A 57,671-nucleotide genomic window follows, 5' to 3' on the forward strand; every position below is an offset into this window, starting at 1 on the left:
TACAAGTCAACAGTCCCGTTCTTTGTCTTTTTCACCTAACAAAGTACTACATGAAATACAAAAAACCTTGCTTTGAAAACTCATGATCTCATGTTTCATCCATCCCTATGGAATTCTTTAAAATGATCCAATCCGGACTCACCTCTGTCTGGAAAATCCTTTCCGAAGGAATTAGAGCCAAACTTGCTTGGTTTACTGGCACCCTAATTGCACTTACGATTCTTTTACTTTCCATCATCACGGTTCGTCAACAGACGGCCATCCTCTCTGAGAGTTATGAAAAACAAGCAGCCGTCTCCAAAAATTTCATCGCAAGTTTGGTGATGGAGATTGAGAATATATCGCAAAACTTAATCCGGATCGAAGAATTCAAATCTAGAATAGAAAAACAAAGAGAAGAACTAAAAAAATATCGAACTGCGAAAGTAGTGACCCAAAAAAAAACGGTTTCTGTCTTTGGATTCCAAACCAATCTTTTTGGATCTCTTGGTACTTCCAAAGTAGTGAAGAAAGTAGACACTTTTTTTTCCGTTTATTTAACAAAAGATGATGTGGATGTTTTGGAACGGGAAATCCGTCACCAACTCCGAGAAGCAGCCAACAGAAATATCAGTGAAAAAGAATGGAACACTCTTGTTCACCTTGCCTCTTCTTATGTGCGCAACGAAGAAAAGTATTTGGAGATTCAAAAACAAACTCCACCAGAAGACCCAGATTCAAAAACTAATTGGGAAACAAATGTTAAAAATTTAAAAAAAGAAATTCGAAACCATAAATCACAACTAGATCTTTTTATCGCAAAGTTTTATGCAGATTCTAAAAAAAGAAAACTAGAAGAATTGGGTCTTGATACCAAACTCTTTCGCATCCAAACCTTTCCACTTTCTGCCATGATCCAAGGGGAAACTTCTCTTGCATCTTTTGACACACAGATCATCGATAACACATCTCCACTTGCAAAAATGGATCAGTTCGACTCGATGGAAGAGAGTTTAGTCGAGTCCTTCCAACGACTTTCAGATGATATTTCTTCACTAGATGAAAACGAAAAACAATATGTTTACGAATGGGAAGACAGAGAAATCCAAGCCCTCCACTCTCCCCTTTTCCGTCATCAAAACTCAACAAAAAGAGCATTCAACCTAAGTAGCGTTAAATCTAGTTTAGGAGACTACAGGGAAGTTATCAAAGAAGATTATCGAATCACAAACGAACTAGCCGAACTCATTCCGAAATTGAGAGAACGCATTCAATTTTTGAAAAATGCGAAACCACCCATCCCTCCAGCAAAGGACAAACTTTTTACAAGTTTTTATAAATCCTACGGGGAACTCATCACGGAGAGAGACAAAATTTTTGACGAAGTGACAGCAAACTATCCCATTCCCTTGGAAACTTGGGAAAAAATTGAAGCATTACGAAGTTTGCGAGACGTAACCTTGGAAGATTGGGTTTTGATGAAATTCAAAACAGATCCCACCGAATACGAACGTTATTACCAAGATCCAGACGCTCGAGAAATCCAAAGGAATCGGTGGAAGGCCATTCGCAAGTGGATTCTCACCGCCGAACAAGAAACTCCCACAAAAGAATTAAAAAAACTATTCCCCGATGGGAGTTTTGGTCATTCCCGAAGCGAATCAGAAGAAATCATGTGGAAGTTAGATGGAACTCATCTTCTGGAATCGGAAAATGTTCCAAACTTAGTTTTACGTGATAATTTTTCTGGGTTGATTCGAACATTGGTCGACAGAACGGATGGAATTCGGGCTATCAAAGACAATAGAAATCAAATTGTATTTACGGCGATTACTATCTGTTTGGTGGCAATTTTATTTGCAATTTTTATCTCTGGAGTTGTGGTCCAGAAAATTCGAAACATCATTCGAAGTGCAGAAGATGTAGGCCAAGGAAATCTTCATGTCCATTTTGATGATGGTGGGAATGATGAATTTGGAAACCTAACTGTTGCACTTAACCAGATGGTTTCCGGACTAAAAGAAAGAGAAAAAATGCGAGGAGTCCTCGGAAGTATGGTGGACCCGGTGGTGGTCGGAGAAGCTCTCAAAGATTTAGAAAAACTAAAACAAGGAAGTGAAAAAATCATCACTGCTTTCTTTTCTGATATTGCTGGATTTAGCACCATTTCGGAAAAATTAAATTCAAAGGAACTAGCCAATCTTCTCAACGAATACTTATCAGCCATGACCATCATCTTGAAACACCATGATGGAGTTTTGGATAAATACATTGGGGATGCCATAGTGGGAGTGTTTAATGCACCACTGGATGTGGAAAATCATTGTTTGAAAGCAGTATCTGCCAGTGTTGAAATGCGAGATAAACTTGAGGTATTAAAGGCTGAGTGGATAGAAAAAAATAAATACATCCCAGAAGCCCATACTATGAAGTTTCGCATTGGACTAAACATGGGTTATGCGAAAGTTGGATTTATGGGAACCGATGCCCTGGCTTCCTATACAATGATGGGTGATACTGTCAACTTAGCGGCACGACTAGAAGCGGCTGGAAAAGATTATGGTGTTTGTATTTTGGTTTCTGAATTTGTTCACGATGAAATCAAAGACCATTTTTTCACAAGAAAGTTGGACATTGTGCGTGTGAAGGGAAAAACCAAACCAGTCACTCTCTATGAGGTCAGAGCTAAAAAAGGCGATGAAACAGAAGAAGATCGTAAGTTTGTGGAAGCCTATGAAACTGCACTTTTTTCCTATTTAAACCGTAAGTTTGAGGAAGCAGGGAAAAAATTCTACACACTTCTCACCACAAATGGGGACGAAGCCTGCAAACTCCTGTGGGAACGGTGCCAATATTACTTAGAAACTCCCCCAGAACCAGACTGGGATGGGGCATTTACCAGGACAAAAAAGTAAGGAATCTGCGAAAAATTTCAATAAAATGGAAATTTCATCCAATAAAGTATAACAAATCCTTGCATTTTCAGAGGTGAATTTTAGAATTGGAATCACTCATCTTACAGGAGAAAAACCATGGCACTACGTTTAGGCGACGAAGCACCGAATTTCCAAGCGGAAACCTCTGAAGGCAAAATTGACTTTCATGAATTTTTAGGACAAGGTTGGGGGATTTTATTTTCTCACCCAAAAGACTACACTCCAGTTTGTACAACAGAACTCGGATACGTGGCAAAAATTAAACCAGAGTTCGAAAAACGTAATGTGAAAGTGATCGCACTTTCTGTTGACCCAGTCGACAGCCACAAAGGTTGGATCTCTGATATCAACGAAACACAAGGAACCAAAGTAAACTACCCTATCATTGCGGATGCGGATCGTAAGGTATCTAACCTTTATGATATGATCCACCCGAATGCAAGTGAAACTACCACAGTTCGTTCTGTATTTGTTGTTGGACCTGACAAAAAAGTAAAATTAACTCTTACTTATCCAGCTTCTACAGGCAGAAACTTTGATGAACTTTTGCGTGTGATTGATTCTTTACAACTCACTTCTCAGTTTAGCGTAGCAACTCCTGCAAACTGGAAAGATGGGGAAGACACAATCATCGTTCCTTCTGTTTCTGATGAAGATGCGAAGAAAAAATTTCCTAAGGGATTTAGAACTATCAAACCTTATTTGCGTTACACACCGCAACCAAACAAGTAATTTAAACTTGGCGGGTAATCCCACCCGCCTATTTTATACTTATGAATATCAAACTGAGTCGAATTGAATCCCCATACGTTTTAGAAGCAACGAATGAATCTGGTAATTCCATTCGCATCGATGCCTCTCCCGAAATTGGTGGAAAAAATTCTGGTCCAAGGCCTATGGAACTTTTGATCATGGGACTTGCTAGTTGTAGTAGCATTGATGTTTTGATGATTCTCGCCAAACATAGAATCGAAGTGAAAGACTATTCTGTGGAAGTGGATGCAGAAAGAGAAAAAGTCGAAGAAGCCAATCTCTTTAAAAACATCCATTTGAAGTTTAAAGTGAAAGGTGATTTTAATGAAGACCAAGTCAAACGTGCGGTTGATCTAAGTTTAGAAAAATACTGTTCCGTTGCCAAAACACTCGAAAAAACTGCAAAAATTACTTATGAATTTGAGTTAGTTCCCTAATTTCCAAGTCAATTAAAACATAAATGTTTCGATTCTATTTTGGAATTACCAAAGTAGGAAATGTTTGTTTTCCCTACTTTCGCATTTATTCCTATTTTAATTCGTTTAAGTCCCAATTGTATTCGTTATAAACAATTTTAGCATCTGGTTTGATAGTTTCTTCAAAACCTTCTTGCAAATATTGAATGAGAGTGGTTTTTTTTGTAAAATCTGTCTGGAACCAATTAAAGATTTTACTTAAGTACAAAGTGTTCGTTGTTTTATCGTAAGAGTTCTTTTTGGGATTTTTTAAGAAACCGAGTTTGGCTGACTGGAGTTGTTTTTCCAAATTAACTGCTGTATAGGCTTCCGAAGCTAAATTAGGACATCCAATTGATGCACATACAATGGCAAAGTGAATCCTTGGTTCATTAAAATCCTTTCTTAACTTCTCATGTTCAATCCAATCAAGATGTCTGGATTTTCCAAGGAGAGTATAGAATTCTTTTTTCCAAGGAATTCCGCGTGCTAAATTTATTTTAGAAAAAGGTGACCCAATTTCCGTAATACTTTCTACGGGATAATGATCCAAAATCAGTTTCACAGTAAAGGCATTGTATGCGTTGATTAAAAAACTTATTTTTTCTTTTTCGTTGAATCCTTGGTATTGCGCCTCGCTCACTTTAGAAAGAGATTCAAGATATTGTTTAAAGGAACCTTCTTCAGACTGAATTCCTTTATAGGAAACAAGTCCGTTCTTCACATTTTTCTTAAGGATAGAATCCCAAACAGAATGTTTATGATCAAAACTTTGGCCAAAAGCCCCTTGCCATAATCCAATACAAAGAAATGTAAAGAGAAATTGTTTCATAATGACCACCCGTTAACTTAGACTGACCTAATTTAATTTACGAACGAGATTTTTTACGATAAACTATTCAAATAACGACTGATCCCTTGGATCACTGGTGCTGGAATTTCATGACCGCCATTAAAAGCGATGAATTCACCTAAAAGTCCCGCATTTCGAAGTAACTTCTCTAATTTTTTTGCGTTCGCATAACCAAGAATAGGATCAAATTCTCCATGTGATTGAAAAAATCGTAAAATGGATTTTTTTGGGGCCAATTCATTCCAAAGAGATTCGTTGACAAGTGCCCCCGATAGGATCATGAGTCCCTTGGATATTTCTTCTGTTCGAAGCGTTAAGTCTGTAGCAAGCATAGCACCTTGGGAAAATCCACCTAAAATCAATTGGTTCCAAGGAACCCCAAGAGCATCTAACATTAAATAAGCGGCTTGACGAGCGACATCCATCCCTTCAGGGTCTTTGTCCGCGAAATTTCGAAAATCATTTTTTCGAATGGCTTCTTCTAATGCGACCGTATCAATCGGGAACCAGGCACGACCTGAATAACCAGGCATCAGAGGTACACTTAAATGCCCATGTGGGAAAACCCAATTGAATTTTTGGTCTGTGACTAAAACTTCATGGATAGGATACAAATCGAAAGCACTGGCTCCATAACCGTGAAACATAACTACAGTCGGTGCATCTGAGTCTCCCTTGACTCGAAGTACTTCCAAAGGTCCGAGAGATTCTAATTCGTTTTCATTATCTAACATAGTTTATCCGAAGAGTGAAGGTTGATCCTCATTTTTTGTATCAGAAGGAAAGTTGGTCACAGAAATTCCTAAAAGTCTTATTTTCTTCATTGGTTCTGTGTTTTCCTTCCATGCTGTTGCCAATAGATTCGAGGATTGTTGGAAAAGGTTGTCTGCCAAGTAGAAAACTGATTCGGAAGAAATAGATTTTTGTTTCACTGTAAAATCTTCATATTTGATTTTTAAGGTCAGCGTTTTTCCTTGTTTATTTTTCCGACCCATCCGCAATTCTAGTTCTTTAGATAAATTCTCTAATGTGAGTAACAAATAAGCAAAATCATCAGAGTCATGTGAAAATGTTGTCTCCACTCCAATAGATTTGGGATCGCGAAAAGGAACCACTTCCCGATCATCAAGCCCTCTGGCCATCCGATAAAAGACGGCACCCATTTTTCCAAATTCCCCAACTAAAAATGACTCCTCTGCTTTTCGTAGTTCCGAACCTTTTGTATATCCTAACTGAGAAAGACGTTCATATGTTTTTTTTCCAATTCCAAAAAAACTATATAAAGGAATATCATCTAAAAACTTTTTTTCTTCACCAGGTAATACCACATATAGTCCGTTAGGTTTGTTTTTTTCAGAGGCCATTTTTGCCAAAAATTTATTTTGGGCGACCCCTGCAGAACAAGTAAGTCCTGTTTGATCAAATATTTTTTTCCTAATTTCTTTTGCGATCGTACTCGCAAGTGGAATTTCTAATTTGTTTGATGTGACGTCTAAATATGCTTCGTCCAAGGACAATGGTTCCACCAAATCGGTATATTCCAAAAATATGGAACGGATTTCTTTGGAGATGGATTTATAAACTTCAAACCTTGGGGGAGTAAAAATTGCATCCGGACAAAGTTTATATGCCTGAAAACAAGAAATGGCAGAGCGGACACCAAACTTTCGTGCCTCGTAACTTGCCGCACAGACAACTCCCCTTGAATGCGGAGAACCACCCACAACAACTGGTTTTCCTCTCATTTCAGGGAAGTCTCTTTGTTCTACTGATGCATAAAATGCGTCCATATCGATATGGATGATCTTTTTCATTTCTCTTTTCTTACTTGAATCAAACTAAATCAAAAATCTCTTGCCAAATGTTTTTTGCAACGAATCCTTCATGAATTGTGAACACAAAACAAGCTCCGAAAATTTTGGTAGTCGATGATAACGAAACCAATATTGAAATTATCACTCATATTTTACTTGGACAAGGATATGAAGTAGCGGTTGCTTACGATGGTGAATATGCTTTGGAACTGGCGGAAGCACTTGACTTTGACTTAATTTTACTTGACATTTTGTTACCAGGGATCAGCGGGCTTGACGTAGCCAAACGTTTGCTTGTCATGGAAAGATCAAAAAACACCCCGATTCTATTTTTATCTGCTCTCAACGAAACAAGCGATATAGTCAAAGGGTTAGAAACTGGCGCAGTTGATTATATCACAAAACCATTTCAAGAATCCGAAATTTTAGCTAGGATTCGCACTCATATCAAAATTAAAACTTTAGAAAAAGAAAGAATCGACCTTTTACAAGCCATCCAAAAAGATTTGGAACTCGCGAAGTCAAACCAAGAGAATTTAGTGACTTTTCAATTCCCGCCTTCACCACTCTATCAAATTTATACATCTTACAAACCTATGGAACTGGTCGGAGGAGATTTGATCACCTATGATTTGTTACCTTCTGGTGATTTAGACATCCTCTTTGGAGATGTGACAGGGCATGGGATTGCCGCTGCGATGGTTTCTCTTATGGCTATCATCACTTTCAAAACCATGGATAAATCTTTTTTATCACCAAGCGAAAGTTTATATTGGATTCATAGTACACTTACACCTCTCATTAGTACTCATTTTATCAGTGCAATCTACTTACGATACAAAGCCGAAGAAAATCTTTTGTCTTACTCAATGGCTGGGCACCATCATATGTTTTTGATCCGAGAGAAAGAGATCATTAAACTTGGAACAAAGGGATTTTGTTTAATGATGTTCCCTGACCAACTCAATGCAGAAAACGAAGACATTTTTTTAATCTCAGGGGATAGGTTATTTTTGTTTTCTGACGGGATGTTTGAAGTTCCCAATGAAAATGAAGAATACTTAGGAGATCAAAAATTCGCTGAACTGATAGAAACTAGAATTCATCTTCCTTCCAAAGAATTTTTGGAATCAATCCAGGATGAAGTTTTGGTTTATTCTGGTGGGAAAGTAGCAGACGATATGACTATGTTACTTTTGGAAATCAAATGATCGATGAATTGTTAGCAATTTTAATTGCTTCTGGTTTATTGTTTGTGGCCTATTATTATCACAATGCATACAGAAGGGAAAAAAAACTTAGGCTGATACTTTTTAGAAAAAATTTAAGTAATTCGGAAGAAATTGAACGCACCATTCGCGAAAAAGAGAAACAATACCAAGACATTTATGATACTGCGAACTCAATTATCATTCGCTGGAGCCCTGATTTTAAAATCCATTCCATAAATCCGTATGCAGAAGAATTTTTTCAAATAGTTAAAGAAGCGGCAGAAGGCAAAGATGTTGTTTTGGATTTATTCCATATCCCATTTGATAAATCAAATGAAGTAAAATCACAGTTGTGGAATATTTTTCACAGACCAGAACAAAATATCCGTCAAGAATATGATGTATTCATTGGTGAGAATGACAAACGCACTGTTACATGGTCGAATCGAATTTTAAAAAATGAATTTGGATATCCATACGAGGTTTTATCCATCGGAAACGATATCACAAACAGAAAAATAGCAGAAGAAAATTTAATGAAATCCTATGAAAGGATTTTAGACCTTTATAACAATGCACCTTGCGGTTACCACTCACTCGACAAGGACAATACTATCGTTTCTATTAACGATACAGAACTTGAATGGTTGGGTTACAATAGAGAAGAAATAGTTGGAAATTTTAAATTCAGCAATTTACTCACTGAAAGTAGCCAAGATAAATATAAACTCATCACTGACTCTTTTCCAAACGAAAACTTAACAGGTGTAGAATTAGAATTTGTAAGAAAGGACAAATCAACTTTTTTTGTTAGCTTAAACTCTACAGCCACCTTTGACAGAGCTGGAAATTTTGTTATTAGTAAGTCAACTGTATTTGATATCACCGATCGTAAACTAGCAGAAGATAAATTAAACGATTATTCACAAAAAATCCAATTACAAAACAAACGTCTGCAAAAAGCAGTAGAAGCGGCGATCAAGGCAAATCGGTCTAAGTCAGTTTTCTTTTCTAAAATTACACATGAACTTAGGACTCCCCTACATGCAGTGATTGGATTTTCACAAATATTAGAAAAGGATCCAAACCTCCCTAATCATCTAAAAGGTTATGTGAATTCATTGTATGAAAACGGAGTCCATCTTCTAGGAATGATCAATGATATTTTGGACTTATCAAAAATTGAAGCTGGGAAAATGACAGAAACCAGAGAATCTTTTTCCTTGGTTCAACTTTGGGACACTTTGTTCTCTATGTTTTCCTATCGATTTTCTGAAAAATCTATCAGTTTTGAACTTTTGAATGCGACAACTATTGATTCTTGTTATTATGAATCAGATCTTCAAAAGATTCGCCAAATACTAGTTAATCTACTAGGAAATGCATTAAAGTTCACAAACCAAGGTTCTGTCAGTTTGGAAATTAAAATTACAAAAAATTCAGAACATTCATTTGATATGGTACAGTTTGTTGTCAAAGATACGGGAATCGGGATTCCCAATGACCAACTGCATTCAATTTTTGAAGCCTTCCAACAAACGGAACAAGGGAGTTCATATAAGGAAGGAACAGGACTTGGCCTCTCCATCTGTCACCAGTTAGTTGAATTTTTAAGTGGAACAATTTATGTAAAAAGCACAATTGGGGAAGGTTCTGAGTTTGGATTTGAAATTCCATTAACGCGATTAGAAAATATTCCGAAGGATTTAATACAAAAATCAAAAATTGGTCCAATCCACACAAAAGAACTGGGAGAAATCACAAAACAAGATGATTCAGAAGTGGAGTTTGTACAAAACTTTTTGAATGCTTCACCTCAGAACTTAAAAAAAGAAATCTTACAACTCATTCGAATTCAAAACTTTGGACAACTCATCGGTGTTCTGGATGCAATCCAAACCGAAGACAAAGGAAAACAAATTTTAGAGCAAAAAGTTAAAAACAAAAAATACAAATTCTTAATCGATTTAGTTCAGTCCTCTAATCCTTTAGAGTGACAATATTAATTTTTTGGTAACCTTTCAATTTTAATATATCTGTTACGAATACAAAAAATTCAAACTTAGTTTGTTTATCTACTTCAAGAACAACACTTGATTTTCCATCAACATTCATAGGGATTACATTCAAAAAAGATTCTTTTGGGGTTTCTTTTCCATCCAAATATATCGTACCTAAGTGGTTGATTGAAATTTTAAATTTAGGAGATTCTTCTCCAATTGATTCTGTTTTGGTTTTGGGTAAGTCGAGTTGTAAAGTGGATGTGGTCTCAGTAAATCGGACAGCCAACATTAAAAAAATGAGTAAGATAAATAAAACATCGATAAGACTACTGATATCAATCAGTGCATTCGAACTTGATTTACGGAGTTTCATTTTTGACTGAAAAATCCTTTACTAAAAGTTCGGAAATATAACGAATTTTGTTCTCAGCAAATCTGTGAAAATAAAGTGAAGGGATTGCCACAAGAAGACCTGCGATTGTAGTGTTGAGTGCATCTTTGATACCACCAGCTAACACTTCCAAGCTGACCTTCCCTTGCGATTCCATTGCTCCAAAGGCTGAATTGATCCCAATCACAGTCCCAAGTAAACCGAGGAGCATGGAAAGAGAAGCTATTGTCGGCAACCAGTGAATGGTTCTTTCCAAAGGAGAAAAGAATAATTCGAGTTCTTGTTCTGTTGGTTCCTTGGGAAAATATTGGACACGAATACGGTTATCCTCTAATTTCCGAAGTCCCAAAACGATTCGAAAGAAAAAATAGAAAGAAGTGAGTGAAAAACTAAAAAGAAGAATAAAAATCAAAATTGCGGGAATTGAAAATGTCCAATTCATGGATGTATCGACCTCTATGAACCAATACCAACTCCCATCCCAAGAAAAGAAACCGGAATATGTAAGAACCAATTTTGATGGAATCGCGAAAGCCTATGATCGATTCAATGATTGGAATAGCTTTTTTCTTCATAGAATCTGGAAGGATTGGGTGGTCAGAGAGGCCAAAAAGAGTGTTCCTACCGCAAAATCTGCCCTAGACCTTTGTTGTGGGACAGGTGACATCACTCTTCGCCTTTCCAAGGACCAAAGTCTAAGCCGAATCGTAGGCCTTGATTTTTCGGAAAAGATGTTATCCTTTGCCATCCACAAAATTCCAAAAGATCCAAAAGTGGAACTCCTCATAGGGGACGCCATGGACTTAAAACAATTTGCCGATGGGAGTTTTGATATTGTCACGATGGGATTTGGCCTTCGGAATGTTTCTGATCTTCGAAAGTGCCTTTTAGAAATCAAACGGGTGTTAAAGAAAGGTGGGGTTTTTGTAAATTTGGATGTGGGTCGTGTGAGACCAAACTTCTTGAAATTTTTTGCAGATTTTTATTTTTTCAAAATTGTTCCCTTATTCGGGTATTTACTCTACGGAAAGGAAAACGAGATGTTTGATTATCTACCTCATTCTTCCAAAACTTACCCAGACCAAGAAACCCTGGCAAAAATCCTCACGGAACTCGGATTTCAAAATGTTCGTTTCCAAAATTTTGTTTTTGGAAACGCGGTGGCACATGTAGCAACTCATTAAGAATGAATGGCAAACCAATTCGATTTATGTCTGATTAGTTTGAGAATTTGTACTTTTTTTTGATCAGCGTTCGTACTTTCCCCCAAAAATCCCATGGATTTCCCTAATTTTTATCAAAACTACGTTGATTTTTTAGGTGTTTTGTCGTTTAATTCACTATGCAGGTAGGAAATCTCTATATGAATCGATGGTTAGTTCTTTTTACAATTCCTCTTCTCTTATTGGACTGCTCCAATAAAAAGAAGGGTTTATTACTTCTCCCATTTTTGGGTTTAGGAGATGGAACGCAACAAGCGGCCACATCTTCTGCCAATACCGGTGACGGTACATTTACAGTGGTTGGATTGGAAACAACAGACCCAACGCAGGTCACTGCTCCATCGACACCTACTGATGGTGCTACGTCTGGCGACCAAACCACAACAACACCAGAAGTAACAACACCGGCTCCAGCGACTCCTGCTCCGACCACTGTCAACAATGACACTACTGTTGTGGTTGTAGACCAAACCAACGGTGGAAGTTTTAATTTTGAAACCAACATTACAGTCCCTGTCACCGTAGTCGTTGGAAATGAATCAGGTCCTATCGCCAATGCTCCTGTGACCATTACGGAAACAACAACAACGGGTGATCCAAATGTTGTTGGAGTCGGAACCACTGATTCCAATGGTTCTGTAACCATTCCGATCAGTGTTCCTCCTACAGTGACAACTGTAGAAATCAGTGTGATTGGGGTGAATCCAACCACCGGTGAAGTGGTGGAAATTACAGGATCAGCTCCTGTTCAACAACCTGCGCCTGCAAATGGTTCTGGATCTGGCACAGGTACAGTTGTCGTTGCCCCAGTTATCAATGTAGATACAACCAACTTCCAACCAGTTAATGGTTGTGTGCAAGCTGTCGACTCCGATTGTGATGGGGTAGCAAATGCGTATGATGAATTCCCTAATGATCCAAGTCTTGCCACAACGGCTCGTTCAGGCAGATATACTATTGCTTTTGAGGATATGTATCCTTCGGCTGGTGATGCAGATTTAAATGATCACTCTACTGTATTTAGCACAGAGATGGATAAAACTCCAACAAACAAGGTAAAGACGATCCGAGGTACCTACACTCATGTAGCCAAAGGTGCAGGTTACAACCACGAACTCAGACTCTCTTTAGATGTTCCAACCAATGCAACAGTGCAAGTGAGTTATGTTGACGGAAGCGGAAAACCATGGAATGGATGTGCCGCTGCTTCAAAATACACTGCCAATGCCACTGGAGATTGTACTGGAGGAACTCTAAATCAATCTCAACTCAAGAGAGGAGTTTTGATACTCCCAAGTTCTGATAAAACTCTATTTGGAAGTAAAAATGCCCCAAGTGCAGGAACAACTTTCACAATCAATGACTTTGTTCGTGGTGTAACAGCACATGTGACAATTACTTTTGAAGAACCAGTCGATTTGAATGCAACAAAGAACCTAGTTGGTGGACACCTCAACTACTTCCTAGCAATCAACCAAAAGACAGATGGTGTGTTCCGACAAATCTATCGTCCTGGTTACTATACAAAGTCCGGTAAAGATGCATTCTTAGATAGCAAAGGATTCCCATGGGCTATTATCGTTCCGGGAGTTTTTAACCATCCTACTGAAGGTGCTGACATTCGTAAGACATCTACATCTGGTTATATTTTCTTTAACGATTGGGTAACTTCAAATGGAGTCCTTCATAAAGACTGGTATTTACAAGTAGATCAAATCCCTTCAGCAACACGGCCATCTTATGTGGTTCGAGTCAGTGATTTCTATATAGACAATGGATTTTCAGCCTACCTAATCAAAGCAGTTCGCAAAAATGCTTGGGAAGTTTCTGCAAGTTTGATTGTCGTAGGAGCAGCCCTCGGGTTCCTAATGAAAAAACGATTGGGAAAACAACAAGCCGCTTAATAGGCAGCATTCCTACCTACGAAAAGAAATCCTTCCTTCATTCTATGGGGGGAGGATTTTTTGTTTTATGACCTCTGTCCTTCGATTTGCAACAAACGAATATTTCCTTTCAGGAAACTTTGAATCCGATTTAACTTCACAAAATCCTATCCTTGTGGATCCACTCTGGAAAGGAACTAAACTCGAGGATCATCTAAATCATTTCCCTCTTCCCACTTTTACTTCTGATCATTCATTTTGTCTTGTCACTTCAGGTTCTACCGGGCTTCCCAAAATGGTATGGAAAGAATGGGAAGAAATTCAAAGAGAAGTTTCTTATTGGACAAATGTACCAGAAATCAAAACTCTTATGAGTCAGACGAATAAGGTACAGGTACAAGTTCCCCTCTGCCATCTGTATGGATTGCTTTGGGGGTTTTTTATTCCCAAACGACTCGGAATCCAAATCCATTGGACTTCAAGTCCTACAGCTGGGGATTTATGGATCACTTCGGCACCACAGTTACAAAGAGCCTTAGATTCAAAAACCCCACTTCCTCGCACGGCAATTGTATCAGGAATGAAATTTCCTGTCCCACTGGCCCGGCACCTGCGGGAGTTAGGTGGAATCTCTGTGACGGAAATATACGGATCAACAGAAACAGGAGGGATTGGATTTCGTGACCCACTCCGACAAAACAGGTTTCAAATCCTTTCAGGCATAGAAACAAAGGTGCAATCAGAAGAAGGTATCTCGGAAACAGAACTTCAAATTCGAAGCCCTTTTTTATCTCATAAATCCTTTCTTTTAAAAGACAATGGTTGGGAAAAACAAACCACACCACCTAGCGAATATTATTCTGTAGGTGATTTAGGAAACTTAACTGACTTAGGATGGTTCCTTCTCGGACGAAAAGACCGAATTATCAAACACAACGGAAAACGTGTTTCCTTGGACCGGATTGAATCTGAAATTTTGGGATTGGGTTTGGGAGGGGAATTTGTATGTGTTCCCTTAAAGGATGAATTAGGAGATACCATTGGACTATTTTATTCAGGTAACTATGCAGCATCTGAAATTTTACAAATATTGAGAAGGGAGTTACCAGTAAGCCATATTCCAAAGGTGTTACTTTCCAATCCTACTTTGCCAAAACTTCCCAATGGGAAACCTGATTATCAAACCATCACCCAACTCTGTTTTGAGGAATTTCAATCCTTAAAAACTGAAAAGTTAAATTTAAAGGCTTTTGAACCTACAAATTCTCAATCCAGTATTCTGGAAATTTTAGAATCCATCTTGGGAATACAACCAGATCCCAACCAACATTTAGTTTATGATTACGGAATGGATTCGATTCAATACGCCGATTTGATGTTAAGATTAGAAAAAAAAATAAAACATAAAATCCCAGAAGAAGACAAACGAACTAGTTATTTTGCCAGTGCTTCTGGGATAGAAGAGTATATCAAAGAAAAACTCTATTTATTGGAATGAGTTTGTTTTATCTTAATTTTACGAAAATCCAGTTTGTATCAGATGGTAAATCGTGATACAAATGAATCACTACGTTAGTTGGTTTCATTTTATATGTAAATACGTAATTAAAAGTGATGTCTAAGTTGCCTGAAACCATCCCTTCTTTAAATCTTCCATAAAAAATTCTATTATTGGTACAAATTGCAACTTCTGTAAAAAAGTTTTTGCCAACTGCTGTTTGGATAGGAACATTAGCAAGCTCTGACTCATACTTATTGTATAACAATATTTTTCCACTTCCATCTACTTTTACGATTCCAAATGACGCTGCGTCAGCCTCGGCTTGCGTTAGCGTTCCAAGTTTGCCAAGGATATTTGGGTCTATGAATTTGCTCATTAATTACATTCCTATTTGAATTTTTTTAAGTTTCGTATTCTGAATACATAGAATTTAATTGTTCTTCCATGCCGTGGATAAGCCCAATTACTTCTTCTATAGAATTTGTTTTTGTTTGTTCTAACAATGTTTCCTTTTCCGCATACAAAGCTTCTATTTGTGAGATCAAATCTTTAGTGACTTCGATGAGACTGGTTACATCTTCTGCACCATTCACTTGGTTGCGAACAAGTTCATTGATCCAGTAAATTACAGAGTTTTGCGATTTAGCTTTTTCTAAACGCAATCGCTCCTCTAGAGGATAGTGTTCTTCAATTTCCCTTTTGGTAAATATCATAGTCTAAACCATTAGATGGGGGAATGTTCCAATTTCTCTTAAAAAAAATAAAAAACTGAACTACTCAATGAGAAATAATAAAAATAAATTTGAAGTCATTAACGAAAAATATGAGATCTCCAAACAACTGAACCGTCTGGATGGATTCCTAGTAACAATACTCATTGGGCTTGTTGTAACTGTCATTGTTCAACTTATGGTTGCCAGTTCCCCTTCTCCCTTCCCGATTTTTATTGGCATAACTACTTTTGCACTCACCATTTCATTTTTGTATCTAACATACAAAAAAAGAAAATTCGTAAAGTTATGGGCTGGCGAAAGGTCTCAATCAGTGGATCCCGTGCTTTTACTATCTGGATACGGAATCGACATTCAAGATTATTCAGAATCCTTATTAGAAAATTGTTCCTCTCTCCATAATCGGTTGGATGCAATCAGCCAACATATTGTTGACCTAAACGATAAAATTCATACTACAGGGCAAGATATCGACCGTGTGTATCAAATTGTTTCCCAACTCGCTACTGAGGAAGTAAAACTAATGGAAGCAGTTGGAAAAACATCGGAAGAAATCGATATCATGTTTGATATCGTAAACATAGTCATCGCTGAAATCCAAAGTCGAAATGAAACAATGGAGAATTTAGTTTTTTTAAGTAAGGATGGAAGAACCAAAGTTGCGGACACAAATAAAACCATTAAAAAATTCAGTGAATCATCTGGAAATATATTGAAGTTGATCGATTTTATCAACGGGGTTTCCAAAGAAACAAACCTCCTTGCCATCAATGCAGCCATTGAAGCCACTCATTCTGGATCGGAAAGCAAAGGTTTTACAGTGATTGCAGATGAAATTGGAAAACTATCAACTGTCACCGCAAACAATGCAAAACAAATCACAAAAATCTTAAAAGAAAATATCAATGATTATGGAAAAGCAGAAAAACTAGGTATTGAATCAGGCAATGCGTTTCAATTCATCGCTGACGAAATTCATATAGTTCATGGAACCATTGCTGAAGTCATTCAATCCATCCACGAATTAAAATCGAGAGGTTCTGCCATTCTATCAAAAGCGAAAACTCTGGATGATGTAGCAGAACGAGTGAGGGATACATCCGGAGAGGTTTATGGTGAAATTGTTACCATTCACACAAATTTGGAAGATGTCCAAGGACTATCAGATACCATCCAAAAGGAATGTGAAGAAATTCATAGTGCACAACGTGAGATTTTACTACTCACTGGAAATTTAAAAAGGCAACTCAAAGAAATTTCAAATCAAACCGACGAAATTTTGGGTGTATCTTAATTTTTTTTGTTCTTTTAATGAAAAAGAAAATGTAGACCGATCATTCTATATTTTCATTCTTGTGTTTATGAGACACAGAGAAATTCTTTTAGAATACAAAGTCCATCCTTTATGGCATTTTTTAGAGCAAACTTACGGGTTCGAACAAGCCTTTCGAATGTTTAAACCATATGAAGGTGCCAATATTTTGCCAAAACTTTTAGACCAAAATACCATGGTTGTGTCTATGCCCCTAATTCTTTCAAACACGAATTATGTGGGAACCCATTTTGGAGGATCGCTCTACTCTATGTGTGATCCTTTTTTTATGTTTTTATTAATGATGAATTTGGGAAAAGATTATATGGTGTGGGACAAAGGGGCAAAAATTGATTTTGTAAAACCCGGAGAAGGTACAGTCACTGCAACCTTCCATATCCCAAACAGTGAATTTGAAGATATAAAAGAATTCTTAAAAAAAGAGAAAAAAACAATTCGAACCTATGAAACAGAAGTGGTAGGTGAAGACGGAAAAACTGTAGCAAAGGTTACAAAAGATTTGTACATTCGTAGACTGACTTAAAATCTAAAACTGAATTCGATTGTTTCCGTCAAACGCAGACCGAGGCAATCGGAATTCTAATCTAGACCTAGACTTAAGTCGTATATAAGACGCACCTTTTGGACATTCTCCTGACCATTCAAAACCTTGGTTGGATTCTGAAAATAACTCTTGTTTAATGATGACTCTGTCGGAATTTAAAAATAAAATTTCGACTACTAAACTCTTACTTTTTGTTTCCAAAACAATCCTTCCTGCTCGTGAAGGACCAAATTCAGAAAGTTTCCATTCCCAAACTTTTCCATGAAATTCATATTCATAGTTAGGTGAACGGGGAGGGATTGTGGCTGCAGTTTGGTATTCTCCCAATCGATTTTTTCGGAATTCGGAACCAATTCCCAAATCCCAAAATTTCCCTGAATCAAAAAGAGCATAATTGAGAGGAAGGCCTACCGAAAGGATTAATAACAAAGGAGAAAACCAAATGGTTTTTCGAAATTTATCAAACGTAGGAGAAAATCCAGATCCTTTTTCACCGAATAAAATTAGATAAAAACAAAGAAAAGCCCCATCAGAGTTTTGGATTTGTACTCCGAAAAATAGCGGAATGATTAGTAACAAACTTTGTTTCCATAACCCACGTTCCCAAATAAATATACCGATATAAAATAAAAATATAAAAGCGCCAATCATACCTAAGTCATGAACTAGCCACAAATAAAAGTTTGGTGGAAAATCAATCATTCCGTTAGAAGTTTTTGTTCCAACCCGTAAAGGATCAAGTAAACCTAAAGGGAAGGAACCTATTCCATTTCCTAACCATAGATTATTTTTAATCCCTTCCATACAAATGGTGAGCAGTTCTGCACGAACTAAATCCATACGTTTTAAAGCAGTATATGGCTCTGTTTTCCAAACGGCTATAGCATCCATAGTTCGTTTGGACAATTCCACTAAATCCCAATCTTTTTTTAGAAAACTTAGTCCATACAATATTAGGAAAAAAAACAGAGGGAGAAAAACGTAAGACCCAATTCTTATGATTCTTTTTTTGGTAATTGAAACAATCCACAAATCGGTTGTTAAATGAATTAAGCCGACTGCATTACTAATGATCCATATCACCCAAAACGCTTTTCCTTGTCCCAGACCAAGCCAAGTCACAAATAAAGATGTAACAATCGCAAGAACCAAACTAAATCTTTCTTTGGACTTACGCCAATTGGAGATGAGTTTAGAAATCCAAAGGAGAGAAAGAATAGGAAGGATCCAAGAGGCGGAACCCGAGTCTTGCAAAAGTCCGGTTGTACGTCCTACTTTGACACTTTCTAAAGTTCCCTCAGAGAAAAAATCCAAACTCCAAATAGATTGGATGCTCATCACAAGTAAGTTGATTCCCAATCCTAAAAAAATCCCAAACCGAAGTTGCTCCGACAAACTATCCTTAGACGGTGTTGGCATAGATCGTTCTTCCGAAAAAAGATACAATACCACAAAAGCAGTGGGGACTAAAATCTTACACGAAAGTCCCATTGCCTCCCGAGAGGAAAGAGAAGGAAAATACAGATACTCCTGGATTCCAAGACCACTGACAAGACCCAATCCCTGGTACTGGAGAAAACAAAGGATGGTCAAAAGAAAAAGAAAAAATATAAATCCAAAATAAGTGGAATACCAAATGGGAAGAATAGATTTCCCGGTTGGATTACGAATCATCCAATCGGTGAGAATTTGTTCGGATTGTTTGGGAAGTGCCGTTTCATTCCTCCCAAGAAGGACAAGGACAACTTCTCTTGCCCAGATTCCTAGAATGGATCCGAGAAACAATCCAACAAGCTGGTAAGAACCAACCATGGGCAGTCCTGACAAATATGGTAACCTGAGGAATGTAAAAACTCCAAGTGCAGTAAAGATCCGACCCCACTTCCTTTGGTACATTTGGGGAAAAAATCCAAAAGCAAATTGTAAAAGAAAAGAAGGATAAAAAGAAAAACCGGGGACTGGTTCTACATACCTGTACAAAGTCCAAAGAGAGAACGTTAGAATAGAAAAAAATAGCAGATCAAAAAAGGGTAAGGAGCGCAGCCGACCTAGAAAACTCACGATAGAGAGAGTTTAGAGAAAGGCATGGCAAAGCAAATGTAAATTTATTAGATCGGGGAGAATTCGGAAAGGTCTTTCGGGAAAAAGGACGAAGGGATTTCTCCTAATCGAGAGAATCCACATCCATTCCGGTAGCAGGATAAGCAGATAAAGAATCCATACGGTATCCACCAGCACGGTTACGGCTCTTCGCCATTTGTTCTGCAAATTCCACTGTAAATCTTGTCCACGGGATGGCCTTAAGTCTTGCCAAAGGAATTTTTTTCTTTGTTCCTTCGCAGATCCCATAGGTTCCGTTTTCAATTTTTTCTAACGCAAGTTCAATCTCACGCAAAGTTTCAATTTCGTTTTCAGTCAAAACAGAAGTTAATGCTTCTGAATTGAGTTCGGATGCGATGTCTGCAATGTCCCCCATCTCCTTCAATCCGGAAGGAGAACTGGTGTCTTCCCATTGGTTGAGTTTGATGAGGAGGGACTCTTTTTTTTCTTGGAGGAGCTCACGCACCTCTTCAATGAACTTTTTGTCCACTCCCTTCTCTGATGAAGATTTTGCAGCTGGTTTCGGCATCTTATTCCTTAGACTTTGGATTCCTTGTGATCTGTATGAGATTTGCAAAATTTGCAATATTTTTTAGTCACGAGTTTTTCCGACTTTGTCTTCTTGTTTTTAGTCTGGAAGTAATTTGACCGCCCAGGTATCGCACATGGGACACAGGTTAGTTTTATGATTTCTCTCATAATTTATGCCATGACGTACCGACCCCATATATAGTCAATCGACAATAGAGGGTTTTTTCTGTTCCCTTCTGAAATAGGTAGCAAACAAACTCCCCAGAAGCGAATGGGTCAAACTCGATAAAGCACTAGGAATGGCGGTGTTCGGATCGAGAAAATGAGTCCTTGCGAGCACGGCCCCAAGCCCCGAATTCTGCATCCCTACTTCGATCGAAATGGTTTTGGCAGTTTTTGCATTCTTTGTCAGATACAAGCTAAAAATTCCACCCAGTCCAAACCCACCTAGATGCAAAAGAATCACTGCAAAAAAGATACGGAAGTCTGATTTTAGAATGGTCTCTTTCCCACTAGCAATGATCGAAGCCACAATCATCGCAATCAAGAGTACAGAAAGTACGGGGAAAAAATCCTGAACCTCTTTGGTAAGTTTTGGGAAAAGGGATTTTAAGAATAATCCTAAACCTACGGGAACTAAAATCACTTGGAAGGTTGTAAATACAAGTCCCAACCGATCAATCTCCAATCGACTCCCAATAAGAACCGCAACAAGAAAGGGAGTCATTAAAATTCCAAGGATTGTAGAAACAGAAGTTAAAGTAACACTTAAAGGCACATCCGCTTTGGACAAAAATGTGATCACATTGGATGCCGTTCCTCCGGGACAACATGAGACAAGGATTAGCCCTACAGCAAATGCTTGTGGTAGTTGGAACAAATATCCGAGAGAATATCCAAGGATTGGCATAATCGTATATTGTAATACTGTTCCAATTAGAATTGGTTTTGGTTGTTTTAAAATACGAATAAAATCTTCTGCTTCCAGAGTGAGTCCCATCCCAAGCATAATAGCACCTAAACTATAAGTGATCCAAGGGCCTTTGAACCAAATGATATTGTCGGGAGATACAAAACCAATCCCTGAAATTAGGAGAAGGACAAGAGGAAACGCAGTGACAATAAGTTTCGATAATTGAGTGAGCATAGTTAAACCAAGGAATCCATTTTCGCCTAATTTTGTTTTAAGAAGTCGTTTAGGGCTTCTTTCACACGGACCACATGTTCTTCTTCAATGGCAATATGAGGAGCCATCCGTAACCTTCCCAGACGAACTGCTGTTGTGATTTTCCTTTGTTTTAAAAATGCCTGGATGGCCTCCGGTTGGAACTTGGACGGATCCTTATGACCGGTAATGGCTATAATCCCTGATTTTATATGAGGAAATGCATCCGATTCTAAAGTAAAACCCAGATCGTGAAGTGCATCCTTAAACATCCCCGCTACTTCATAAATTCGTTCCCGAACCCTTGAAAACCCAAGTGTTGATAACATCTTTAGGGATGCATAAAAATAAATCCAATCATTGAAATTGATGGTACTTTGTTCAAATTGGTCGGCGGCTGGTTTCCATTCATCCCGATACGGAAAATAACTGGAATCATTTACCACACTCGCCTGACCTTTGAAAATCAGTTTAAACCCTTTGGATTCTTCTTTGGATAAATACACGACACCAAGTCCTAGCGGGCCAAGTAACCACTTCCAAGCAGCAAAAGCACAAAAAGCCACTTTTAGTTTACTAAAATCGAGTGGGATATGACCGACTGCTTGGCTTCCATCAATCACAAGTTTGGTGGAATGAGTTTCACAAAGTTTGGATACGGCTTCCATATCAAAAACCACTCCCGTACACCAATGAACAGGCGATAGGCTGAGGATATATACATCCCCTTTTTCTAATTCGGTTTTGAGGTTCAATAAAAATTCATCCGGAGTTTTTCCTACGGGGATAAAATCCAAACCCACTCCTTTTTCTTTCCAATGTTCCCAAGGATAGACATTGCTTGGGTATTCATTTTCCAAAACAAGGATTCGTTTTCCCTTTGGAATTTGGATGCTGTGGGAATATAAGTTCATCCCCTCACTTGTGTTATGTACAATTCCTATCTCTGATGGATCACAATTTAGAATTTCTGCTATGAATCCGCGGATGGAAGATTTGATTGTGGGTTCCGCGAAGTTTGGTGCGAAAATACCATACTTTGCATATTCCTGGAAGTAAAGATTCATCATTTGGATGGCATAGGTAGATACTGGTGTAGTTCCACAATAATTTAACCAAACGGAATCATTCTGTACGGGGAAATACTGGGAGATCCCTTTCCAATGATCAAAAGAAGGAAACGATGGAAGTTCTGAGTGTTGGGTGAGCATTCAAAAATAGAAATATCTGAAGCGACAGAAGAGAAAAGTAAAAAAAAATGGGACCGTGCTCTCTTCTCGGATTTACCTCTCTCGGTCGGCGTTCAGTCACAATATCGCCCTCTTTCGCAAACTCATTGGCCCAAAAACCAAGTTTACTGCCATTATCAAGTCGAATGCCTATGGACATGGACTCCTTGCCACAGCCTCCATTGCCCTCGATGCCGGTGCTGACTATTTGGGAGTCAACTCCTTAGAAGAAGCCCTCTCCATTCGTCGTGTATTTACAAAAGCCACCATTCTCATTATGGGTAGCATTCCCGATCTAAAAGATAGAAAGGAATCTTTGGCAGACGAAAATTTTTGGGTGATGGTATCTCGCATTGAAGAAATTGAAATTTTATCAAAACTTTCCCCCACTCCCAAAATTCATTTAAAAGTGGATACAGGAATGTCTAGACTTGGAATTCCCACAAGCGACGCAGAAGCACTTGCAAAGGAAATTTTTGAAAAAAAACTCCCACTTTCGGGAATCGCCACTCACTTTGCCAGCACAGAAGATTTTACAGAACATAGTTACTCTATGTTACAACTCAGTAAGTTCCAAGATACAATCGACACATTCGCTAAACACGGGTTTATCGATCTTATTTGCCACTGTGCTTCCTCAGCATCGGCCATGTTATTTTCAGAAGCAAGGATGGATTTGGTCCGTGTGGGAATTTCTCTATACGGACTATGGCCCAGTTTAGAAACAAAACTTTCCTTATCTTTAATGAAAAAAGATGTGGGGATGTTAAAACCAGCACTCAGCTGGAAAACACAAATCCAACACATCCAAAACCTAAGCCAAGGTACATTTATTGGTTATGGGTCCACTTATAAAACCACACACGATACGAAATTGGCAGTTGTTCCCGTCGGATACTATGAGGGACTTGATCGAAAACTTTCGAATCATGGATATATGCTCATTCGCGGCGAACGGGCAAAAATATTGGGTCGGATTTGTATGAATATGACTATGCTTGATATCACTCACATTCCTGATGCAAAACTAGGAGATGATGTAGTCATCCTTGGAAAATCAGGAAACGAAATGATTTCAGCCGACGATCATGCATCCTGGACGGGAACCATTAACTATGAAGTGGTCACAAGAATTTTGGGATCTTTCCCTCGTATCATTGAAGACTAGAGGATCTTATGTCAGAAAGACAAATTTATAATTGGAAAAATCATAGACTAACTTACGTTAAGCATAAATCACTCAATCCAAAGGCAAAGGAAACAATTGTTCTGATTGGCGGCTGGTGTTCTGCGGCAGGATATTGGGGCCTAAACATTCCTTTTTTTCGTCAGTTTGGAGATGTCATCGAACTCGACTTAGTCGGTCATTATCCGGCAGAAATTTTTGATCAGAAAAAAGGACTCACTCTCCAAGATTTTTTAGAAACACAAGCACAAGGAATTTGGGCTTCCGCAGGTGAAAAAGACATTACTTTAGTTGGTCATTCAACTGGTGGGATGGCTGTTCTTGCCATTGCTTCTTTATTTCCACAAAGGATCAAACAAGTGATTTCTATCGCACCTTTTGTGCATGGACCCGTTCCTGGAATTTTGAAAATTGGGGTGGTGGGACTTCGGGCCAACTTAGGAAGTTTTTTTGACTTTGGTTTTAAGTTGGGTAAATCTCTTCCCAAAGCCTTACAAATTGGATTTTCTTATGGGGTTTATGATTCTTCTGCTTTCCATGCAAGAGAAGATATCAAACAATTTCTTAAAGACTATAACCCACAATTTGAATGTTTGAATCCAAGACAGATTTTAATGATCTTAGAAATGTTAGATAGAACGGACATTCGACCCATAGTCTTTGGGAACCAAGTCCCCACCCTCATCATGCGAGGAGAAGAGGATCCAATCATTCCAGGAAAAGATGTAGTGGAACTCGAAAGAACCACTCCTCATGTAAAAGCGGTATTATTTTCTGAATGCGGACATTTTGTACACATGGAAAAAAAACAAGCAGCTGAAAAGGTGATGAAAGATTTTATTCTTATGAAAAAGGTATCTTCCACAAAGAAGTCTTTTTTTTAAAATAGACGGTGGTTTAAACTCGGAAGTTGGTTTCTGATATCGCTTAACTTCTGTAGGTCTATTTCCGCAATTGCAAATCCTTCCTCTGTATGAATCTCATCTAAAATTTCCCCCCAAGGAGAAATGATGAGAGAATGACCAAAGGTTTTACGATTCCCATGTGAGTCGTGTGTTCCCGTTTGTCCTGGTGCTAAAACATACATAAAATTTTCGATGGCCCGTGCACGAAGCAAAACATGCCAATGGGCCTCACCTGTCGGCACTGTAAATGCTGCTGGCAAAAAACAAAGTTCTACTCCTTTTTCAGACAGTGCTCGAAATAACTCTGGAAAACGAATGTCATAACAAATGGCTGAGGAAATTTTTCCGTATTCGGTTTGGATGACATCAGGAACTTTTCCCCCACTTTCAGTCGATTTTGATTCGCTATAATTAAACCCATCACCCACCACGGCGTTGAATAAATGTGCCTTATGATAACGAAATACTTCCTTACCTTTCGGATTTATGATGACAGCAGTATTATAAACTTTGCCTGTAGGTGCTTTTGTTGGGAATCCTCCTCCGAGGAGATAGATCCCTAGGTCTTTTGCAGTCTCTTGTAAAAAAGCATTTGTTTCTTCTTCGATTTGGCCCAGGAGATTTTTTTTCTCCAATTCGTTTCCCATAAAAGAAAAGTTTTCGGGTAGGCCAATGACTTTTGCTCCCGCACTTGCTGCCTCTTCCACAAGTTGCCTACACTTAGTTAGGTTATTTGAGATTCTTGCTGTACTTGTGACTTGCACTGCGGCGGCTTTAAATTTCATTATCATAAATGAGGACTTTTATGAACCACCATTCTGAAAAAATCAATCATATCTTGGAAGCTCTTCCCTATTTGATCAAATATTCTGGGAAAACCATCGTTATCAAGTATGGCGGGGCTGCCATGGTGGAAGAAGAATTAAAAGCATCTTTTGCTGAAGATATTGTACTCCTCAAATATTTAGGGATCAATCCAGTTGTTGTCCACGGTGGTGGACCGGAAATCAATGCCCTGATCAAGTCTCTCAACCTCAATACGCAGTTCGTTCGTGGACATAGGGTTACAGATGAAGCCACAATGGAAGTGGTGGAAATGGTTCTCACGGGAAAAGTGAACAAACAAATTGTTTCTCTCATCCAAGAAAAAGGAGGAAAACCCGTTGGTCTCTCTGGAAAAGATGGTGGGCTTGCCATCGCTGAAAAATACTTGATGGAAGTGGAAGCAGATGATGGAAAAGTTCAGAAAGTGGACTTAGGTCTTGTTGGCGAAGTGACCGAAGTAGATTCCAATATTTTACTCACCTTACAACGTGAAGGTTTCATCCCTATCATCTCACCTGTTGCTATGTCCAAAGAGGGACAAACCTTAAATATCAATGCTGATACGATGGCTGGAGCCATCGCTGAAGCACTTCATGCTGACAAACTCATTTTACTCACTGACACTCCGGGTATTCTGATTGATGGGCAATTGGTAACGGGTCTCAAAAAGGCAGACATTCACGAGCATATAAAAAGTGGACAGATCTCTGGTGGCATGATACCAAAAGTAGAATGTTGTTTGCGAGCCATTGACTCTGGAGTCAAAAGAGCGCACATCATTGACGGTAGAGTTGCCCATTCCGTCTTAATTGAAATTTTAACCAACCAAGGGATTGGAAGTTTAATCGAACAAGGATAGATTCGGATGCCTACTAAACTACTGACATTAGGTCTGATTTCAGACATCACAAGCCGTATTAATTCACAGGAAGATCTGAATACACTTCTCGGAGAGATTATGGGAATCACTCGTGATGTTCTTCAAACGGAAGGTTCTTCCTTACTCCTATATGATAAAGAAAACGATCAGTTGGTATTTAATACAACTAGTGGTTTAAAAGAAGAATCACTAGCCCACCTAACAGTTCCTAGAGGGAAAGGGATTGCGGGAATGGTACTCGAAACTCTTAAACCGGAAATTGTAAATGATGCTGCCAATGACCCTAGGATTTTTAAAGCTATCGACCAAAAGGTTGGTTACGTCACAAGGAATCTACTTTGTGTCCCTATGATTGCCCAAGGAGAAGTACAAGGTGTACTCGAAGCAGTAAACTCCCTCGACAATCGTGATTTCAATCATACAGATATTAAAATTTTAAAATACCTTTCTAATTTAGCTGCCATTGCGGTAAAAAATCGCCTTCTCATTGATAGTCTCAATTTAAGAGCTAATGAACTTAACGGATTGTTTCAAATCTCTCAAGCTCTTGCCAATATCCAAAGTTCAGATGAATTCATGGATTTGGCTGTCAAAACCATTTCGGAAGTTTTACAAGTAGATAGAGTTTCTCTTCACTTTGAAAAGATTGAGAAAAAAGGACTGCCTCGTACCAAATCCAAAGGGTTCTCCGATCAAATCCATGACGAAGATGTAGAAGTTTTGTTATTCGCTGACAAAGCAGATTGGATGTTCAAAGGATACAAGATCATTACTGCTAACTCACCCCAAGGAATTCAACTCACACATAAAGGATTATTCCAACATAGTATGATTCTTTTCCCCATTCTGAAAAACAAAGAATGGTTAGGTTCTCTTGTGGTTTCTGACAAAACATCGCGAACCAGATTTGATGAGATGGACATTCGGATTTTACGAACGCTCACAAACCAAGTTGGGGAGGCTTACACTGCTTTACAAGTGAAGATACAAAGTGAACGTTTGAAAAACATTGACCGCGATATGCAAGTCGCAGCGATGATCCAAAAACATTCCCTCCCAATCATTCCTAAACAATATTCCCTTTTAGAATTTGATACCTACTACCAAGCCTCACGTGAAATTGGTGGAGACTTCTATGATATGGTGGTCCATGGGAAAGATGAGGTTTCTGTGATCATTGCGGATGTGTCAGGGAAAGGGACACCTGCTGCCCTCTTTATGGAATTTTCCAAAACGGTTTTGCAACAAGAGGTTGCAAAAACCACTTCCACAAGTGAGGCTCTCTTTAACGCCAACCAAATCTTACAAGATAAATCTGGTTTTCTAATGTTTGTCACAGCAATGCTTGTGCGAATCAATATGACAAAAAAAGAATTAACTTATTCTTCTGCTGGCCATAATTTACAAATCATCTATCGCAAAAAACATCATAAAATCCAACACCTATCAGGAAAAGGTCAACCTATGGGGATTGGCAATTGTGAGTTCTCGGAACATACTGTGAGTTATTTGCCTGGTGATCTTTTGGTATTGTACACAGATGGTGTGACAGAAGCCATGAACACGAAAGAAGAACTTTTTTCAGAAGAAAGATTGGAATCCGTCATTTTATCTCATATCAACGATCCACCAGAAGTAATTCGGCAAGCCATTCTACAAAAAGTAAGTGAATTTGTGGGTGAAGCAGAGCCACACGATGACCTTTCCCTCTTTATTATTCGTCTAAACTAGTAGTAAAGGAGTTTTTATGAAACGCATTCTATATGCCATTGCAGTGTCACTCCGATTGGACAAACTGCACAAAGCCATGTTAGATGCTGTCATTGAAACACGTGTTAAAAACGCGCTACAAACATCTGACAAACTACGGAAAGAACAGGATCGTTTGCGAGAAAAAGAATTTCGTAAACAAATGGAAGACTTACAAAACAACCACAATAGCAGTTTTGAAAATTATAAATTAGAAACAGAAAATCTAATTCGTATTTTTAAAAACCAAATCCTTGTGGAAAAAAAAGAAGTTTTGAAAGAACGAGAAATCGTAAAAGAAATGCAACGCCAAGCGATGATTCGCGACAACAGATTCCAACATTACATTTTACGATTCAAAGAAATCCTTTTTGTAAATAAAAAGGTAGTGGAGTCCATCCAAAGTTTAGTCAAAGTCGAATCCAACATCGAAGATCTGTTATACGAAATTGACAATTACGATGAAAGTAAGTTCATCAAAAAACCGGAAATGATTTTGGATACGGAATTTCTAAAAGAACTTCATAAAAAAGAGGAAGAAATTCGGGATAATATTCTCAAGTTTCAAAAGAAAGTAGAAAATAGCTGATCTAAAGATCAGCTATTTCGCCTTCATCGAATTGGGTTGGCCCGTCGATGCAAGTAACGCCCGCCACAGTGTACTCCTTTCTGGACGTAGCACTTTTCTCTCGGCAATGGCAAGGGAAATCGGCATTACAGTAAACACATTGTTCCAAATCCCAACAACACAACCCGTCCTTCCTGCAAAGGCAGCATGGACCGCATTTTGTGCGAGAAACCCACAGAACACAGAGTCTTCCGCATTGGCAGGAACAGAACGTATGATATAACTGGGGTCGATGTATTTTAGATTGAGACCCACACCTTCTTTTTTAAAGTATTCGGTGATTTTATCTTTGATAAAAATTCCAATGTCCGCCAACTTCTTGTTACCCGACTGGTCTTTTTCTCCTTTGTCTTCAAAGAACTTTTGGCCAGCCCCTTCTGCCAAAATCACAACGGCATGGCCTCGTCTTTGGACTCGCTCTTTCAACACCGTTAAAAAAGCTCCCTCTCCTTCTAAATCAAAATCAAGTTCGGGAATGAGGACAAAATTTACATTTTTAGAAGCAAGAGCCGAGTTCACTGCGATAAAACCGGAATGGCGGCCCATCAGTTTCACAAGACCGACTCCACTAGGTGCTCCTTTCGCCTCTTCATGGGCACAGTTGACTGCCTCTACCGCCTTACTAAAAGCAGTCGAAAACCCAAAAGTTTTTTGGACATAGTTGATGTCATTATCGATAGTTTTGGGAATCCCGACTATGGCGATGTCTTCTTTTCGTTTCCGCACCTCTTCTTGGATGGCCTGGGCCCCACGAAGGGTTCCGTCCCCACCAATACAAAACAACATCTTCACTCCATAGAGAAACAATGTATCCACCATATCTCCAATATTTTGGTTCCCCCGAGAGGATCCGAGAATGGATCCACCGAAGTTCATGATATGAGCTACCTTATCTGGCGTGAGTTCCACGGGCCTATGTCCAAATTTTTTCACAAGGCCTTCATACCCAAATGGAAATCCCAAAATTCGGGGCACTTTGTACCGGTAATGGAGCTCCATCACTAAAGCACGAATCACATCGTTGATTCCAGGGCAAAGTCCCCCACAGGTGACGATCCCTGCTGTGACTTCCTCGGGGCGAAAATAGATTTTTTCTTTCGGGCCCGCCTGTTCAAAGAATACGGGACTTGTTTCAACGGTTTTTTTAGCATCGGCTGGACCGGAAAATATAGTTTGGAATAGAACGACGGAGTTGTCTTCCGTCCAGTAGTCATACCCTGCTGGGTTTGGAATGGTGCAAGGACCAAATTGTTCAACCTTGGTATCATTTTCATTCATTGATCCAACTTATAACAAAAAAAGAGAGAGAAGAAAGCAAATTTCATTGCCAAACTAAGGAAAAGCAGGCATAAATGCTTTTAGATGCTTAAAAAGATAGTATTCCTTACCACCCTCGTTACGATTACGAGCTACAATCTTTTCGCACAAGGCCTTCCTTTCTTTTCTAGTTATTCTTTTTCGGATCCAAGATCTGCTTTGTTCCAAGTAGGTGGTTCACGTAACGGTAATTTGGCGATCTTAATTCCATTTCGTTTCCCAAAAGAATTGGAACTTGGTTATGATGGCAAACTTCCAAAATCAGATGATCCCATGGCTGGGATTCAAATTTTTTCTTCCGTCATTCCTTTTTCCACGACAAACCCGTACCGCAACCCAGAGGGTAACTTTGATGTCAGACCAGAAAGGATGAACTCTGCCCTACTTTCTTACCAACCCAACGTAACTTATGTGTATTACAGAAATGGGTTTACTTTTGATTTAGGACTCAGTATGGGAATGTCGATGAACCAAGGGGCCTCCGGGTATGTGGATGTTGCCGAATCAAAAGTGCGAATCAAATACCGACTCAATCGAAACTTGTTTTCTTTTATCAAAAACTCTCGTTGGGAATTATTTTTACAACTCTCTGAACTTCATAGGTTCGATAACGACATCAATAATCGACTCAATACATCCATTCGAGCACAAGAACCTTCCAGAACCAACTTCGTTGGAAGACAAGTTTACATCACACCGGGGATCAGCATTTCCAATAGTAATTTAACGTTCGAAGGTATGGTACGTGTTCCTCTCAACGCAAGGGAAGCGGGTCGCACTTTAGACGAACTTTGGGCACCTGAAATCCAAGGAAACTTAGGTCTCAAATACTACATGCCTGTAGCACCGTCCACACATTCTAATTGATTAACCCTTCGTTAACTTCCATTCAAAGCTTGCTAAACTCACCACTACCATCATTTCCAAAACAAAATAGATTTCACATACAATCGTAGTTTGGTCTAAATTCATAAGGAGATAAAACATAGTGAAGGCGCAGTATAAAAAATTGGCGAGAGCAATCACTCGTAAATAAAATTTCCATTGAAAAGGATTTAAAACGCAACATAACAAAGAATATACGGCATAAACAAAAGGCAATATTGATAAAATATACAGTGTGTCAATTGGCATCCCTAAATAATCGATATACAAAGGAAGGACGAGAGAAAGTAAAACTCCCGAAAGGATGGCACCTAGACCATCGATTAAAAATATATACTTTGAATTGTTTTTTAAAAACTGAATTTGTGAATTCATAAATTGATTTATCTTTCCTTGGGGCACATCGAATTTGATGTTAGTTGCTTTTCACTTAAATATACCGCTTAAATAAGTCTCAAGACTCAATCTAATGGGCATCAAATAGGTATTTAAATCATTTTTTGAACAGTATTGAATGACTTCTTTTGCAAATTTTACATTCCAATCCATATTAGGTTTAAAATCCTTTGGGAAATAAGCTCGATTCCTTGATTCCCAATAACTTTGCGATTTTTCCGTGATTACAGGGCTGATCCCTATATAAACTTCCATTCCTTGTAGTTTTTCAGTAAAAATCTGAATCAGTCGTAAATCAAAAAAAGGTTGAGTTAGAAATCCATCGGCGCCCGCATCTATTTTCATTTCAATATAATCAAATTCGTCTTTAATCCCACTGCGATATTGATCAATAGCAGCGTAAACTTTTAGCGAACTCATTTCTTTTTTTAATTTTTTAATCAGTTTAATCGAAGTCGTTGTATAAACTTTTTGGGACATATCCGTAGGTGGATCGCCCTTTATGACTAAAACAGAGGGAATGTTATTTTTTTGAAGGAATTCAATGATATGATCACAATGATCTAAATGAAAGTCAATGGCACGCAAATGAGGAATTGCGTTTGGAAAAATGTTTTGAATCGATGCAGCGGCAAACCAACTTCTAGTTTCAAACCGTAGTAAATCGGGAATGTTTATTCCAGAGATTTGACTGAAAGTATTTTTTACATAATTCACTTCGTATAATAATGTTTCAGTATCTCTTGGAACAACTTCTAATAATATTTTACTCATTCATCATCCTATATTAAAATGATCTAGACTTACAACTCAGTCAATATGCGATATTCAATTATCACGTGTATCTCGAAGATTTATACTTGATAGTTATATAGACCCAGGCAAATTATAAGGTTGACAAAGAAAGAAATATTTTAGTGCCCAGTGTAACGTAAGTAAACTAAAAGATAGGAAATGAGTTAGTTTTGTTCTATCCTTTGCTTACAAACCGTTTCCAAGACAAATCCACATCCATCTTAGATATTTGTTCTTTTCTTCGAGAGATCCGAAATTCGTGATTCTTGAAAATGGACCTGGCTTCGTGATTAGAGTTTTGATTCTCATTTGATTGCTTTGCCTCTTCTTTCCAAACAATCATGGTTTCTTCAGTTGGACAACTGGCTTCCCCACAACTCACTTCTAAAATTTCAAGTTCCGTTTCTTTGGGGATATTGGTATAATCCTGTAACCAAGAAGCAAGTTTGGAATGGAAAGAAAATCCATCACCTAGCGTTCCTTTGGCGACAGACTTCCATCCATGGTTATGATTGTTTTGAATGAAACTCACAGAACCCTCCTTCCTCTCTCAAGTCTTAAACTGACTCTTTAAGACTTAGACTTACGAGAAGGATCATAGTTGAGAATTGGTGACAACCAACGTTCTACTTCCGAAATTTCCATTTCTTTATCTTTAGCGTAATTCACCACTTGGTCTTCGTTGATTTTTCCAATGGCAAAATAACGAGATTCCGGATGTGAGAAATAATACCCGCTCACACTACTTGCAGGCCACATCGCACAGGATTCGGTCAGTTGGATGCCTGCATTTTTTTCCACATCCAATAGTTTCCAAATTTTCCTTTTTTCTGTATGGTCAGGGCAAGCGGGATAACCAGGTGCCGGACGAATCCCACGATACTTTTCACGGATCATATCTTCTCTGGAAAGATTTTCAGTCCTTCCAAATCCCCATTCTTCCCGCATTCTATGGTGCATATACTCGGCAAACGCTTCCGCAAACCTGTCAGCAAGCGCTTTAACTAAGATGGCATTGTAATCATCTTGTTTGGATTCGTAAGACCTTGCTAGTTCTTCAATTCCATGACCGGCCGTTACGGCAAAATATCCAATATAATCGTTTTTCTTTTTATCTTCGGGAGCTACAAAGTCCGCCAAACTATAGTTTGGTTGGTTTGTCATTTTTACTGTCTGTTGGCGTAACATTGGATACTTCCCCAAAGACTTGGTTTTGGAATCATCTTCAAAAATTTCCACAACTTCCCCGTGAGATACGGCAGGGAACATCCCAACAACCGCTCTCGGTTTGAGATTTGGATTTTCCAACATCTCTTTTAAGATGATTTGGGCATCATTAAAAAGAGATGTGGCTTCTTTTCCTATCACTGGGTCTTTCAGGATTTGAGGGTATCTGCCTTTTAACTCCCAAGCCAAAAAGAAAGGAGACCAGTCAATATAAGAGAGTAAATCCTTCAAACTCACATCGTCAATTTTTTGTACTCCCGTAAAACTTGGCTTTGGTGGAGTATAGGAATCCCAATCAGCAGAGAATTTATTTTTAATTGCATCTTCAATTGGCAAAATATTTCTTTCGTTTTCTCTCGAATAAAATTCTTCACGAATTCTTGATTGTTCTTCTACAACCTGTTTTGCATAATCCACTGCTGTTTGTGGATTGAGAGCACTATTCATCACGTTCACCACACGAGACGCATCCATTACATGAAGAACTGGTTTGGAATACTGCTCGGCAATTTTCACCGCTGTATGAGCGGGAGAAGTTGTAGCCCCACCAATCAGAAGTGGGACTTGGAATCCTTGGCGTTCCATCTCTTTGGCCACATATACCATTTCATCCAGTGACGGAGTGATGAGGCCAGAAAGACCAATGGCCGCAACATTTTCTTTTTTAGCAGTTTCTAAAATCTTTTCACAAGGAACCATCACTCCGAGGTCTATCACCTCATAGTTGTTACATGCCAATACCACACCAACAATATTTTTTCCAATATCGTGGACATCTCCCTTTACAGTAGCAATGAGGAATTTGGCTTGTTTACTTTCGTCTTTTTGGTTCCGTTTTTCTTCTTCCATATAAGGGAGTAAGTATGCCACGGCCTTTTTCATCACCCTTGCACTTTTTACTACTTGGGGAAGGAACATCTTTCCTGCACCAAAAAGTTCCCCAACCACTTTCATTCCATTCATGAGTGGCCCTTCGATCACTTCGAGAGGTCTAGCAAAACTGGTGCGAGCTTCTTCTGTATCTTGGGTAACAAATTCATCGATTCCTTTGACAAGAGCGTGCGTTAGGCGTTCTTCAACAGATCCACTCCTCCACACATCATCCTTCTTTTGGACTTTGGCTTCCCCGTGGAAACTAGCAGCGGCCTCAATCATACGTTCCGTCGCATCCGGTCTGCGATTGAGAATGACATCTTCTACAAGTTCCAAAAGATCTTTTGGGATCTGTTCGTAAACTTCCAACATCCCTGCATTCACAATGGCCATGTCCATTCCCGCTTGGATGGCGTGGTATAAAAATACTGAGTGCATGGCTTCACGAACTGGATTGTTTCCGCGAAAGGAAAAAGAAATATTACTGAGACCACCGGATACTTTCGCACCAGGACAAACTTTTTTAATCTCACGAGTGGCTTCGATAAAATCCATCGCATAATTATTATGTTCTTCAATCCCTGTCGCAACGGTGAGGATGTTTGGATCAAAAATAATGTCGGTAGGATCAAAATCTAATTTTTCGACAAGTAAGTCGTAGGCACGTTTACAAATGCGAACCTTATCATCTTTGGTTGCCGCCTGCCCTTGTTCGTCGAAGGCCATAACGATTGCAGCAGCTCCAAATCTTTGGATGGTGCGCGCATGGTCTAAGAATACCTCTTCCCCTTCTTTCAAAGAGATAGAGTTCACAATGGGTTTTCCTTGGATGCATTTGAGACCCGCGAGTAATACCGACCATTTGGAAGAATCCACCATAAACGGGACCCGTGCAATGTCAGGTTCCCCTGCGATTAAGTTCAAAAACTTTGTCATAGAGGCTTCGCCGTCAAGGAGAGCTTCATCAAAGTTGATATCAATGACGTTGGCGCCAGCTTGGACTTGTTGTAAGGCAACTTGCACTGCTTCTTCAAAATTTCCATCTAAGATGAGTTTTTTGAATTTAGGAGAGCCTGTGACGTTGTTTCTCTCACCCACGTTGATGAACCCTTGGTCTTTGGTCAGTTTTAAAGGTTCAAGACCAGCAAAAGTACTGAGTTTGGGTTGTTCCTTTAGAGGACGAGGAGAGATGGAAGACACTGCTTCTTTGGCTGCACGAATGTGAGCTGGCGTGGTTCCGCAGCACCCACCAACAATATTGAGAAATCCAGCTTCGGCAAAATTTTTCATCCAACCGCCAAACTCTTCTGGTGTTTGGTCATACCCACCAAAGGCATTGGGAAGACCTGCATTCGGATAACAAGATACGTAACAATCAGCCACTCGAGAAAGTTCCTCGATATAAGGGCGCATCTCACCTGCACCGAGTGCACAGTTAATGCCCACGGCTAATGCTTTTGCATGTTTGATAGAAATATAAAATGCCTCCCCTGTTTGGCCAGAGAGAGTTCGGCCAGAGGCATCGGTAATGGTAACAGAAAGTACAACAGGGATTCGAATCTTTCGTTCTTCAAATACTTTCTCAATCGCAAAGATACATGCTTTTAGATTTAAAGTATCAATATTTGTTTCTGGTAAAAGTAAATCCACACCTCCATCTAGAAGTGCCGAAACTTGTTCATAAAAACAATCCACTAACTCATCAAAGGTGACTGCGCGAAATGCCGGATTGTTGACATCTGGAGAAAGAGATGCTGTTTTTACTGTTGGACCAATAGACCCTGCAATGAACACATCCGTTTTTCCAGTTTTTTCTTTGTATTTTGCCACAGCATTTTTTGCACAAGAAACCGCAGCTAAGTTTAGATCCCGAACCGCAGATTCCATTTTGTAGTCTGCCTGGGAAACAATGTTCGAACTAAAGGTATTGGTTTCAATGATATCGGCCCCTGCTTCCAAATATTCCAAGTGGACAGACTCTATGATATCAGGACGAGTGATGGCGAGAACATCGTTGTTCCCTTTGATAGAACAAGGCCAATCCTTAAAACGATCTCCACGAAAATCGTCCTCCTCCAAAGAATGTCTTTGGATCATGGTACCCATAGCACCATCTAAAACGAGGATTCTCTCGTTTATTAATTTCAAAAGGGATTTTGCGGAAGGATTGGTATATTCAAATTTCATATTATTATATCAGTATATAGAAAAAAGAGTATATGGCCAAAAGGCCACACACCCTAAAAATCAATTATTTACTCGGATCGGAACACTTTGCACCCTTGAGAGGTGGTTTAGTGGTAACAATTACCGGGAATTTGGTTGCTTCTTTTGCATTTACTTCAATCGAAGGTTTGTGTTTTTCCGGAACATCATAGTCAGGAAAAATCGCATCAATCGGACATTCATATTGACAAGCATTACAATCAATACAAGTATCTGGATCAATGTACAGAGTGTCCGGAGCTTCATGAAAAGCTTCTACGGGACAAACTGCTGCACAACTCGTGTATTTACAATCAACGCAAATTTCAGTTACAACATAAGCCATGAGAAACTCCATTGCCCCTTTTGGATTTAACCAAAAAGGGCGATTTTTTTAATATCGGTAGTGGTCTGGTTTGTACGGACCTTCGAGAGGAACGCTGATATAATCAGCCTGCTTTTGAGTGAGTTTTGTCAAACGAACACCCAACTGCTCCAAATGAAGTGCTGCCACTTTTTCATCTAAATGTTTTGGGAGGCGATAAACACCTAACTCGTATTTTGTTGTGTAAAGTTCAATTTGAGCCAAAACTTGGTTTGTGAAAGAACTAGACATTACAAAAGACGGGTGACCAGTAGCACAACCAAGGTTTACCAATCGACCTTCTGCAAGAACGATGATCGATCTTCCATTAGGGAAAGTATATTTATCAACCTGTGGTTTGATTTCTTTTTTGATCACACCTTTTTCAGAGTTCAAACGAGACATTTGGATTTCTGTATCAAAGTGACCAATGTTACAAAGAATTGCACCGTCTTTCATTGCTTTCATGTGTTCGAGTGAAATGATATCATCATTTCCAGTTGCAGTCACAATGATATCTGCGTTTTCAATCACATCTTCTACACGAAGAACTTGGTATCCTTCCATAACTGCTTGAAGAGCACAAATTGGATCAATTTCAGTGACAATCACTCGTGCACCAAAGTTACGAAGAGAAGCAGCAGAACCTTTTCCCACATCGCCGTATCCACAAACAAGTGCTACTTTTCCAGCGAGCATCACGTCAGTTGCACGTTTGATTCCGTCAGCAAGTGATTCACGGCAACCGTAAAGGTTATCAAATTTTGACTTCGTTACAGAGTCATTTACGTTGATTGCAGGGATTTTTAATGTTCCCGCTCTCAATTTTTTATGAAGTGCGATGACACCTGTAGTTGTTTCTTCAGAAACACCTTTGATGTCTGCTAGAAGTTGTGGGTATTTTTCATGAATGTAGTGAGTTAGATCATGACCGTCGTCAAGGATCATGTTTGGTCCTTTTCCACCGTCAAAAAATAGTGTTTGTTCAATACACCACCAATATTCTTCTTCTGTTTCACCTTTCCAAGCAAATACAGGAATTCCTGCTTTTGCAATGGCTGCCGCTGCATGGTCTTGTGTTGAAAAAATGTTACAAGAGGACCAACGAATGTCAGCACCTAATGCAGCCAAGGTTTCAATTAAAACCGCTGTTTGAATTGTCATGTGAAGTGATCCACAAATTCTAGCACCTTTCAGTGGCTTAGAAGTTCCAAATTCTTTACGTAGAGCCATTAGGCCCGGCATTTCTTTTTCTGCCAAAATGATCTCTTCTCTTCCCCATTCTGCAAGAGAGATATCCTTCACTTTAAATGGCAATCTTTCCGATTTTGTTTCAGTTGCTGTGGACATAGTGTCCTCCTTCTTCCTTTATTGCTTTGATAGTTAAAATTTTAAAACTTGATTCTGTTTGGATCTCATTCATTGACCCGACTCTAAAACCAGCATTAGACAACCAAGACTCAAAAAGTTCTGGTTCAAATCCAAGCCAAAGGTCAGCAAAATTATCCCGCATAAACTCTGCATTGTGTTTTGCTAAATCCACAATACACAAAACTCCACCTGGCCGAAGCACACGAGCCACTTCTTCCAGAACCGTAGGTGGATGAGAGATATGATGCATTACCATAGAGGCAACCACGGCATCACATGAATGAGTCACCAGTGGCAAATGTTCCATAGGAGTTTGGATGAGACTCACACTAGGATTTTTTCCATAATGTGAGGATGCATTTTCAATCATCTTAGAGGAGTTATCCACTCCAATCACATGTTTGGATTTGTTGAGAAGAAAAGGGATGAGCACACCAGGTCCACAACCCAAATCCAAAATATTTTCACAAACGGGAAGCTCTTGTAAAATCCAAGAACGATAAAGTTTGGGGTGTAATGTCTCTTCTTGTAATTTTTCCCAACTTTCGGCCACACCATCAAAAAAGGATTTTGATTTCCTTTCTCTTGCTTCCAAAATTTGGTGCACCATTTTTTGATCTCTTTCTCTAGAAGGGAGATCTTCTTTATATGATAACAAAAGTTTGGTGAGTTCTAAAGGAAATTTTAAACCAGACTCTTCTTCTTCTGGAAGGAAACTATATACAAGGCTTCCTTCTCGGCGGGACCCGATAAGCCCGGCTTCGGTTAAAATTTTCAAATGGCGAGAGATCCTCGATTGGCCCATTCCTAGAATTTCTACCACCTCATTCACAGAAAAAGCCCCAAAACTAAGGATATGAAGGATCCGAACCCGTGTTTCGTCGGAAATGGCTTTGGTCGCGGGGAGCAAATGGCCTGAGTGCCTAGATTGGAGGAGTGCTTCGGTTGCCATATCCAAGATATCTACATATCAAGAAATCTTGATATGTAGATCCCGGCAAGCGATTTTTTGACCCTTCGTTCAGCAGAAAGGCCGAGAAATCTGCTCCTACTAGGAGATTTTGAAGAAATTGATTTTCTTTTTCAAAGTTTCAGCCAAATTGGCGATCCCATTGGAGGTAGCCGTCATTTCTTCCAGTCCTGCTGCCGTGCCTTGGGTTAAGTCATTGATACTGAAAATGGCCTGAGCCACTTCCCCAATGGCATTTTTTTGTTCTTCCATAGAAAGACGAATGGCCTGGCTGATTTGATTTACCTTATCCACCTCTTCACCTACCTTTTGGTTGATGATGAGCTGCTCCCGAGTACTGCCCTCGATGGTATCTGTCATTTCGTTGAAAGAGCTCACTCCTTGGATGATTCTTTGGATGAGGGAAATTGTGGTTTCAATGTTCTCTCGACCATTTTCAATTTCCTTTTCATTGGCTTGGATGAGTTCCCCGATATCTTTAATGGAAATAGCAGTTTTTTCTGCCAACTTTCCAATTTCATCGGCGACAACAGCAAATCCCCTTCCATAAACCCCTGCCCTTGCAGCTTCAATTGCAGCATTTAACGCAAGTAAGTTGATTTGTTCAGATATATTATTGATTATCTCAATTACACTTCCAATTTCTTGAGAACTGTTACTAATTTTTGAGATTGAATTTCTCATCGAATCCAATGAAGCCTGTCCTGATTTTGCTTCTTCTGATATTAAGGTGACATCTTTGGATGCTTTGCCCACTTGCCTACCTGTTGCTTCAATCAAAGTAGACAGTTCAGCCATTTTTAATTTTAAAAAATCTACTTTGCGGAACTGATCCTCAGCTTGGGCATCTACATTTTGTACGGCAGCAGAAATTTCTTCGATGGATGCTGATATTTCCTCAGCAGAGGCAGCTTGTGTTTGCGCATTGGAAGATAACATATTAAGAGATGCTGACATTTGTTCGGCGGAAGATGCCAAATCCTCAGAAAAAATCTGATTAGATCCCACAACTTCAGAAATCTGCTTTAAAGTGGCATTAAGGCCACGGGCAAGTCTTGCAAACTCATCCGAAGATTCCATTTTTGCATTATGACGAAGGTCTCCTACTTCAATATCTTGCAAGATTTTCCCAATAGTTTTCATCGGTTTGAATCGAGCCGTAAAAAGAAGATAAATCGCAATAGCAATAAAAACAGCCCCAACAATACTAATGATTGTTAACCCACGAAGAGAAGAAAGACTCTCTACTTCAATTTCCTTTAAATCAATTGTAGAAAAAAATTGTAATCCATACTTTTCACTTACCTTTCTTCTTAATAAAAAGGTAGATCCTTCCCATGGATTGCGAAACGAATCAGATTCTCCGGCATTTTTTGCCAATTCCTCAAATTCTGTATTTTTAAAACTATGCATTAAATATTTTGGATTCGGATGATAAACCATTGTAGATCGTTTATCCAAAAGAAAGGAATAACCTGTGGTTCCAATTTTTACATTTTTTAGGAAGGACTCCATTGCTTTTCCCACAAGAAAAGGCATTCCAACCATTCCAATCACGGTTCCATTTGCACTTTTCACAGGGCTTGTCACCATGATCACAATATTTCCGTTAAACGGTGATTTGAGCGCCACACCAACGTGGGTTTTACCTTCTTTGGTAGCATTGATATTTTCAAGAATATCTGGATTGGAAGCCAAAGAATAACCGACACTTGCTCCATTGGGAAGTCCAGAAGCAACAATGGGTACACCTTCGGAGAAGGAAGCTATATAAGCATTTTCTAATAATAATTGTGAATCAGCCAAAACTTTTGAAAGGATAGGTTCCGCCAGTTTGTAATTTTTTGTTTCTAACGCCGTTCTGATTACAGGCAAAGAACTGATTTCTTTTAAATTGGTTTCGACGGACTCAAAATATACATTGATCCCTGCTTCATTACTTTGGTTAAAATTATACAACTGGTTTGAGAATGCTTTTTCCAATGATTTTGCATTTACACTAAATGCAAAAATCAAAAGAAAAATGGAAAGAACCATAACCATCATAGAAAACATGATAGGAACTGTACTACGAAGATTCCTGTAGTAAGGAGATATTCGTTCTTTTAGTTCTGCTTGAAAAATTTCATCTTCCAAAACCAAATGAGAAGCTTTCTCCAAAAGAATAAAAGAAAATACAACGTTGAGTAGTGCAGTTAAGATTAGTACACAGACAATATAAAACGAATCTGACTTACTTGTTTCAGGTAAGTATAAAAGTGGTCCAAGAACAATGGGAAGAGCCAATGCCCACTGCGCACTCCCCACGGATGCACCGATCACCGGCATCTTGGCGATCAGATTCCAAACTGCCACATAGGTTTTGGGATCTTTCTCTGTTTGGGACTCAAGTTCCACTAGCCCTTGTTTGATGGATTTTAATTTTTTAGGAAAAATGAAGGACGGAAGAAGCAAACTGACTAGAGCTGCCGCAATGGTCGCTCCAATGAATGTTTTGATCTGTGTGGGACTTAAATCGACGTAGAAAAGAATTAATGCGATTCCGATGGGGACCACAATTCCCAAGGAAAAAACTTGGGAAGCGAGAGTGAAAGCGCGTGCGTAGCGTTTGTATAACTTCATTGAAACTTAGACCTAATACGTAGGGTAAATTTCGCAATCCGTACGGCAAGGTTTTATGGATTTCCCCGAAGTTTTCCTAAAAAGAGAGTTTCACTCCTAGGTTGGCTGAATACAGATCCTTCCCGCCATACAATCCTTCCGCAATGACCTTAACTAAATAGAGATCCAATTCCAATCCCACAATTCCGTATCCAATTCCACGTTTGGAGTGAGATTCACCCCGAGCTCGAAAGCCTAAGGTAGCATTTGGGCTTTGGGCAAGAAGTTCCTTGTCTAGAGCCGCTTGGTATTCTCTGGGGAGTTCCAATGGAAGGGAATCGTTTAAAGTGATGAGAAAAGGGCCTCTACGGGAGAGAGAAGCCGAATTGTGTCCTGAGTTCCAACTATATCCCCCACCCACAATCACATTAGCTATCCAAAACAAACCTAGACCTGTGCGTAAATCAATGTTTGTCGTTTGTACTTTTGTATTAAAAACGAAGTTTGTATCCCCACCCCATTTTCCCTTCACACCTTGGAATTCAATTTGAGAGGCCTTTCCTTCTAAATAATTAAGGCTCATATTTTGTTCCATCACATGATGTCCCACTCCCACGTTGATTCCATTCCAAGTGATGAGGTTCATCAAAAAACCTTCTTTTTCGACCAATTGGTAACGAACCATTCCACCATACGAACGTACGGCGATGCGACCTTCATAGTTTTTATTATTTGAGGCAGCTTGGATCTGGTCTTCCGTCACTGCGACATTCATACCATGCAGAAAAATTCCGATCCGGCGGATGTACCCACCTTCAGAAGTTCCTAACAACCATCCAGGATTAAAATCCAAATGAAAGGAAGGAATGACTGCACCACCAACGTTTGGTAATTTGGGATATTTGATTAAATTATCTTGGACTTGGATGTCATCTTTTTTGTATCCAGCAGCAGAGGCACTGACACCAAATTGGATTCGGCGAACAGTTCCAGTACCAATATTACTTGTACCAACATTTGCAAGAAATCCAGCTTCTAAATTGGTTTTGAGGACTTCGTTTAAATAACCTGTTTCAAATTTTTTTAGGGAGCCATTCCCTGCTTCCGTCAGTGTTGAAGGTAAAAAACTGCAGGCCGAACCTTCGCATGTAAATTGTGCATACAGTTCCGATTGTGAGACTGTTGTGACAAATACTAATAGAAGTAGTAAGTTGCGTATTTTCATATAGACCCGTATTCTCTACTTATTTTCAACAATTGGAAAGAAAAATTCTCTCTTAAACGGACACTTCTTTTGCTTTTTTTGCCGTACTAATCCAAAAAACCCCAGTGAGTACGAATAATGTACCAATACTATGTAGCAAAGTAATGGGTTCATCAAGTAACCAATACGCAAGGAAAAGAGTCGACATAGGTCCAACTGACCCTACTATAGCAGCTGTTTTGCTACCAACACGTTTGATTCCTTCTGAAACAAATATAGCGGGTACCACAGTATTAACAGTTCCCATAACAAAAGCGAGTGCATAAAATGAGAATGGTTGGAATAGTTCTTTGTATGTGCCAAAAATTGCAAAATGAATGAATACGGCGAACGAAGAGATAAGAAGTGCCCAAGCTGTAAATTTCTTTGCACCTAACTTTGGAATGATGGTTCCACTTCCCATCAAATAAATTGCATATGTAAGAGCCGAAAGTAAAATAAAAAAAGCACCAAGACTTACATCTTTGGCAGAACCTAATTGAACATCTTGTCCATAGGCTAAAAAAACACCCGTGTAAGTTAGGATTAAAGAAAACACTTCTCTCAAATGGATTTTCTTTTTTAAAAACAAAAAGGAAAGGATTACAACAAGGGTTGGATAAATAAAAAGAATGATTCGTTCTAGGCCAGCACTGATGTATTTAAGTCCTAAAAAATCAAAGAGGCTTGCCAAGTAATAACCCACAACTCCCATCAGAAGAACATAAACTACATCTTTTTTGGTAAGGTCTGTTTTTCCTTCCACCCGTTCCGCTTTCCAGGCAATCCAAACAAGAAAAGGAAACGCAAATAACATTCGGAAAAAAAGTGACCCGATCGCGGAAATTTCATAGCGGTAGGTTAATTTAACAACAACGGCTTTTGCACTGAATAAAAGTGCTCCGATGAGAACAAGTACCACCCCCTTCCATTCTGGACTCACATTTTCTTTCACTAAAGTCCATCCTGAAAAACGCAGAAATTTCCGATAGTTTTATTGAATGAAACTAAGTATAGCTCTCGGAATCAGTCTGGTGTTTGGTCTTGTTCTTTTGGCAACACCGGAAGAAGAAATTTCCAAACCCTTCCTCCGAGTGTTTCCAAGTTTCCGACCGGAAGAATGTGAAGACTGGGCCATTCGCCCTTTCATTTGCAAACAATGTTTACGGGAAGGGAAACGATATGCACAAGAAATTCGATTTTTTGAAGATGGTCCTTACAGATCACATGGGTGTTATGCAGAACCTGGTGGGTTTGAAAGTTTAGAGGACGGAAAAACCGGGAACGATGGCTCCCGGTAGGACTTGTAAAATTATTTTTTTACACAACCCATAATGCCAGCAAAACCTGGTGCATTTTTCAAACAGTTAGGATCAAATTTTCCTTCCATACACTGGTCGATCATTTTTTGTTTACCTTGTTGCAATCCTGCGAGAACTGGTGCTGCAGCTGGATTCTTTTTAGCTTCTTCTTCAATTTGAGCGAATGTGCTAGCGAGAGCAGACTCACACTCTTCTTGGGTATACACTTTGGATTTACAATTAGCCAAGAAAAGCCCGAGAGCGAGCGCCAGGATGAGGGATTTTTTCATGAAAAACTCCGATACATAGATTTCATGATAGCTTCTTTTTTAGAAAGGGATTTGAAAACAAAAAAATGATCCACCATATTGCCATCGGTACACCGAATCCTTCCAATTTAGCAGAGTTTTACCTCCAAATTCCTGGAGCAAAGAAAGTGCGGGAATTTCTTTATGAATCAGGAGAATTACGTTCGGTTTGGATTGATTTTGGTTCCGTCATTTTGATGTTAGAGGATGGAGAAAAAAAGTCTCCTCGTGCTCTCGTTTTTAAATGGGAGGAAAACAAAAGATCTGAATGGATTCAATTTTTAGACCAAGTCAAAATTCAAAACCAAACGGATTACACAATTTACTTTTTAGATTCTGAATCAAACCAATTAGGCGTAAGTGACTATCCAGAAAAACTTTCTCTTCTTTAGAAATATGTTGAGAAAAGAAACCAAAACTTAAATTAACATTCGAACTATCCAACATGACTATTAATATTTCCAACGGTTCACAGATTCTATCGGAACAATCGGGAACATGTCAAATAACTTGATTCGCATGACAGGGATTAGCTCTAGGTTGTCAGAAATTTTATTAAAATTTAACCTTTAAGGGGGTAAGGAACAGGTGAATCCAATTTAGAATCAAAGGAATCTTTCCAAGCGACTGCATTTTGCCCGAAGGAGACCACCCGTTCGGAACTTGGAAAGACTGTGTCTGGTCGGTTTTGCAACAAAGCACAGGCGTTATTGCCCAGCCACCTCGCGAGTCAAAAATCTTTTGTTGTAACAACTACTTTCCAAAAAGACCACCTCCTTTGCTTATACCTTAGCTAAACCTTTTCTAGTACTATAAAGAAATACCGTCAAGAAAACATTTGATCAAAACTAAAAATAAAAGAAGATAGTGTAACCATGGCAAAAGAAGAACCTGAAAAAACTTTAGACCCAACCGACCAGTCTAACTTCCTCCAGTTGGATTTTGAAGTTTCCATTTTTGACCTCTTCAAACATTATTTCCAAGTCCGACTACGAGTCAAAACAGACCAACCAGAGTTAAACTTTTGTTTGCCCAGTTGGACCCCTGGTTCTTATATGATCCGCGACTATGGAACTCACCTCCATAAGTTTGAAGTTAGAAATTCAAAAACAAATGAACCAATCTTTTGGGAGATGGTAGATCTCCACAAATGGAAACTAAAAAACCTTCCGCAAGAATTCGAAATTTCATACATTATCTATGCTTTTGAAGATTTTACAGTAAGAACCAATTATTTAGAAACCGAGTTTGGATTCATCAACCCACCTGCTTTGTTTTTATACCCAGAAGGAAATTTAGAAAGGTCTAGTACAGTTCGGTTCCAGGTTTCGGAATATTTCCCATATATTTACTCTAGTTTGACTCGTAACCAAGAAGATCCTACTCTATTTCGTGCTGAGAACTTTGATGAATTGTTTGATTCACCATTCCAATTGAGTAAAAAAAATTCCGTATTTTTTACTGCTGGAACTACCAAACATGAATTACTAATAGAGGGCGATGTTAGTTTCGATTTTAAAACCAAGTTGGCAGAAGACTTAAAACGAATTACAGAAACACAAATTGAATGGATGATGGAAAGTCCAAATCCGTATTATTTATTTGTAGTAAACTTAAGTTTACCTGCATACGGAGGTCTGGAACACAGGGCCTCTAGTATCAATTACTTTAGCCCAGACCTTATATCTGATGAAGAAGAATATAAACGACTGCTTGAACTTTTATCACACGAATACTTTCATCTTTGGAATATCAAACGAATTCGGCCCATCGCCCTTGGTCCATTTGATTACCAAAAACCCAATCTAACACGTGAACTTTGGATCGCCGAAGGATTTACAAGTTTTTATGATGCTTATTTTCTGTTTCATTCAGGATTTCTCTCCAAAGAAGAATACATCTCTAAACTGCAATCAGACATTTTTTCATTAGAAGACAATGAAGCTGATAGCTGGATGAGCCTAGAAGAATCCTCTTTTACTGCATGGACAAAATACTACAAACGAAATGGGAACAGTCATAACATCACAGTCTCTTATTATACAAAGGGAGGTGTCCTTGCTTTATGTATGAACTTATTTTTATTAAAGGAATCACAGGAAAGAAAAACCATTCGTCACGTTTTCCATAAACTAAACGAAGTATTTGTCAAAACAAAACAAAGAGGATTCACCAAACAAGAGTTTTTTGACACGGTAAAAGATGTTACAGGAGTAGATTTAAAAATAGAATTTAATGAATATTTGGAAAATCCAAAACCAATTCCAATTGATCTGTATTTGGACATTATTGGGATCCGGAGGATTCAGACAGACCTTGTAGGAGAAACAGGATTCAAAACCAAAGAAAAAAATGGTAATTTATATGTTCAAAAACTCCTCCATAAATCGGATATAGATTCATTCGATCTTATGTTAGATGACGAAATCCTTGCTATCAATGGGAAACGAGCCACACAAACAACACTTCAAAATTTAGAAAAAAGCCTAAGACCGGGTGAAAAATTCCATCTTATCCTTTCTAGGGCAGGAAAAATCAAAGAATCAATGATGACAGCTTCCGGATATCACAAAACAAGAAAATTTGTGATCGCAGAAGACTGCACAGATGACAGAAAAGAACTAAGAGATTATTTTCTAAGGAATATCGTCTAAATGCCCGCTCTTTTTAATTATATTTTAACCCCTTCTAGTAAAGAAGAAGTGCTTCTTGACAGACCGCTTCCTCTCTCCCACAGACATCCTAAACATTGGATTCATATCACTGCTGAGAACGAAGAAAAACTTATGTTTCTCTTTCAAAAACATGATATCCATCAACTGACAATTGAAGACATTCTAAATCCCAACAGTAGGATCAAACTGGAAATTTTTCCTAATTATATATTTTTTGTCTTTCGTGGTTTTCATTTTGAAAGGAATCAACTTACCCAAAAGAACTTTAACTTCATTTTGACTCCAAACCAAATTATCTCTTTAACACTTGATTATCGTGATAGCATCGGTGATATCATTGACCAATGGAAAGTGAATAATAAAATTTTAGCCCGCGGGTATGAATTTGTTGTACATAAAATATTGGATATAGAAACAGATCATACCCTAGCAATCACCCAAAAAATCGAAGAACGAATCGAACATTTTGAAGACCAAATTTTTAGTAACGCCAAATCATTAGATATAAGTAACGTTTATAGTTTGAGAGCAAGTCTTCTTTCAATTAAAAAAGGAATGTTGCAAAACAAAGAAGTATTAGAAGATTTAGAAAAAATCAAAAACAGTTTTTTTAGCGATGAAGCAGATGCCTTCTTTCGAGATGTGAGAGACCATTCCCTCCGCATTTTGGAACTAGTAGATAGTAACATCGAATCCATATCCTCAGCACTAGAAGCTCATATCGCTATTTCCACACGCAAAACAAATGAGATAATGAAAATTCTTACTATCATGACTGCCATCATGTTGCCAATGTCCTTAGTTGCTGGTATCTATGGAATGAACTTCAGGCATATGCCCACTCTCGAATGGGAATACGGATTTATCACTGCGCTTGGAGCGATGGGATTTTTAGGAATTTTGATGTTACTTTATTTTAGAATTAAACGTTGGTATTAACTTTTAAATCAATCCACGAATTTGTACAAGAATTTCAGGATCTTCTACTGGAGGTTCCAATTCACCTCGGGTCCATTGGTTAAAAAGTTCCTTTAAACGTTTGTTAAGCGAGTCAAATTCAGGTGAGTTTGGAAAAAGAATGACCGAATTTGGTTTCACCGATTTTCCTGTTGTGGACACAAACGCAAAATCTGGAATCATTTTTTCCAAAGTTTCTGCTGAAAATGCAGGGTAGTTAGAACCCAACCAATCTACAGATGGCAAACAATTCTTTTGAAAATAAGCATCGCTAAGTGCTGACACTAGTGCTCTTTTCAGTTGTTGTTTGCGTTCTTTTTCAAATCGTTCTTCTCTTTCCCGTAGTTTCTTTTTAAAGAAATTTTCTCTCCGTTTTTGATATAAAAACTGACGATCCATTTGTGAATAAGTTAAAATTGATTTTGCTTTCGCATAACCGGAGTTTACTATTGGAGAGACCCCTAAATAATAAAAAAGTTTATAAAACCAAGGAATGTATTTGAAATACACTGACTGTAAATTTTTTCCATAAGTTTTTACAAATTCATCGTCTTTGAATAAAGGTTTTAATTCTTTTTCGTTTAACTCAATGATAGCTTTGAGATATAAAATATGTTCTGTCGTAAAACGATAGTTTTGAAAAATCAAATGATTGATGTCTTTGATGTTGTTTTGGTTATTATTCACAAAGACGGCAATTTTTGAATCCTGGTCATGCCATTCGGCTGAAAGAACTTTCGGATTTTTTCGGAGGAGATCTATAATGATAGTATCATGTTCATTATCTTTTTCTAAATTGATACGAAGGAGCCTAGAATCAAAATCGAATTGGCTATCCAACATTTTCATATACACTTTGAGGAGTCGGTCTACTTCTCTTTTTTTTTCTAACTCAGCATACTGGGCCGCCATCTCAGCCACTTTTCGTAAATTGTGAACGAGAGGATAAAAGCCGTTTTCTTTTAGAATTTCCTTAAACCCATACAACATTTCAATTTTAGAACGGATCAGGTCTATTTCGTTAGGTTCTGTATTCCCAGTCACTGGTGTAGATGTATGGATTCGATCAAAGGCCAACCTGATTTCTGTATCAAAAGCCTTTGCCAAAGGCTCCACTTTGGTCATCAAATATTCATTGGCAATATGTAGAAAATTAGCAGCCTCTATTTCAGGCACTGTATAAAACCCCACATGAGGAAGAACTATGATTTTTGGATCTGCATCTAATTCATCGATGATGAGCCCGCGAGAACGTTTTAACATTTCAGCTGACGGTTGTAAGGGGAACTGTTTTGGTTCCAACATTCGATCTAGTTCGTCACCAGACCCATCATCTTCTTTGTAATCAATGTCAGCGAGTTTGGTCAAAACATTTCGCCAAGTATCTTCTGTAAGAATCCTTTTTGCTTGGATGTATTGGTAAAAATGTTCGGTAGACCTTGCGATGAGTAACTTATAAGGTTCTTCCAAGGGCATTCCACCAGGAAGTCCGACTAAAAAATTGACAAACCGCAACTCACCTACATCGGAATCAAATTTAATTTCAAAAAGTTGAGTGGTGAGTCCGTAATCAATGAGTTGCCACATTGCATCCAAAGCAGTTTCACGATCCATTTTTAGTTTTTCAAAATTGGAGTCTGTGGGCCGAAACAAATGGCCAGCCTCAATATTTTCCCTTGAACTTTGGATTTCCACTGTCTTCATAATGGACAATGCTTCTTTTTGTAGGATGATCCCAGAAGACCTTCCTAAGGTTTCCTTCGTCGTCAGTTGTAAAAAATGATCGTGCGGAGGTGATATTCTCATGGGTTTGTATTAAATGGCAGTGAGTCCGCCGTCGACAGTCCAATTGGATCCAGAAATATAACCGGATTCTTTTTGAAGGAGGAAATTAACCACACGAGCAATTTCCGAAGGTTCAGCTATTCTCCTAACGGGTGTTTTGTTGACAATTTTAGTTTTATGATCCATTATTTGGTCTTCCTGGATTCCCATATTTGTATCCACATAACCGGGACTAACTGCATTGGCTGTGATTCCAAATTTTCCCCATTCATCAGCTATGGAACGAATCAGCCCAACTAACCCATGTTTGGAGGATGAATATGCGACGGAATTTGCTGAACCCACAATAGACAATGAAGAAGCAATCGCAACAATCCTTCCAAAATTTTGTTTTTGAAAGATTGGCAACAGGAATTTAGACAAAAGAAATAAACTACCTAAATTGATTCGAAAAATAGATTCCCACTCTTCAATGGAAACATCTGTGATGGGATGATAGGGCCCACCAAAACCAGCACTGTGGACAATGCCATACAGTTCCCCTGCACCTGAACTTTCCTCAATGATCTTTGCGAGACTTCTTTCCACAACAAAGGGAGTTTCTGCCAAATCCACTTCTCTATACGTCTCCTGGAGGATGGGAGATTTTGGCCGGACTTTGTCCAAATTCCAAACAGAAAACCCCGCAAGGACAAGGGTTCTAACGATTTCTCGTCCAATCCCTCCACTGCCACCGGTCACGAGTACGATCGATTCCTTAAATTCCATGGGAACTATAAAATTCCTTTTCTTGGGGTAATGGATAAGTCATCTACAAAGAGAGATTTAGGCAAGTGGGAAATACTCCACAAATACTCGGAAATGTCCGAAATAGAAACCATATCATTCTTGTCAAACTGGGGTCTTGTATCCCAAATCTCAGTGGCAACTGCCCCAAGACTCACATGAACTACCTTCGTTCCCAAAGGTTTCCACTCTTCCCGGAGGGCACGTGCCATTCCAAGAACTGCATGTTTGGACGCACAATAGGCTACGGATTCTGGAAATCCTTGTTTTCCCGCAGTGGAACCTAAAAACACAAAGGTAGAATTTCGAAACAAAGAAAGAAGGGGAGCAAATGCCTTCGAAAGTAAGATTAGAGAATGGACATTCAATTGGAAATGAGAGGTAAGTTCTTCTTCTCTAAGGCCAGTAATTGGCCCAAAAACCCCGTCGCCAAGGGCAAAATAAACGACCAAATTCGTATTCTGCAAAGAAGAGGAAGTTTTGTTTGTTTGAGATCCATATTTGGAAACGAGAGCAGACTGAAATTTTTCTAAATCATTTGGATTTTTAGCATCCAAAACAAAAGTCCCATTGCCCTTCTCTGAAAATTGAGAAAGATCTAAACTTCCCTTTCTAGAAAAACCAAAGAGTGCCACTGATGGGTCTTCTAAAAAACGTTTGTGAAGCCCTTGTCCAATTCCGGAACCAATTCCAAAAATATAAACATGGGCATCCCTCTTCATATCCGTCTTGCCATCACTTGCAAAAGAAAATGAACCGCTTCCAAATGTTTATTGGCTTCAGCCACTGATTTTCCCCAAACGGTAGGCCCATGGCCTTCAATGAGTAAAAAAGGAACTTGAGGTATCCCTTTCGTTTCAATGTAACGTTTGATTTCCGAAGCTATGGTTGGCACATTGGTGTGGTTATAAAAAACAGGAAACGTAAGGTTCGGTTTTTCATCCCAAATCCCAAACGCTTTGATGATTTCAATCGGAGGGAGAGGAAGTTCCCGAAACCCCTCTTCTTTTCCAATTCCAAATTCTAACAAATTAGAATCCAGAGTATGGACATGAAGGGCTGCACAAGCATCAGGAATTTTCGAATACACCACCTGATGGATGCTAGTTTCTGCAGAAGGTTTGAGGCCTTCTCCCGCAGAAACTAAGGTTCCGTCTTCCACAGAAACAGAAACAAAGTCAGTTTCTGTCAGTTCTCCCTTATGTTTCCCAGAAGCAGTGATCCAAAATGTATTTCCTGTACGTGCAGAGAGATTTCCAGCAGTGGCATACATCCACTGCCTTTCATAATAGGTATGGGAAAGTTTAGTCAGTGCTTTTAAGTAAGGGAGAGAATCCAAATCTATTTGTTCACGCGCTCCACGTAAGTCAAATCTCGAAGGTCAATTTTAACAGTGTCTCCCTGTTTGATAAAGATGGGAACTTGAACTTCTCCACCAGTTTCCACAGTCACTCGTTTGAGTGCAAGACCTGTTGTATCCCCTTTGAGACCATCTTCTGCATAAGTCACTTCCAATATAGCAAAGTTAGGAGGTGTGACACCGATTGGTTTGTCATTGTAAAACGAAACTTCCACCGGAGTTTCTTCTTTCATAAATGGAAGGATATCTTCCACATAATCTTTGGAAACAGGGATCTGTTCGTAATCGTTGATATCCATAAAAATGATTTGGTCACCGTCTGCGTAACAATACTGCATTTTACGACGTTCCAAATCCACACTTTCTAATTTTTCAGCCGCTTTGAAGGTTCTTTCAATGGAAGAATCGCGGACAATGTTTTTCAGTTTGGTACGGATGAATGCAGAACCCTTTCCTGGGTTCACAAACTCTGTTTTGACGACGGAATAAAGCTCATTTTCGATCTTGAGGATCATTCCTTTTTTTACTTCTGTAATGCCTAAGTTCATAATTTCGTTACTCGTAAACAAAATCCGAGGGACTTGGCCATGTGTCAACCGAAGTATGGTTATAAGCGATGACTTGGTCGGATTGGAAATGGCAATTACAAAACCGAATCACTACCCTAGGAGATTTGGAAGAAAAACTGACTCTTACTGATGAAGAGAGGGAAAGTTTTGCACCTGCATTGGCAGATTTTAGTTTTGCTGTCACCCCGTACTATTTAGAACAAATCGATCAAAAGAATCCCAACTGCCCTATTCGCAAACAAGTCCTTCCACGTGCAGGTGAATTGAAAAAAAATCCCAATGAAGTGGAAGACCCTTTGGCAGAAGAAAGATATATGCCCGTCAAAGGAGTGACCCATAGATACCCGGACCGTGCCATTTGGTATATTTCTCATGTATGTGCTGTATATTGTAGGTTTTGTACAAGGAAACGAAAGGTGTCTGACCCAGAAGAAACTCCCAATCGCAACGAATGGGAAAAAGCATTAGAATACTTTCGCACACATACGGAACTACGTGAGGTCATTTTGTCCGGCGGTGACCCCCTTACCCTCTCTGATTCTTCCCTTGATTATCTTTTGGGTGAGTTAAAATCCATCCCCCATCTCAACCAAATACGAATCCATTCCCGTCATCCAGTTACGATGCCCATGCGACTTACTGAATCGCTTGCATCTGTATTTGCAAAATATTTTCCCCTGTATATGGTCACTCATTTCAACCATCCAAATGAAATCACAGAAGAGACTAAAATGTATGTTATGCGAATGATAAAAGCAGGACACCTTTCTATTTTCAATCAAACTGTATTGCTATCTGGAATCAATGATGATGAAAAAGTATTATCCGAACTAAATTACAAACTCATATCCATCGGGATCAAACCTTATTACCTCCACCAATGTGATGAAGTGTTTGGAAGTTCTGATTTTGTTGTGCCTATTGAACGAGGGATTGAAATCTATAGAAAACTCCGTGGTTTCCATTCAGGTATAACGATTCCTAGTTATGTAAAAGACTTAACGGGTGGTGGAGGTAAGGTCCTTCTTTCACCAGACTATTTCCAAAAGAAAACAAAAGATGGATACCTTTTCCAAAATTATTTAGGAGATGAATATGAAGTGGGTCATTAAAATCACTTCCATTTTTTCATTAATGTTTGTGATGGCCTGCCAATCAGACAAAAAAATTCGTTTGGACAATAAAGAAATGATCCAAACACCAATCCCAAAACTGGAACCAAACAAAAACCACCTAACAAAAGAACTTCGCCTTACCTACCATGCAGTTTGGGTAGCAAAAGAAAATTTTGAACTTCTTAAATCTGGATCAATATTTGGTACCGGAAATAGTTATGAAATTAATTTGGAAACAGGTGGGAAAATCCGGTGGATGAGATTGTCCTCCACCGACAGAGAAAACCAGTCTCAATTTCCTTATTTCTACAAAGACGAAATCCAAAATCCAGATGTTTCGTATTTTGTTTGGGGAAACAAAAAATGTAGTGTCCTTGTGTTTTCACTTCCCGACGGGAAACTCTACGGTCGTTGGGAGGGTGTCCATAACGGATTTTTACTAGTATTTGAAACCGTTATATCAAATGAAAAGGCAGCAAAAGAACTGGCAAAAGAACTCCATCAGATCGTACAACAATCTTTGGAGCTATATTAGGCCCTTTCATTTTTCGCAAAGCCCTACTTTTTTTGAAAAAAAGATTAGGCAAATAGGCAGTGGCCGTTAGTCTTTGGGGAGAAGATTTATGTGGTTAAAATTAGGTGAATCGGAAGTTATTAATTTGGATTACGTTGCCTCCATCAAAAAAAATCCCAACCAACCTTCCATTGAAATCATTTACCAAGATCTCAATAATGTAAAATCCTTACCTTTCCCTGGCAAAGAGGAACGCGATCGCGCCTTCAAAGCCATTTTAGAAAACCTCTCCCGAATGAAATTATACTTTGAATGAACTATGGAATTTGAAGCACTAAACCCTAATCTCTATGCACAAGTATTGGATGAATTAGAAATCATCCCGTCGACAAAACCCTACCAAATTCTTTTTTACGGATCCAGAGAAAGGGGAGATTTTCATCCCGAATCCGATCTCAATTTTTATTTGGTAGCACATTCTACTGATCAAATGAAGTCGCAATTTATCGAATCGATTTCGCGCGCCTTACAGAAATTAGAGGATGTGGCTCCAGTGAATATGATCGCCGGAGATGCGGACTCGCTTCGCCACAGAATTAAAATTTCTGAACCTGGAAGTTTGCAACTGATGGAAGCCTCATCGGTTTTTTTCGGGGAAGGATTATTTGAAGATCTAAAATCCGATTGGGAAAAATGGAAACAAAGAGCAATTCCAAAATCAGATCTCATTGCTTATTTAGAAAAACGAATTCGATTTTTCAAACAACAGGTCACTAGAAATACCAAAGACGAAATCTCTCAATTAGAAAGGATTACAACTCTCACACTTCATATTTGGGCATTACAAAACATCCATGACCTCACTCATATTGAACTTTTAAAAATGGATACCCCAGATCAGGTAGCTCCCTTATTCACCAATCTCTACAGAAAAGAAATGGAAGATTCGATTTGGGAACTTTTGGAGTTACAAACTCGCGTTCGAAAATTGAAAGTGGACATTCGTTGGAAACGAGAAGTGTCTAGAGAAGACATTCACGAAACCAAATACAAACTCATCTCCTTACGTAAAGATGAGGAGTTTATGATGAATCTTTGGGCATAAACCAAAGATTCATAAAGACCGACGACCTGTTTTGATTTTAGCGGATCACAACTAAGTGATTCCACCATCCTTTACTTGTTTTTTTCTAATTCCGCAAACTCTGAAAGATAAGATCCGTATCCTCTTTCTTTAAGTTTTTCTTTGGGAATAAACTCCATTGACGCCGAATTCATACAATAGCGTTTGTTTGTTGGTGCTGGCCCATCATCAAATACATGACCCAAATGAGAATTTGCTTTTTTGGAACGTACCTCCGTTCGTGTCATCCCATAAGAATTGTCTGTCACCTCAATTACGTTTTCTTTGACTAGTGGTTTTGAAAAACTTGGCCATCCTGTACCAGATTCAAATTTATCCTTCGAACTAAAAAGTGGTTCTTTGGAAACAATGTCTACGTAGATACCTTCTTTGTGATTGTCCCAATATTCATTTCGAAAAGCAGGTTCCGTCTCCTCTTCTTGAGTGACTCGATACTGAAGGTCAGTTAGTTTTTTTCTTAGTTCCGGGTTTTCTGTTTTTTTTGGTGGATGAGAAGATGTTTCCATACAAGAGGAAAGTAAGATCAATCCGAATGCCAAAAAGAACAAAAGCAAAATGGTAGAAAGGAAACGATTCATGGAGTTTAGACTGGGAGAAAAGAAAATTTTACTTTCCTTTGGGCGAAAATAATTTCGTCTAAACTTCGTATGCTGATTGCTCCTTTACCAAAGAATGAGACAGCGCGCCTTTTGGCATTGAAAAGGCTAGAAATTCTCGATACACCGGAAGAGGAGATGTTTGATGAAATTACAAGTCTTGCTTCCATGATTTGTAATGCACCCATTTCTTTAGTCAGCCTTATCGATGAAACAAGGCAATGGTTCAAATCCCACCATGGATTGAACACACGAGAAACTCCAAGGTCCCTCGCTTTTTGTTCTCATGCTATTTTAGGGGATGAACTTTTTTTAATTCCCAACGCCAAAGAAGATTTACGTTTTCAAAACAACCCCCTGGTCAACGAGGCACCCAATGTCATATTTTATGCTGGGATTCCTCTAGCATTGGATGACCAGATCAAACTGGGAACTCTTTGTGTCATTGATAACAAACCGAGAGAACTGAGTGCCGACCAAATCCAAATGTTGAAGTTACTAGGAAAACAAACCGTTCGTTTGTTACAAATGCGTAAAGATAGAGATAGATTGGAAATTGAAAAACGTTCGGCAGAAAGAGCAACGGCAGCCAAACGAGATTTTATCGCTGCCATTAGTCATGATATCCGTAACCCATTAAATTCTCTTCTTGGTATGTCGGAGATGATCAGAGATACAGAGATGACTCCAACCATTCTTAGTTATGTAGACCATATTAAAAATGCAGGAGAAGTCATTTTACATTTAGTCAACGATACGATTGAACTCTCAAGACTGGAAGAAAGCGAAAGTTCATTGAACAATGAATGGTTTCATTTGGGCCAATGTTTATCTATTTTTAATTTATTTTTCATTGAAGAAACAAAACGTAAAAAAATTGAATTTAAATTAAACAACAATGTTTCTAATCAAACTTTCTTATTATCCGATTTACGTAAAATGGAAAAAATCATTTGGAACCTAACTGCCAATGCAGTTAAGTTTACTTCAAAAGGAAGTGTTCAATGTGTAGTTGATTTAGAAATTAAAACAGAAACAAATGCAATTTTACACATACAAATCAAAGACACGGGACCAGGCATTTCGCCTGAAGTTAAAAACAAACTCTTTCAAAAATACAATGAATTTCTACCTGAAGGTTGCGAAATCTCGGGCTCAGGTCTTGGTTTATCTATCGTGAAACTTTCCTTAGAAGAGTTAGGTGGTAGCATAGAAGTTGATTCAGAAGTTGGAATTGGTTCTAGTTTCAAAGTAAAAATTCCAGTAGTTTGGAAAAAGGAAGAAGATCCAAAACTCACTTCAAATCATAAAACAAAAAAAGTTACGTCACTTCCAAGTTTTCAAAAAACTTTAAAAGTCTTAATTGCTGATGACAATGAACTCAACCGAAAAGTGCTTCGTAGTTATCTTAAATCCCTACCTATTGAAGTGACCGAGACAAATAACGGTATTGATACACTAAGAGAACTGGACCATTCCCAGTTTGATATTGCTTTTTTGGATATC

At 38.7% G+C, this 57,671-nt stretch carries 56 protein-coding genes (1 of these 56 running past the window's edge); 25 read left to right on the forward strand and 31 right to left on the reverse strand.

Going from position 1 to position 57,671, the window contains the following annotated elements; translation table 11 throughout:
* Positions 1–122: 122 nt before the first annotated feature.
* From CH364_RS16150 to CH364_RS16160, 3 genes are all read left to right on the forward strand, one after another.
* A complete protein-coding gene (locus CH364_RS16150; RefSeq protein WP_100745062.1) occupies positions 123–2,894 on the forward strand; it encodes an adenylate/guanylate cyclase domain-containing protein in 2,772 nt (923 codons plus the stop codon).
* 117 nt (positions 2,895–3,011) lie between these two features.
* Positions 3,012–3,647 (forward strand): peroxiredoxin, encoded by a 636-nt coding sequence (locus CH364_RS16155; protein ID WP_100744986.1) that lies wholly within the window; start codon positions 3,012–3,014, stop codon positions 3,645–3,647.
* Positions 3,648–3,688: 41 nt separating this feature from the next.
* Positions 3,689–4,105 (forward strand): OsmC family protein, encoded by a 417-nt coding sequence (locus CH364_RS16160; protein WP_100744985.1) that lies wholly within the window; start codon positions 3,689–3,691, stop codon positions 4,103–4,105.
* Positions 4,106–4,196: 91 nt separating this feature from the next.
* Here CH364_RS16160 and CH364_RS16165 read toward each other — a convergent pair whose 3' ends face one another.
* The 3 genes from CH364_RS16165 to dinB are packed head-to-tail and all read right to left on the reverse strand — an operon-like array spanning position 4,197 to position 6,790.
* Positions 4,197–4,955: a DUF547 domain-containing protein gene (locus tag CH364_RS16165; RefSeq protein ID WP_100744984.1), complete on the reverse strand. Its 759-nt coding sequence runs from the start codon at positions 4,953–4,955 to the stop codon at positions 4,197–4,199.
* Between the two features lie 53 nt (positions 4,956–5,008).
* Positions 5,009–5,710: an alpha/beta hydrolase gene (locus CH364_RS16170; protein ID WP_100744983.1), complete on the reverse strand. Its 702-nt coding sequence runs from the start codon at positions 5,708–5,710 to the stop codon at positions 5,009–5,011.
* 3 nt (positions 5,711–5,713) lie between these two features.
* On the reverse strand, positions 5,714–6,790 hold the full coding sequence (dinB, locus tag CH364_RS16175) for a DNA polymerase IV (RefSeq protein ID WP_100744982.1): 1,077 nt from the start codon (positions 6,788–6,790) through the stop codon (positions 5,714–5,716).
* A 77-nt stretch (positions 6,791–6,867) separates the two neighbouring features.
* Between dinB and CH364_RS16180 the strand changes: the two genes are divergently transcribed.
* Positions 6,868–8,001 (forward strand): PP2C family protein-serine/threonine phosphatase, encoded by a 1,134-nt coding sequence (locus CH364_RS16180; RefSeq protein ID WP_207762307.1) that lies wholly within the window; start codon positions 6,868–6,870, stop codon positions 7,999–8,001.
* A complete protein-coding gene (locus CH364_RS16185) occupies positions 7,998–9,998 on the forward strand; it encodes a PAS domain-containing sensor histidine kinase (RefSeq protein WP_100744980.1) in 2,001 nt (666 codons plus the stop codon). The genes CH364_RS16180 and CH364_RS16185 overlap by 4 nt, the downstream gene beginning before the upstream one ends.
* Here the strand turns inward: CH364_RS16185 and CH364_RS16190 are convergent.
* Both CH364_RS16190 and CH364_RS16195 read right to left on the reverse strand, forming a co-directional pair.
* Positions 9,982–10,377, reverse strand: coding sequence for an ExbD/TolR family protein (locus tag CH364_RS16190; RefSeq protein ID WP_100744979.1), 396 nt, complete (start codon positions 10,375–10,377; stop codon positions 9,982–9,984). The two genes, CH364_RS16185 and CH364_RS16190, sit on opposite strands and share 17 nt — an antisense overlap.
* Positions 10,364–10,837, reverse strand: coding sequence for a MotA/TolQ/ExbB proton channel family protein (locus CH364_RS16195; protein ID WP_207762306.1), 474 nt, complete (start codon positions 10,835–10,837; stop codon positions 10,364–10,366). Before CH364_RS16195 ends, CH364_RS16190 begins: the two co-directional genes overlap by 14 nt.
* 16 nt (positions 10,838–10,853) lie before the next feature.
* On the opposite strand from CH364_RS16195, the gene CH364_RS16200 reads away from it, so the two are divergent.
* From CH364_RS16200 to CH364_RS16210, 3 genes are all read left to right on the forward strand, one after another.
* Positions 10,854–11,579: a ubiquinone/menaquinone biosynthesis methyltransferase gene (locus tag CH364_RS16200; RefSeq protein WP_100744977.1), complete on the forward strand. Its 726-nt coding sequence runs from the start codon at positions 10,854–10,856 to the stop codon at positions 11,577–11,579.
* A 179-nt stretch (positions 11,580–11,758) separates the two neighbouring features.
* Positions 11,759–13,522: an LruC domain-containing protein gene (locus CH364_RS16205; protein WP_100744976.1), complete on the forward strand. Its 1,764-nt coding sequence runs from the start codon at positions 11,759–11,761 to the stop codon at positions 13,520–13,522.
* 67 nt (positions 13,523–13,589) lie between these two features.
* Positions 13,590–14,999 carry an AMP-binding protein gene (locus CH364_RS16210; RefSeq protein WP_100744975.1) on the forward strand — a complete coding sequence of 470 codons (1,410 nt, stop codon included), beginning with the start codon at positions 13,590–13,592 and terminating at the stop codon, positions 14,997–14,999.
* A 7-nt stretch (positions 15,000–15,006) separates the two neighbouring features.
* On the opposite strand, the gene CH364_RS16215 is transcribed toward CH364_RS16210, so the two are convergent.
* Positions 15,007–15,378: a PAS domain-containing protein gene (locus tag CH364_RS16215; RefSeq protein WP_100744974.1), complete on the reverse strand. Its 372-nt coding sequence runs from the start codon at positions 15,376–15,378 to the stop codon at positions 15,007–15,009.
* Between the two features lie 25 nt (positions 15,379–15,403).
* The gene (locus CH364_RS16220) at positions 15,404–15,715 is read right to left on the reverse strand and encodes a hypothetical protein (RefSeq protein WP_100744973.1); all 312 of its coding nucleotides are present in this window, start codon (positions 15,713–15,715) and stop codon (positions 15,404–15,406) included.
* Positions 15,716–15,782: 67 nt separating this feature from the next.
* Between CH364_RS16220 and CH364_RS16225 the strand changes: the two genes are divergently transcribed.
* Both CH364_RS16225 and CH364_RS16230 read left to right on the forward strand, forming a co-directional pair.
* Entirely contained in the window at positions 15,783–17,027 is a 1,245-nt protein-coding gene (locus CH364_RS16225) for a methyl-accepting chemotaxis protein (RefSeq protein WP_100744972.1), read from the forward strand.
* A gap of 67 nt (positions 17,028–17,094) precedes the next feature.
* Complete coding sequence (locus CH364_RS16230; RefSeq protein WP_100745061.1) at positions 17,095–17,589, forward strand: DUF4442 domain-containing protein; 495 nt, start codon at positions 17,095–17,097, stop codon at positions 17,587–17,589.
* Positions 17,590–17,592: 3 nt separating this feature from the next.
* On the opposite strand, the gene CH364_RS16235 is transcribed toward CH364_RS16230, so the two are convergent.
* The 5 genes from CH364_RS16235 to CH364_RS16255 all read right to left on the reverse strand — a co-directional run bounded on the left by CH364_RS16235 (position 17,593) and on the right by CH364_RS16255 (position 22,617).
* Positions 17,593–19,671 (reverse strand): hypothetical protein, encoded by a 2,079-nt coding sequence (locus CH364_RS16235; protein WP_243401441.1) that lies wholly within the window; start codon positions 19,669–19,671, stop codon positions 17,593–17,595.
* 103 nt (positions 19,672–19,774) lie between these two features.
* Positions 19,775–20,239 carry a TraR/DksA family transcriptional regulator gene (locus CH364_RS16240; protein ID WP_100744971.1) on the reverse strand — a complete coding sequence of 155 codons (465 nt, stop codon included), beginning with the start codon at positions 20,237–20,239 and terminating at the stop codon, positions 19,775–19,777.
* Positions 20,240–20,247: 8 nt separating this feature from the next.
* Positions 20,248–20,409, reverse strand: coding sequence for a 50S ribosomal protein L33 (gene rpmG, locus CH364_RS16245; RefSeq protein WP_081431684.1), 162 nt, complete (start codon positions 20,407–20,409; stop codon positions 20,248–20,250).
* A 34-nt stretch (positions 20,410–20,443) separates the two neighbouring features.
* Positions 20,444–21,388, reverse strand: a complete 945-nt coding sequence (locus CH364_RS16250; protein WP_100744970.1) for a bile acid:sodium symporter family protein — start codon at positions 21,386–21,388, stop codon at positions 20,444–20,446.
* A gap of 26 nt (positions 21,389–21,414) precedes the next feature.
* Positions 21,415–22,617, reverse strand: a complete 1,203-nt coding sequence (locus tag CH364_RS16255) for an aminotransferase class V-fold PLP-dependent enzyme (RefSeq protein ID WP_100744969.1) — start codon at positions 22,615–22,617, stop codon at positions 21,415–21,417.
* A gap of 55 nt (positions 22,618–22,672) precedes the next feature.
* Between CH364_RS16255 and alr the strand changes: the two genes are divergently transcribed.
* Complete coding sequence (gene alr, locus CH364_RS16260) at positions 22,673–23,803, forward strand: alanine racemase (protein ID WP_100744968.1); 1,131 nt, start codon at positions 22,673–22,675, stop codon at positions 23,801–23,803.
* A gap of 8 nt (positions 23,804–23,811) precedes the next feature.
* Complete coding sequence (locus tag CH364_RS16265) at positions 23,812–24,705, forward strand: alpha/beta fold hydrolase (protein WP_100744967.1); 894 nt, start codon at positions 23,812–23,814, stop codon at positions 24,703–24,705.
* On the opposite strand, the gene CH364_RS16270 is transcribed toward CH364_RS16265, so the two are convergent.
* Complete coding sequence (locus CH364_RS16270) at positions 24,702–25,511, reverse strand: carbon-nitrogen hydrolase family protein (RefSeq protein ID WP_100744966.1); 810 nt, start codon at positions 25,509–25,511, stop codon at positions 24,702–24,704. The genes CH364_RS16265 and CH364_RS16270 overlap by 4 nt on opposite strands.
* A 20-nt stretch (positions 25,512–25,531) precedes the next feature.
* On the opposite strand from CH364_RS16270, the gene argB reads away from it, so the two are divergent.
* Genes argB through CH364_RS16285 form a run of 3 tightly spaced genes read left to right on the forward strand, consistent with a single transcriptional unit; the run spans position 25,532 to position 28,769 of the window.
* The gene (gene argB / locus CH364_RS16275) at positions 25,532–26,410 is read left to right on the forward strand and encodes an acetylglutamate kinase (protein ID WP_100744965.1); all 879 of its coding nucleotides are present in this window, start codon (positions 25,532–25,534) and stop codon (positions 26,408–26,410) included.
* Positions 26,411–26,416: 6 nt separating this feature from the next.
* On the forward strand, positions 26,417–28,162 hold the full coding sequence (locus CH364_RS16280) for a SpoIIE family protein phosphatase (protein WP_100744964.1): 1,746 nt from the start codon (positions 26,417–26,419) through the stop codon (positions 28,160–28,162).
* A 16-nt stretch (positions 28,163–28,178) separates the two neighbouring features.
* On the forward strand, positions 28,179–28,769 hold the full coding sequence (locus CH364_RS16285; RefSeq protein WP_100744963.1) for a hypothetical protein: 591 nt from the start codon (positions 28,179–28,181) through the stop codon (positions 28,767–28,769).
* A 12-nt stretch (positions 28,770–28,781) separates the two neighbouring features.
* Here CH364_RS16285 and CH364_RS16290 read toward each other — a convergent pair whose 3' ends face one another.
* Positions 28,782–30,086 (reverse strand): ATP-dependent 6-phosphofructokinase, encoded by a 1,305-nt coding sequence (locus CH364_RS16290; RefSeq protein ID WP_100744962.1) that lies wholly within the window; start codon positions 30,084–30,086, stop codon positions 28,782–28,784.
* An 84-nt stretch (positions 30,087–30,170) separates the two neighbouring features.
* On the opposite strand from CH364_RS16290, the gene CH364_RS16295 reads away from it, so the two are divergent.
* Positions 30,171–30,992, forward strand: coding sequence for a hypothetical protein (locus CH364_RS16295; protein ID WP_100744961.1), 822 nt, complete (start codon positions 30,171–30,173; stop codon positions 30,990–30,992).
* On the opposite strand, the gene CH364_RS16300 is transcribed toward CH364_RS16295, so the two are convergent.
* The 10 genes from CH364_RS16300 to CH364_RS16345 form a co-directional block, all read right to left on the reverse strand.
* On the reverse strand, positions 30,993–31,385 hold the full coding sequence (locus CH364_RS16300; protein WP_100744960.1) for a hypothetical protein: 393 nt from the start codon (positions 31,383–31,385) through the stop codon (positions 30,993–30,995).
* 51 nt (positions 31,386–31,436) lie between these two features.
* A complete protein-coding gene (locus CH364_RS16305) occupies positions 31,437–32,180 on the reverse strand; it encodes a methylenetetrahydrofolate reductase (protein WP_100744959.1) in 744 nt (247 codons plus the stop codon).
* 196 nt (positions 32,181–32,376) lie between these two features.
* Positions 32,377–32,733, reverse strand: coding sequence for a hypothetical protein (locus tag CH364_RS16310; RefSeq protein WP_100744958.1), 357 nt, complete (start codon positions 32,731–32,733; stop codon positions 32,377–32,379).
* A 38-nt stretch (positions 32,734–32,771) separates the two neighbouring features.
* Positions 32,772–36,488, reverse strand: a complete 3,717-nt coding sequence (gene metH / locus CH364_RS16315) for a methionine synthase (RefSeq protein ID WP_100744957.1) — start codon at positions 36,486–36,488, stop codon at positions 32,772–32,774.
* A gap of 64 nt (positions 36,489–36,552) precedes the next feature.
* Positions 36,553–36,852, reverse strand: a complete 300-nt coding sequence (locus tag CH364_RS16320; protein WP_100745059.1) for a ferredoxin family protein — start codon at positions 36,850–36,852, stop codon at positions 36,553–36,555.
* A gap of 48 nt (positions 36,853–36,900) precedes the next feature.
* Positions 36,901–38,220: an adenosylhomocysteinase gene (ahcY, locus tag CH364_RS16325; RefSeq protein ID WP_100744956.1), complete on the reverse strand. Its 1,320-nt coding sequence runs from the start codon at positions 38,218–38,220 to the stop codon at positions 36,901–36,903.
* Complete coding sequence (locus CH364_RS16330; RefSeq protein ID WP_100744955.1) at positions 38,204–39,193, reverse strand: ArsR/SmtB family transcription factor; 990 nt, start codon at positions 39,191–39,193, stop codon at positions 38,204–38,206. Before CH364_RS16330 ends, ahcY begins: the two co-directional genes overlap by 17 nt.
* Before the next feature lie 99 nt (positions 39,194–39,292).
* A complete protein-coding gene (locus CH364_RS16335) occupies positions 39,293–41,833 on the reverse strand; it encodes a methyl-accepting chemotaxis protein (protein WP_100744954.1) in 2,541 nt (846 codons plus the stop codon).
* Positions 41,834–41,909: 76 nt separating this feature from the next.
* Positions 41,910–43,037, reverse strand: a complete 1,128-nt coding sequence (locus tag CH364_RS16340; protein WP_100744953.1) for an Lsa36 family surface (lipo)protein — start codon at positions 43,035–43,037, stop codon at positions 41,910–41,912.
* A 52-nt stretch (positions 43,038–43,089) separates the two neighbouring features.
* Positions 43,090–44,010 carry a DMT family transporter gene (locus CH364_RS16345; RefSeq protein WP_100744952.1) on the reverse strand — a complete coding sequence of 307 codons (921 nt, stop codon included), beginning with the start codon at positions 44,008–44,010 and terminating at the stop codon, positions 43,090–43,092.
* Positions 44,011–44,056: 46 nt separating this feature from the next.
* Between CH364_RS16345 and CH364_RS16350 the strand changes: the two genes are divergently transcribed.
* Positions 44,057–44,356, forward strand: a complete 300-nt coding sequence (locus CH364_RS16350; RefSeq protein WP_100744951.1) for a hypothetical protein — start codon at positions 44,057–44,059, stop codon at positions 44,354–44,356.
* An 11-nt stretch (positions 44,357–44,367) separates the two neighbouring features.
* Here CH364_RS16350 and CH364_RS16355 read toward each other — a convergent pair whose 3' ends face one another.
* Positions 44,368–44,646, reverse strand: a complete 279-nt coding sequence (locus CH364_RS16355; protein ID WP_100744950.1) for a TIGR04454 family lipoprotein — start codon at positions 44,644–44,646, stop codon at positions 44,368–44,370.
* A gap of 65 nt (positions 44,647–44,711) precedes the next feature.
* Between CH364_RS16355 and CH364_RS16360 the strand changes: the two genes are divergently transcribed.
* The 3 genes from CH364_RS16360 to CH364_RS16375 all read left to right on the forward strand — a co-directional run bounded on the left by CH364_RS16360 (position 44,712) and on the right by CH364_RS16375 (position 48,278).
* On the forward strand, positions 44,712–45,056 hold the full coding sequence (locus CH364_RS16360; protein WP_100744949.1) for a VOC family protein: 345 nt from the start codon (positions 44,712–44,714) through the stop codon (positions 45,054–45,056).
* A 483-nt stretch (positions 45,057–45,539) separates the two neighbouring features.
* On the forward strand, positions 45,540–47,318 hold the full coding sequence (locus CH364_RS16370; RefSeq protein WP_100744948.1) for a M61 family metallopeptidase: 1,779 nt from the start codon (positions 45,540–45,542) through the stop codon (positions 47,316–47,318).
* Positions 47,319–48,278: a magnesium transporter CorA family protein gene (locus CH364_RS16375; protein WP_100744947.1), complete on the forward strand. Its 960-nt coding sequence runs from the start codon at positions 47,319–47,321 to the stop codon at positions 48,276–48,278.
* Positions 48,279–48,281: 3 nt separating this feature from the next.
* Here the strand turns inward: CH364_RS16375 and CH364_RS16380 are convergent, their stop codons facing one another.
* Genes CH364_RS16380 through efp form a run of 5 tightly spaced genes read right to left on the reverse strand, consistent with a single transcriptional unit; the run spans position 48,282 to position 52,775 of the window.
* Positions 48,282–50,102, reverse strand: coding sequence for a hypothetical protein (locus CH364_RS16380; protein ID WP_100744946.1), 1,821 nt, complete (start codon positions 50,100–50,102; stop codon positions 48,282–48,284).
* 9 nt (positions 50,103–50,111) lie between these two features.
* Positions 50,112–50,849, reverse strand: coding sequence for an SDR family NAD(P)-dependent oxidoreductase (locus CH364_RS16385; RefSeq protein WP_100744945.1), 738 nt, complete (start codon positions 50,847–50,849; stop codon positions 50,112–50,114).
* 5 nt (positions 50,850–50,854) lie between these two features.
* Positions 50,855–51,589: an SDR family oxidoreductase gene (locus CH364_RS16390; protein WP_100744944.1), complete on the reverse strand. Its 735-nt coding sequence runs from the start codon at positions 51,587–51,589 to the stop codon at positions 50,855–50,857.
* Complete coding sequence (mtnB, locus tag CH364_RS16395; protein WP_100744943.1) at positions 51,586–52,206, reverse strand: methylthioribulose 1-phosphate dehydratase; 621 nt, start codon at positions 52,204–52,206, stop codon at positions 51,586–51,588. The genes CH364_RS16390 and mtnB overlap by 4 nt, the downstream gene beginning before the upstream one ends.
* A 2-nt stretch (positions 52,207–52,208) precedes the next feature.
* Positions 52,209–52,775, reverse strand: coding sequence for an elongation factor P (efp, locus tag CH364_RS16400; RefSeq protein WP_100744942.1), 567 nt, complete (start codon positions 52,773–52,775; stop codon positions 52,209–52,211).
* Between the two features lie 68 nt (positions 52,776–52,843).
* On the opposite strand from efp, the gene CH364_RS16405 reads away from it, so the two are divergent.
* From CH364_RS16405 to CH364_RS16420, 4 genes are all read left to right on the forward strand, one after another.
* Entirely contained in the window at positions 52,844–53,908 is a 1,065-nt protein-coding gene (locus CH364_RS16405) for a KamA family radical SAM protein (protein ID WP_100744941.1), read from the forward strand.
* Entirely contained in the window at positions 53,892–54,446 is a 555-nt protein-coding gene (locus CH364_RS16410; protein WP_100744940.1) for a hypothetical protein, read from the forward strand. Before CH364_RS16405 ends, CH364_RS16410 begins: the two co-directional genes overlap by 17 nt.
* Positions 54,447–54,534: 88 nt before the next feature.
* Positions 54,535–54,741: a hypothetical protein gene (locus CH364_RS16415; RefSeq protein ID WP_004787999.1), complete on the forward strand. Its 207-nt coding sequence runs from the start codon at positions 54,535–54,537 to the stop codon at positions 54,739–54,741.
* 3 nt (positions 54,742–54,744) lie between these two features.
* Entirely contained in the window at positions 54,745–55,530 is a 786-nt protein-coding gene (locus CH364_RS16420) for a hypothetical protein (RefSeq protein WP_100744939.1), read from the forward strand.
* Between the two features lie 71 nt (positions 55,531–55,601).
* Here the strand turns inward: CH364_RS16420 and msrB are convergent, their stop codons facing one another.
* The gene (gene msrB / locus CH364_RS16425; protein ID WP_100744938.1) at positions 55,602–56,147 is read right to left on the reverse strand and encodes a peptide-methionine (R)-S-oxide reductase MsrB; all 546 of its coding nucleotides are present in this window, start codon (positions 56,145–56,147) and stop codon (positions 55,602–55,604) included.
* 69 nt (positions 56,148–56,216) lie between these two features.
* Here msrB and CH364_RS16430 point away from each other — a divergent pair, with 69 nt between their 5' ends.
* Positions 56,217–57,671 carry the 5' portion of an ATP-binding response regulator gene (locus CH364_RS16430; protein WP_100744937.1) on the forward strand. It continues 207 nt past the right edge of the window, so 1,455 of the gene's 1,662 nt are visible here — the first part of the coding sequence; it begins with the start codon at positions 56,217–56,219; its stop codon lies beyond the right edge, outside the window.

Origin of the sequence: Leptospira harrisiae (genome assembly GCF_002811945.1) — a bacterium.
Lineage (GTDB): Bacteria > Spirochaetota > Leptospiria > Leptospirales > Leptospiraceae > Leptospira_A > Leptospira_A harrisiae.

Coding starts and splice junctions, on each gene's coding strand:
- CH364_RS16205 (WP_100744976.1), top strand. CDS start 11,759: ATGAATCGATGGTTAGTTCTTTTTACAATTCCTCTTCTCTTATTGGAC.
- CH364_RS16240 (WP_100744971.1), bottom strand. CDS start 20,239: ATGCCGAAACCAGCTGCAAAATCTTCATCAGAGAAGGGAGTGGACAAA.
- CH364_RS16305 (WP_100744959.1), bottom strand. CDS start 32,180: ATGAGTAAAATATTATTAGAAGTTGTTCCAAGAGATACTGAAACATTA.
- CH364_RS16185 (WP_100744980.1), top strand. CDS start 7,998: ATGATCGATGAATTGTTAGCAATTTTAATTGCTTCTGGTTTATTGTTT.
- CH364_RS16320 (WP_100745059.1), bottom strand. CDS start 36,852: ATGGCTTATGTTGTAACTGAAATTTGCGTTGATTGTAAATACACGAGT.
- CH364_RS16290 (WP_100744962.1), bottom strand. CDS start 30,086: ATGAATGAAAATGATACCAAGGTTGAACAATTTGGTCCTTGCACCATT.
- CH364_RS16210 (WP_100744975.1), top strand. CDS start 13,590: ATGACCTCTGTCCTTCGATTTGCAACAAACGAATATTTCCTTTCAGGA.
- CH364_RS16360 (WP_100744949.1), top strand. CDS start 44,712: ATGATCCACCATATTGCCATCGGTACACCGAATCCTTCCAATTTAGCA.
- CH364_RS16390 (WP_100744944.1), bottom strand. CDS start 51,589: ATGAAGAGGGATGCCCATGTTTATATTTTTGGAATTGGTTCCGGAATT.
- CH364_RS16215 (WP_100744974.1), bottom strand. CDS start 15,378: ATGAGCAAATTCATAGACCCAAATATCCTTGGCAAACTTGGAACGCTA.
- CH364_RS16285 (WP_100744963.1), top strand. CDS start 28,179: ATGAAACGCATTCTATATGCCATTGCAGTGTCACTCCGATTGGACAAA.
- CH364_RS16405 (WP_100744941.1), top strand. CDS start 52,844: ATGACTTGGTCGGATTGGAAATGGCAATTACAAAACCGAATCACTACC.
- CH364_RS16230 (WP_100745061.1), top strand. CDS start 17,095: ATGAGACACAGAGAAATTCTTTTAGAATACAAAGTCCATCCTTTATGG.
- CH364_RS16160 (WP_100744985.1), top strand. CDS start 3,689: ATGAATATCAAACTGAGTCGAATTGAATCCCCATACGTTTTAGAAGCA.
- CH364_RS16280 (WP_100744964.1), top strand. CDS start 26,417: ATGCCTACTAAACTACTGACATTAGGTCTGATTTCAGACATCACAAGC.
- CH364_RS16380 (WP_100744946.1), bottom strand. CDS start 50,102: ATGAGAATATCACCTCCGCACGATCATTTTTTACAACTGACGACGAAG.
- CH364_RS16385 (WP_100744945.1), bottom strand. CDS start 50,849: ATGGAATTTAAGGAATCGATCGTACTCGTGACCGGTGGCAGTGGAGGG.
- CH364_RS16420 (WP_100744939.1), top strand. CDS start 54,745: ATGGAATTTGAAGCACTAAACCCTAATCTCTATGCACAAGTATTGGAT.
- CH364_RS16220 (WP_100744973.1), bottom strand. CDS start 15,715: ATGATATTTACCAAAAGGGAAATTGAAGAACACTATCCTCTAGAGGAG.
- CH364_RS16265 (WP_100744967.1), top strand. CDS start 23,812: ATGTCAGAAAGACAAATTTATAATTGGAAAAATCATAGACTAACTTAC.
- rpmG (WP_081431684.1), bottom strand. CDS start 20,409: ATGAGAGAAATCATAAAACTAACCTGTGTCCCATGTGCGATACCTGGG.
- CH364_RS16415 (WP_004787999.1), top strand. CDS start 54,535: ATGTGGTTAAAATTAGGTGAATCGGAAGTTATTAATTTGGATTACGTT.
- ahcY (WP_100744956.1), bottom strand. CDS start 38,220: ATGTCCACAGCAACTGAAACAAAATCGGAAAGATTGCCATTTAAAGTG.
- CH364_RS16170 (WP_100744983.1), bottom strand. CDS start 5,710: ATGTTAGATAATGAAAACGAATTAGAATCTCTCGGACCTTTGGAAGTA.
- CH364_RS16355 (WP_100744950.1), bottom strand. CDS start 44,646: ATGAAAAAATCCCTCATCCTGGCGCTCGCTCTCGGGCTTTTCTTGGCT.
- CH364_RS16330 (WP_100744955.1), bottom strand. CDS start 39,193: ATGGCAACCGAAGCACTCCTCCAATCTAGGCACTCAGGCCATTTGCTC.
- CH364_RS16270 (WP_100744966.1), bottom strand. CDS start 25,511: ATGAAATTTAAAGCCGCCGCAGTGCAAGTCACAAGTACAGCAAGAATC.
- argB (WP_100744965.1), top strand. CDS start 25,532: ATGAACCACCATTCTGAAAAAATCAATCATATCTTGGAAGCTCTTCCC.
- dinB (WP_100744982.1), bottom strand. CDS start 6,790: ATGAAAAAGATCATCCATATCGATATGGACGCATTTTATGCATCAGTA.
- CH364_RS16335 (WP_100744954.1), bottom strand. CDS start 41,833: ATGAAGTTATACAAACGCTACGCACGCGCTTTCACTCTCGCTTCCCAA.
- CH364_RS16200 (WP_100744977.1), top strand. CDS start 10,854: ATGAACCAATACCAACTCCCATCCCAAGAAAAGAAACCGGAATATGTA.
- CH364_RS16255 (WP_100744969.1), bottom strand. CDS start 22,617: ATGCTCACCCAACACTCAGAACTTCCATCGTTTCCTTCTTTTGATCAT.
- CH364_RS16340 (WP_100744953.1), bottom strand. CDS start 43,037: ATGAAAATACGCAACTTACTACTTCTATTAGTATTTGTCACAACAGTC.
- CH364_RS16370 (WP_100744948.1), top strand. CDS start 45,540: ATGGCAAAAGAAGAACCTGAAAAAACTTTAGACCCAACCGACCAGTCT.
- efp (WP_100744942.1), bottom strand. CDS start 52,775: ATGAACTTAGGCATTACAGAAGTAAAAAAAGGAATGATCCTCAAGATC.
- CH364_RS16350 (WP_100744951.1), top strand. CDS start 44,057: ATGAAACTAAGTATAGCTCTCGGAATCAGTCTGGTGTTTGGTCTTGTT.
- CH364_RS16190 (WP_100744979.1), bottom strand. CDS start 10,377: ATGAAACTCCGTAAATCAAGTTCGAATGCACTGATTGATATCAGTAGT.
- CH364_RS16295 (WP_100744961.1), top strand. CDS start 30,171: ATGCTTAAAAAGATAGTATTCCTTACCACCCTCGTTACGATTACGAGC.
- CH364_RS16410 (WP_100744940.1), top strand. CDS start 53,892: ATGAAGTGGGTCATTAAAATCACTTCCATTTTTTCATTAATGTTTGTG.
- CH364_RS16195 (WP_207762306.1), bottom strand. CDS start 10,837: ATGAATTGGACATTTTCAATTCCCGCAATTTTGATTTTTATTCTTCTT.
- CH364_RS16225 (WP_100744972.1), top strand. CDS start 15,783: ATGAGAAATAATAAAAATAAATTTGAAGTCATTAACGAAAAATATGAG.
- CH364_RS16150 (WP_100745062.1), top strand. CDS start 123: ATGATCCAATCCGGACTCACCTCTGTCTGGAAAATCCTTTCCGAAGGA.
- CH364_RS16155 (WP_100744986.1), top strand. CDS start 3,012: ATGGCACTACGTTTAGGCGACGAAGCACCGAATTTCCAAGCGGAAACC.
- metH (WP_100744957.1), bottom strand. CDS start 36,488: ATGAAATTTGAATATACCAATCCTTCCGCAAAATCCCTTTTGAAATTA.
- CH364_RS16300 (WP_100744960.1), bottom strand. CDS start 31,385: ATGAATTCACAAATTCAGTTTTTAAAAAACAATTCAAAGTATATATTT.
- CH364_RS16250 (WP_100744970.1), bottom strand. CDS start 21,388: ATGCTCACTCAATTATCGAAACTTATTGTCACTGCGTTTCCTCTTGTC.
- CH364_RS16375 (WP_100744947.1), top strand. CDS start 47,319: ATGCCCGCTCTTTTTAATTATATTTTAACCCCTTCTAGTAAAGAAGAA.
- msrB (WP_100744938.1), bottom strand. CDS start 56,147: ATGAATCGTTTCCTTTCTACCATTTTGCTTTTGTTCTTTTTGGCATTC.
- CH364_RS16165 (WP_100744984.1), bottom strand. CDS start 4,955: ATGAAACAATTTCTCTTTACATTTCTTTGTATTGGATTATGGCAAGGG.